This window comes from Bradyrhizobium sp. Leo114 (assembly GCF_055229415.2).
On record NZ_JBUYEN020000003.1, the window covers coordinates 284,785 to 342,455 of the forward strand.

Below are 57,671 nucleotides of genomic sequence, written 5' to 3' on the forward strand. Positions count from 1 at the left end.
TGAACGTGCCCGGCTGCAGTGGCCACCACGTGTATGTCCAGTTCGTGGTGCCTGTGGCCGGGTGCCAGGTCGTTCCGCCGTCGGTCGAGACCTCGACGACCGCAACCAGCCCATCGACATCTCCAGCGGTGCCCGAAATCGTCACCGCTTGCTGCTGGACAAGGCTTGCACCTGAAGCGGGAGTAGAGATCGTCGAGACCGGTGGCGTGTGATCCGTTGATGCACTGGCGGCAACGAGGTTGGTCTGCAGGGTTTGCGGCTGCACGCCCATGTCCGCAAACACGTTCACCATGGCCTGCTGTACGTTGGGATCCTCGGGCGTCGGCCCCACACTGCCAAGGTTGCAGTAGTCGTGCGTCGTGTCGAGGCCAAAAGACAGGAAGACCGTTCCCGTACCGAACACGATTGCCCCGCTCGACGCGCGATACAGGACGAGATTATGTGTCGCAGTTCGGGCGCCGGTGGTGTTGCCATAATCGAGCAGATAGGTGTCCACCGGAAGGACCGTCGATGACACCGCAATCAATCCGCCCGGCCGGAAGCCGTTGTCAGGCGCTTCGTCCCATTCGTAGCCAAGCATACCGATTGCCAGAGAGTTGGTCTGGCCGGCTTGCACCGCCGTATTCCGCCAGAATCTGAACTGTGCGAGGTCCGAAGGAATCGTGATCTTGTCGCCGCGAAATGAATCCACCTGGAAGATGGTGCCGGTCAGCGCATTTTCAGGACGTCCTCCATCGGACGGAGGGCTGAAGCTCGGATCGCGCCAGGTGCCGGTCCACTCCGGCGTCGGATCGATTTTTGCGGCGGCGTGGGTTTCCTTGTAGCAGACGAGAATGCGGTTCGCCGTGCCGTTCGCATCCGCTTCCCATCGCGTTTTCCAGTAAACCTCGTTGCCGCTCATGAAGATGAGATGCACGCCCGCATCACGTGCGGCCTCTACATTGGTCCGGAGATCGCCGGACCAATATTCATCGTGTCCGACCGACATGAACACCTTGTAGTTCGTCAGCGGGATGTTGCCCGGCCCCGCGTCGACGGTTGAGATGTAGGTCACATCGTATCCGTTTCGCTCGAGCCAGCGAATTGCTGCATATTCCGCGCTGAACACGAAATCCTGCGGGCCAGCATATAGCCCAATGCCGTCACGTGTACCGAAGGGCCGGTTGTAGCTGACTTTGTAAGCGCGCCCGTCAGAACTCTGCGTCGCATTTCCTCCGTACAGGCTTGCACCGCCCCAGCCGTTGTAGGCATGCCATGTGGTGTCGCAGGTCTTGAAGACGATGTCCCGCGCCACACCGTCATTGCGGACGACAAAGGTAATATGGCTTTCGCCGGCTGTCGTGTCCTGACGGACAAGCTTTGCGATATACACGCCGGAGACCGCCGTCGCGGGGACGGTCCACGTGACGGTGACGTTCCAGTTGGCGGCATCGTACAGACCGATCGACGGATCACCGTCCGGTTGCGACGGCTGGATCGACGCGGTGTTCTGCTGAATGGACGTTACAAAACGAGCGCCGGCGCCGCCGTAATAGCCAAGGCGATAAATGTCGATCCGGTAGTTCGTCGAATCGGTATTGATCTTGAAGCCGATCTGGCTTCCACTATTGACACTGATGCTGGTGGCGAAGCCTTCTATATTGGTGGCCGCCGGACCGCTGAGGTCCCATACGTCTTGAGGGGTGCCGGTGTTCTGGTTTTCGATAACGATCGGATTTGGTGCCATTTGCTAGCATCTTTGCTGTGGGAAACGTGACTGCAATAAATCGTCGTCTGCAAAGCTTGGTATCGAACGACTACTCGAGCGTTCATTAATCGACGTTCACAATCTAGTGCGATTGCGATGGCGCCGTGACACCACGTTCGATTGTTGAGAGACTAACCGCCGGCGCCAGAGGTTAACCGATCAGTCAGGGAGTGATGATCCGATGCAAGAACGACCGACTTGGACCGAAGGCAAAACCTGGTTGTATCGCGGTTATCAGGTCACGCACGCTCGTGACGGAAAAAGCCTGGAGATCCGCAAAGGTAGCGAGCCGCCGATGAAAAGCCTTGCCAAGCCGGTCACATACAAGGAGGTAACCGACTACATCGACAGACTCCATCCCTCGGCGCCCTGACGAGATTCCCCGGTCGGGGTACATCAGTGTTGTGATTGTGTGCGGAGCTTCGAGAGAGAAACACTCGGATCGTTCGCATCGCCGAAGAGTTACGGCCCGACCCAGCGCCGCACCGCATCGATCGTGTCGGCAGGCGTGGTATTGAAGCAGATGGAGGCCTCCGGCGCCAGCCGGTGGACCAGATTGAGGATCTTCTCGAACAGCAGGAGGTGGGCGGAGGGTTCGCGCAAGCCCGCGCCGATGACGACGCAGTCGAACCGCTTCGACTGCAGCGCCGAAGCGACCACCTGCTCCGCCGTATCGCCGAGGTCGACCAGGCAGGCGTCCGCCTCATAGCCGTGGCTGCGCAACTGATCGATCTGCGCGTCGATATAGTTCCTGATGAGGTCCGGCGTGAGCTGCGGAAAGGCGCTGAAATCCGCGAATGCGGGATCGATGCCAATTGCAAGCACGGTCGTCGCCATAGCGCGCTCCTGGTCCGAAGAAGCCGGATCGAGACATGAACAGCCAACGCCGCACACGCCAAGGGCGTTCCTCGTCCCAGCACAAGGACAGGTGAGAGCGGGTGAAGAACTGCTCGAAGAAAGCGCCGAGCACGCGGTTTTGCGTGTTCGGCCGCGACGCAATATCGGAGCTCGGCAATTTTGCCAGCGGTAGCGGGATATTTAAGGGACCGTTCACACCATGCTGAGAAGCTTCTGGTGACATTTGGAATTTTGATTCGCCGATCATGAATACCAGATCGACAATTGCGTCGCCTGGCCCGCCAACGCAGGAACCCAGACATGTTTGGAAGCCGGAAATCGCGTGCCGGTGACATTGCCAAGACTGCCGCCGACGTCATCACTGCCAACCTGATGATCGCAGATGCGTCACTGACCATCACCTACATGAATCGTGCGGTGACCAGGCTGCTCACCGACGCGGAAGCCGATATCCGCAAGGAGCTTCCGGGCTTCTCGGTCGGCAAGCTGATCGGCAGCAGCATCGACATGTTTTACAGGGATTCCGCCGAGCGCCACGCGCTGGCGCAGTTGAAGACGCCGCAGCGGGAGACCATCAGGTTCGGTGGCCGTGCCTTTGATCTCATGATCACGCCGCTGACCACCGACGACGGGCAGCGCGCAGGCTTCGCCGTGGAATGGTCCGATGCTTCGATCCGGCTGCAGAACCTGGACTTCCGGGCGCAGACCACGGCCATTGGCCGCGTCCAGGCGGTGATCGAATTCAATCTCGACGGCACTGTCATCACCGCCAATGAGAATTTCCTGCGCGCGCTCGGCTATTCGCTGGCCGAGATCCAGGGCAAGCACCACAGCATGTTTGTCGAGGCGTCATTCCGCGACAGCCCGAACTATCGGGAGTTCTGGCAGAAGCTGAACCGGGGCGAATTCGAGACCGGCGAATTCAAGCGGATCGGCAAGGGCGGCAGGGAGGTCTGGATTCTCGCGTCGTACAATCCGGTGTTCGACGAGAACGGCAAGCCGTTCAAGGTGGTCAAATTCGCCACCGACGTGACCGAGCAGAAGCTGCGCAATGCCGATTTTGCCGGCCAGATCGCGGCCATCGACAAGTCGCAGGCCGTGATCGAGTTCGCGATGGACGGCACGGTAAAAACGGCGAACGCGAATTTCCTGAAGACGCTTGGCTACACGCTGCACGACATCCAGGGCCGTCACCACAGCATGTTCGTCGATCCGGCCGAGCGTGACCTGCCTGCCTATCGCGAATTCTGGGCTGCGCTGAATCGCGGCGAATACCAGACCGGTGAGTTTCGCCGCGTCGGCGCCGGCGGACGCGAAGTCTGGATCCAGGCCTCGTACAATCCGATCATGGATCTCAATGGCAGGCCGTTCAAAGTCGTCAAATACTCCTCCGACGTCACCGCCCAGGTGATCGCGCGACTGAAGAGCGAGCGCGTCCGCGGCATGATGGAGCAGGTCGCGGCCGGCGCCGAGGAATTGAATGCCTCGGTGCGCGAGATCTCGGAGGCGATGGTCAAGTCGAAGGAAACGGCTGCGGCCGCCACCGACCATGTGCAATCCGCCGACCACCAGGCGCAGCGGCTGACCGCCGCAGCCGCCTCGATGAGCGGCATCCTGCAGATGATCGGCGACATCACCGGCCAGATCAACCTGCTCGCGCTGAACGCGACCATCGAATCCGCACGCGCCGGCGAGGCCGGCCGTGGCTTTGCGGTGGTCGCCGCTGAAGTCAAGAACCTCGCCAACCAGGCCAAGCAGGCGACCGACAAGATTGGCGTCGAGATCGACTCGCTCAATGGCATTTCCGTCGACGTGGTCACTGCGCTGGGCACGGTCCGCCGCTCGATCGAGGCGGTGGGAGAATATGTGACGTCGACCGCGGCCGCAGTCGAGGAGCAGAGCGTCGTCACCGGCGAGATGTCGTCGAGCATGCAGCGCGCCGCCAACGAGGCCGCCGCCATCGGGTGATAGTAGCGGATCGCCACGGGCGCGGATCGCGAGATCAGGCGAGTTGGTACCACGTCGGAGGTGCCTTACCTCTCCCCATCGGGGAGAGGTCGGATCGCATCGCAAGATGCGATCCGGGTGAGGGGGATGAACTCCATCGAGGGACCGTAACCCTTCGCCCGGCGCTGCGCGCCGACCTCTCCCTGTGGGAGAGGTGAACAACGGCGGTCACGCCGAGTCAAACAAGAGTCGTCACGCCCTGCGGCGCCGCTACTGATCACGCAGCATAATCAGGGGGGCGGCGGTGTCGGGGACCTTGCGCCACTGCGCATTGTCGTCAGCCTCGAACTGCCAGGTCTCGCCCTTCTCGGACATCAACAGCATCTGGCCGTGATCGAGCCGCCAAACCGTCGGCGCGAATGCCGTCACCGCCGGATCGCATTTCGGCTTCAGGAAGACCTGGAAATTGTCCTGGCCGGCTTCGGTGTTGGTCAGCGTCAGGCCGCAGATCGCCTGTCCGTTGCCGCGCACCATGGACCAGTCTCCGATCATCTGGTCCATCGATTTGGCGAGCGCGCGGGCCGCGGCGAGGTTTTGCAGGATGTAGACGCCCTCGCCGGTCCGGTGCCCCTCGAAGATGCCGCTCTCGACCTCGGTGAAATCGATTACCGGCTCGCCGGCCGCATTCTGCAGCCGCACGATGTCGAGGCCCTTGATGTTCCAGGCGGCGATGTCCTTGGTGAAGGGCAGCGCGGCCGGACAGGACGGCTCGAGCTCGAGCTTGAGGCCTTGCGCCGTGGCATCGCCCTTTAGCGTCACGACGCAGGTCTTGCTGCGCTCAGTGGTGGCAAGCTCCCACTGCCCGATCATTTCCTGTTTCAGCGACGAGGCATCCTGGGACGACGCAGGTCCAGCGCCGCCGGCAATTGCCAGCAGCACGGCCACGATGCTGAAACGGCGGACTGACATCGACGATCCCTGATCAACGTCCCTTTACCGGGGTCTCCGCAACCGGCGTGAGCGGCGGCTTGCCGGCGAACCAGCTCTTGAGATTGTCGACCACGAGCTGATCCATGGCATTGCGCGTTACCACGGAAGCCGAACCGATATGTGGCAGCACCACGACATTCTGCATCGACTTCAGCTCGTCCGGCACGTTCGGCTCGGTGGCGAACACGTCGAGACCGGCGGCCAGGATGGTCCCCGATTTCAAGGCCGCGATCAGCGCCGGCTCGTCCACGACCGAACCTCGCGCGACGTTGATCACCACGCCCCGCGGGCCGAGCGCCTTCAACACCTCGGCATTGATCATTTTCGCAGTGGAGGCGCCGCCGGGCACGATCACGACAAGCGTATCCACCGCCTTCGCCATCTCGATCAGGTCGGGATAGTGCTGGTAGGACACGCCGGCCGCGGGATTGCGCGAATGATAGACGACGGGAACGAGCGAAGCCTCGAGCCTGCGGCCGATCGCCTGCCCGATCCGACCCATGCCGACGATGCCGACCTTGCGGTCGCGCAGCGAGCCGACGCTCAAGGGATAGTTCTGCGTCTGCCAGAGGCCGGAGCGCACGTAGCGGTCGGCCTTGATGAATTCGCGCAGGGTCGCGATCAAAAGGCCCATGGCGACGTCGGCGACCTCTTCGGTCAAAACGTCGGGCGTGTTGGTGACGATGATGTTGTGCTCACGCGCATAGGCGGACTCGACATGGTCGTAGCCGACGCCGAAGCTCGCGACGAGCTCGAGCTTCGGGAATTGCGCCAGCACGGTCCTGTCGGTCGACACGGTGTGATAGGTCACGGCCATGCCGCGGATCCTGGCCTTGGTCTCCGGCGTCAAGCGTTCGAGATCGGCGCGGTTTTCCGCAGTGTGCAGGATGAACTGATCGGGAAAGCCATTCTGCAGAATGGGACGGATCGGCCCGTAAACCAAAAGGTCGATCTTGTCAGAAGAGATAGTTGCAGCCATCAGCTTTCCTTTCCAAGCGCGCTCTCGTGCCAGCGCCGCAATACCAGGTGCGAAATTAGCGCCAGCACCCCATAGATGACAATCCCGGCGACCGAGAGCAGGAACAACGCCGCGAACATACGTGGAATGTTGAGACGATAGCCGGACTCGGCAATGCGGAACGCGAGACCGGAGCCTGCGCCCGCGGTGCCGGCCGCGATCTCGGCCACGACGGCGCCGATCAGCGACAGGCCGCCCGCGATCCTTACCCCCCCGAGGATGAACGGCAACGCCGCGGGCAGTTTCAGAAAGCATAACGTCTGCAGCCGCGTCGCGCCGTAGAGCTGGAACAATCCGGCGAGGTTGCGGTCGACCGAATTGAGCCCGAGCGTGGTGTTGGACAGGACCGGAAAGAAGGCGACAATCCAGGCGCAGACCACCACCGCGGTCTGTTGCTGCAGATAGATCAGAAGCAGTGGCGCGATCGCAATCACCGGCGTGACCTGCAGGATCACCGCATAGGGGAACAGCGAATATTCCAGCCATTTCGACTGGTTGAACAACAGCGCCAGCGCGATGCCGCCGATCGCGGCCGCCACGAAACCTTCGAGCGTGGTCAGCAGCGTGACGCCCAGCGATTGCGACAGCACCGGCCAGTCGCCAATCAGTGTCTGGAACACCGCCACCGGCCCCGGCAGCACATAGGGCTGGATATTGTTGACGCGAACGATCGCTTCCCACAGCAGGATGGCAGCCGCGAAGACGACGACCGGCAAGAGCAGGCGGACCGCATGCCGCGAGGACTTCATGCGCCGGCCTGTCCCGCATAGGCAGGCGCCAGCGCGTTGGAGACCTGGCGGCAGAAGCCGGCATATTCGGCGGAGGTGCGGAATTCCTCGCTGCGCGGCTCGGTCGCGCTGATGCGAAACTCCGCGCCGATCCGCCCCGGCCGCGCCGTCATCACGATCACGCGCTGCGAGAGATACACCGACTCGAACACCGAATGGGTGACGAAGATCACGGTCTTGTGCAGCTTGCGCCAGAGCGCGAGCAGATCGTTGTTGAGGCGGAAACGCGTGATCTCGTCCAGCGCCGCGAACGGCTCGTCCATCAGGAGAATATCGGGATCGGTGACCAGCGCCCTGGCCAACGAGACGCGCATCTTCATGCCGCCGGACAGTTCGCGCGGATACCGGACAGTTCGCGCGGATAGGCGTGTGCGAATTCGGCGAGCCCGACCTGCGCCAACGCCTCGTCGATGCGCGCATCCGCCTCGCTCGTCGGCGCATGAGCAAGCTTCAGCGGCAGGCGGACATTGTCGCGCACGCTCGCCCACGGCATCAGGGTCGGCTCCTGGAACACGAAGCCGATCGAGTGATGGCCGCGTACTTCCGCCGCGAGATGCGAGACGCTGACGGTGCCGGCGGTCGGCGCCGCAAGGCCAGCGATCAGCCGCAGCGCAGTGGATTTGCCACACCCCGACGGCCCGACCAGCGTCACGAATTCTCCCCGCTTGACCTCGAGATCGAGCGGGCCGAGCGCCGCGACGCCGCTGTCATAAACCTTCGTGACCCCACGCAGGCTCACCGCAAGCGAGGAGCCGGCGTCCAGTTCGCTCGGGGCTGGCTCGGCCATCACGAGAGCTCTCTTCGTGCCTAGTTCTTCGGCCGCAGGTCGAGCCCAACGCCCTTGTTGACGAAGCGCAGCGTATAGGCCTGGCGGAAGTCGATATCGGAGCGAACGACGCCGGCCCGCACCATCTTGTCGAAGAAGCTCGCCATCCGCTCGTCGGTCATGGCGCCGATGCCGTTCTTCAGCGAGTCGCCGGAATCGACGATGCCGTATTCCTTCATCTTGTCGATGGAATAGCTGAGCAGTTCGTCGGTCATTTCCGGATTGAGCTTCTTGATCATGGCATTGGCAGCGGTATTGTCGCCGTAGAGATAGTTGTACCAGCCGATGATGGAGGCGTCGACGAAGCGCTGCACGAGATCGGGCTTCTTCTCGACCGTGTCGCGGCGGGTCTCGATCAGGGTCGAATAGGTGTTGAAGCCGTAATCGGCGAGCAGGAAGATACCGGGCTTGAAGCTTGCGGCCTTCTCCACCGCGAACGGCTCCGAGGTGACATAGCCCTGCATCGCGCTTTTCTTGTCGACGATGAAGGGCTGCGGGTTGAAGGTGTACGGCTTCACCTTGCTCTCGCTGAATCCGTATTCGGATTTGAGCCACTGGAAGTAGGTCGTCATACCCTCCTTGGAGACGAGCAGCGTCAGCGGCTTCAGATCTTCGAGCTTGGTTGCCTTGATGTCAGGATGGGTCAACAGCACCTGCGGATCCTTCTGGAACATCGCGGCGACGGCGACCAGCGGCACGTTGTTGGTGACCGCGTCGAAGGATTGCAGCGAGTTCGCACTCATGAAGAAATCGATCTTGCCGGCGATCAGGAGGATGCGATTGTTGTTGTTGGGACCGCCGGGAACGATGGTGACGTCGAGGCCGTATTTGTTGTAGGTGCCGTCGGCTACCGCCTGGAAGAAGCCGCCATGCTCGGCCTCCGCGACCCAGTTGGTGCCGAACGAAACCTTGTCCAGGGTCTGGGCCTTTGCGGGCGCAAAGGCTGCAACCAGGGCGCACACGGCTATGGTTAACGCTCGCAGCAAAAAGGCCCGCTTCATGGTTGGACTCCGTCGCTGGTTATGGCCCATGATGGGTGATGGACGCCGAATGCGCCCGCGGCAGGGCCGGCAAATTACCTCGCAAATCCGCGCAAAGGAACGCTTGGCAGAGAAATGACTTCGACTGTTCCACCCCGCGACTGGACCGAAATCCGCTGGCCGGAGGTCGCTGGCGCCGATCCGGCGCGCTGGATCGCGGTATTGCCGCTCGCAGCGACCGAGCAACACGGGCCGCATCTGCCCCTCGGCACCGACGTCATGATCGCCGAAGCCTATCTGGCGCTTGTGCGCGAGCTGTTGCCCGTCGGCCTCCCCGCGACCTTCCTGCCGCTGCAGCCGGTTGGCATTTCCACCGAGCATATCGACTTTCCTGGCACGCTGACGCTGCCGGCCGATGTCGCATTGAAGACGTGGACGACGCTCGGCGACAGCGTGGCGCGCGCAGGCGTCAAAAAGCTGGTGATGGTCACGAGCCATGGCGGCAACAGCGCCGCGATGAGCCTGGTCGCGCAGGATCTGCGTGCGCAACACGAGATGCTGGTGGTCACCACAAGCTGGTCGCGGCTGAGCGCGGCGGAAAAGCTGTTCGATGCGGAAGAAGTGCATCACGGCATTCATGGCGGCGCGGTCGAGACCTCGATCATGCTGGCGCGCTATCCGCAGACGGTGCTTAGGGGCGCGATCTCGGATTTTCATCCCGCCAGCATCGCGATCGAGAAGGATCACCGCTGGCTATCGACGCAACGGCCCGCGCCTTTCGCCTGGCAAACGCAAGACCTGCACGCAAGCGGCGCGGTCGGCGATGCGACCAAGGCTGCCGCGGAGAAGGGCGAGCGCCTGCTCGATCACGGCGCACGCGCGTTCTGCGAGCTGCTTATCGACGTCGATAACTTCGACGTGAACAAGCTCGCAGCCGGGCCGCGCTTATCCACTAAGCCGCTGTTCTGACAGCAAAATAATCGACAGCCATAGCCTTCCTCCTCCGCTTCGAACCCAAATCGCGGAGGCTCCGTCCAACGGTGCGTGCGGGCCATCCCGGCGCCGCCTTCAACAGGATGGAGTTATCCATGTCGATCAAGACCAAGATTGCTGCTCTCGCCCTCGCCGCGCTCGCTGTCACCGGCACGATCGCGACGTCGACCACCCAGGCGCAAGCCAAGCCGTTCCACCACCACCACTGGGGCTTGGGCGTCGGTGCCGGCCTCGTCGGCGCAGCGGTTGTCGGCAGCGCCATCGCCGCGAACAACGGCTACTACTACGACGGCTATCGCCGCTGCGGCTGGGTTCGCCAGTACGATGCGTTCGGCAATTACATGGGCCGCGTGCGTACCTGCAATTTCTGATCGATCGACGGAGCGGTTTTGGTTGACGCGTTTTCTGCACAGATAAGTCCACGCAATCTGCGCAAATTTGATTGCGGCGCGAACCGGTAAACCTCCTTCGCTCGAAAACACGTCGACCGTGGATTGTGCGTCCGGCACGGGCGCCTCATCCACCCCGTGTCGTACCCGGACCCGCCCGGCTGTCCCCCCGGGCGGGTCATCCACATCCGGATCTGGCCGCGACAAGATGATCGCGCTTCTGTTGCAAAACTGTCATTGAGCGATGCCATCCAGCGGTAATGACTCGCCGTTTCTTGCTATTGCGAATTATTCGCAATAGGGATTGTGGTACGGTGTAGCTTCCCCGATCTGGCGCGATGGAGGGGAATCAGGACATGCGACCGGGGCAAAGGCGGCGTGATGATTTCGTGTGCGGGAAGGCGTCGTAGCAACGCTTCGGGAACGGGCACGCCGAACCCTCGCGACGTCCAGTTTGGAAGCATCTCCGCCATGCCGCCCTGCAGCCGATCCTTTGCGAAGATTCTCGGCCACGCGGCGGCCGCGACCGTCGCCTTGAGCGGCCCGGCGGTTGCCGCCGATATCGCCTTCAAGGCTCCCGCCTACGCCGCCGTCTACGATTGGACCGGCTTTTATCTGGGGGGCCACACCGGCTACGGCGATGGCAGCCTGGGCCCACGCACCAATCCCCTCCCCGAACAGTCCGTGTTCTTTCCACCGACCGTTACCGGGCTGCTCGGCGGCTACCAGGCCGGATACAATCGCCAATTCTTCAATCGCATGGTGCTCGGCATCGAGGCCGACGCCACCTTCACCAGCCCGACGGACGTGCCGCGGCTGGTGCCGGGCCCTTTCCAGAGCTCGATCGACTACACCGGCACCTTGCGTGGCCGCGTCGGCTACGCATTCGGATGGTGGATGCCCTATCTGACCGGCGGCTTCGCCTGGGGGCACAGCCATGTCAGGATCAACGACGCCGACGGCGAGATCGTCTCGACCCCCGGTCGATATCACACCGGCTGGACCGTCGGCGCAGGTGCCGAATTCGCGCTGAGCGGCAATTGGAGCGCGAAGCTCGAATACGATTATGTCAACCTCGCGCAACGGACCTACGACCTCGGCGAATTCGGCTTGCCCTCCGTCAGCATCAAGCCCGATCTCCATCTGCTGAAGTTCGGCTTGAACTATCAGTTTGGCGACGCGCCTTGGCCGGTCGCGGCAAGCCCGACCAAACTTCCCGAGTCGAACGACTGGAATGTGCATGCGCAGACCACGTTCCTGCCGCAGGGCTATCCGTCGTTCCGCTCGCCCTACATGGGCACCAACAGCCTGCCGGGGCCTGGACAACTCCAGGCGACCTGGACCACGACGGCGTTTCTCGGCCTCAGGCTGTGGGAAGGCGGCGAGCTCTATTTCAATCCGGAGCTGGCGCAGGGCTTCGGCATCAACGGCACGCTCGGCCTTGCCGGTTTCCCCAACGGCGAAGCGCAAAAGGCAGGAGCGGCCTTTCCGAAGCTGCGGCCGCAACGCTACTTCCTCAAGCAGACCTTTGGACTTGGAGGCGAGCAGGAAGAGGTCGCCGATGGTCCCAACCAGTTGCCGGGCAAGCGCGACATCAACCGCATCACCGTCGTCGTCGGGCGCTTTGCGGTCGGCGACTTCTTCGACGGCAATTCCTATGCAAAGGACCCGCGCGCCGATTTCATGAACTGGGCGATGTGGGCCTCTGCCGCCTACGACTTCCCGGCCGACCTGCCTGGCTATACGCGCGGCGCGGTGGTCGAGTTCAACCGCAAGGACTGGGCGGTGCGCGCCGGCCTGTTCCAGGTGCCTGATGCGCCCAACAGCGACGTCCTGACCTTTAAGACCGGCGGCACCGTGGTCGAGTTCGAAGGGCGCTATGCGCTCTCCGACAAGCCCGGCAAGCTGCGGCTCGGCGCATTTGCCAATCGCGGCAATACCGGCATCTATCAGGAGGCGTTGGATATCGAGAGCCTGAACCCGGCGCTCGACATCAATAACGTGATGACGGCCATCCGCCGCGACAATCTCAAATACGGCTTCTACGCCAACCTCGAGCAGCAGCTCGCCACGGACATTGGCCTGTTTGCCCGCGCGAGCTGGAACGACGGCCGCGCCGAAATTCTCTCGTTCACCGACGTCGACCGCAGCGTTTCGGGCGGCCTGTCGGTCAAGGGCAGCTATTGGGGCCGGCCAAGCGACACGTTCGGCATTGGCGGCGCGATCAACGGCCTGTCCGCCGCGCATCGCGATTTCCTGGCGGCTGGCGGCCTCGGCCTCCTGATCGGCGACGGTCGGCTCAACTACAGCCACGAGCGCATCTTCGAGACGTACTACGCGTATTCGATCAGCAAGAACTTCACCTTGACGGCGGACTATCAGTTCATCACAAACCCCGCCTATAACGCCGACCGTGGCCCCGTGCACATCTTCGCGGGAAGGCTGCACGGGGAATTCTAGAGCATATCTTCACAGGAAGATCGTGCTCAAATGAAAGGATCGCGGGAGATCGGTTCAAGGAGCCATTGTCCCGCCGCCTTCGCCTCGGGTGATGAGGAGCCGCCATGCTCGAACAATCCGCTCAGCCTAACCTCATCGATATCCGCGGCGTCTGTCGCTCCTTTCCCAAGGGCAGCGGCGAGAACCTGCTGGTGCTCGAAAACGTCGACCTGACCATCCGCGCCGGCGAGATCGTCGGCCTGCTCGGCCGCTCCGGCTCCGGCAAATCGACGCTGCTCCGGATCATCGCCGGCCTCGTCGACCCGTCCTCGGGAGAGGCGGTCTGCCGCGGCAAGAAGATCGCAGGTCCCCCCAATGGCGTCGCGATGGTGTTCCAGTCGTTTGCGCTGTTTCCCTGGCTCACGGTGCTGCAGAATGTCGAGCTCGGGCTCGAAGCACTCGGCATCGATGCCGCAGAACGACGCACCCGCGCGCTCGCCGCGATCGACCTGATCGGCCTCGACGGTTTCGAATCCGCCTACCCCAAGGAATTGTCCGGCGGCATGCGCCAGCGCGTCGGCTTCGCGCGCGCCCTGGTGGTGCATCCGGACCTGCTGTTGATGGACGAGCCGTTCTCGGCGCTCGACGTCCTGACCGCCGAAACGCTGCGCACCGACCTGATCGATCTGTGGACCGACGGCCGCCTGCCGATCAAATCGGTGCTGATGGTGACGCACAATATCGAGGAGGCGGTGCTGATGTGCGACCGCATTCTCGTGTTCTCGTCCAATCCCGGCAGAGTGGCGACCGAGATCAAGGTCGATTTCCCGCATCCGCGCAACCGCCTCGATCCGGCGTTCCGGCAGCTCGTCGACAACATCTATGGGCGCATGACGCAGCGGACCGACGGCAAGTCGACCACAGCAGCCGAGGCGGCTTCCGGCGCGGGCGTCGGCACGGCGCTCGGCCATGTCTCGTCCAACGAACTGTCCGGCTTGATCGAGACGCTGGCAGGGCCGCCCTATCACGGCCACGCCGACCTGCCGGTTCTCGCCGGCAGCCTGCAAATGGAGACGGACGAGATCCTGCATCTCGGCGAGGCGCTGCAGCTATTGCGGTTCGCGCGCTTAAGCGAGGGCGACCTGGTGCTGACCGAAGCCGGTCTGCGCTTTGCCAATCTCGAAACCGACGCGCGCAAGAAACTGTTCGCCGAACATCTGATCAGCTACGTGCCGGTGATGGGCCTGATCAAACGCGTGCTTGACGAACGCCCGTCCCACACAGCCCCCGCCGCGCGATTCCGCAACGAGCTCGAGGACTACATGTCCGAGGATTATGCGGACGAGACGCTGAAGACCATCGTCTCATGGGGACGCTATGCCGAGCTGTTCGCCTATGACGAACAGTCGGAGACGTTCAGCCTGGAGAACCCGCATTAGCCGACGCGGCCTGTCCCTACCTCGCCGCCGCAACAAACCCTGTCATTCCGGGGCGACGCGAAGCGGCGAGCCCGGAATCCATCGAGCAGCAGATGCGGGTGGAAACATGGATTCCGGGCTCGCCACTGCGTGGCGCCCCGGAATGACCGGGATGGGCGGTTCGCCTTCTCCACGTTCTTGCGGGGAGAGGGAAACGTGCTCACCCCGCCGGCTGGAACGAATCGGGGCGGGCCATGGCCCAGGCGTCGCGGAAGCGGCGGTCCTGGGTGCCTTCGAGCAATTCGCCCGGGCGCAGCGCCGGGTAGAGTTCGGCAAAGGTGCGGACTTCCGTGGTCGATGTCCGCTGGGTGAAATGGATCGGCCGCAACTCCTGCGGATGCTCGAGGCCGGCGGCGGCGAGCAGCTCGGCCAGCGCATGCAGCGTCGCGTGGTGATAATTGCAGACGCGCTCGATCTTGTCGGGCACGTAGAGCGCGCGATTGCGGATCGGGTCCTGCGAGGTCACGCCGGTCGGACAGCGGTCGGTGTGGCAGCTCAAGGACTGGATGCAGCCGAGCGCAAACATGAAGCCGCGCGCCGAATTGCACCAGTCGGCGCCGATCGACATCGCGCGTGCCATGTCGAAGGCAGTCGCGATCTTGCCGGAGGCGCCGATCTTGATGCGGTTACGCGCATTGATGCCGACCAGCGCATTGTGGGCAAAATTGACGCCTTCGCGCATCGGCATGCCCAGATGATCCATGAATTCCAGCGGCGCAGCGCCGGTGCCGCCCTCATTGCCGTCGATCACGATGAAGTCGGGATAGATCCCGCTCTCGAGCATCGCCTTGCAGATCGCGAGGAATTCCCAGGGATGGCCGATGCAGAGCTTGAAGCCGGCCGGCTTACCGCCCGACAGCCTGCGCATCTCGCCGACGAAGGCCATCATCTCAAGCGGCGTCGAGAACGCCTTGTGGGAGGCCGGCGAAATGCAATCTTCCCCTAGGGGAACGCCCCTGATCTTGGCAATCTCTTCCGAGACTTTTGCCGCCGGCAGCACGCCGCCATGGCCGGGCTTGGCGCCCTGGCTCATCTTGAGCTCGACCATCTTGATCTGCTCCTCAGTGGCGATACGCGCGAACTCGTCCGCATTGAACGTGCCGTCGAGATTACGGCAGCCGAAATAGCCGGAACCGATCTCCCAGATGATGTCGCCGCCCTTCTCGCGGTGGTACGGGCTGACGCCGCCTTCGCCGGTGTCATGCGCAAAGCCGCCCTTCCTGGCGCCGGCATTCAGCGCGCGCACCGCGTTCGGGCTGAGCGCGCCGAAGCTCATCGCGGAGATGTTGAAGACCGAGGCGGAATAAGGCTTGGCGCAATCGGGGCCGCCGATGGTGATGCGGAATTTCTCGTTCGAATGGGGCTTCGGCGCCACCGAATGATGCATCCACTCATAGCCCTCGCGGTAGACGTCCTCCTGGGTGCCGAACGGCCGCTTGTCCAGCACCATCTTGGCGCGCTGATAGACGACGGCGCGGGTGTCGCGGGAGAACGGCATGCCGTCCTTCTCGCTCTCGAAGAAATACTGCCGCATCTCCGGGCGGATCTCTTCGAGCAGGAAGCGCAGATGCGCCGAGATCGGATAGTTGCGCAGCACCGCGTGATGCTTCTGCATGAGGTCGCGGACACCCAGCAGCGTCAGCGCGCCGAAGATCAGTAAGGGAATCAGGATGACGTCGATCAGCTTCCGGTCGACGATGCCGAACACGAGCAGAAGCGCAGTGACCACCGAGCAGATCGTGAGCACGATGAAGCGCGGCGAGAACGGAAGCAGCAGCGTTGCCATGAAACCCCTCAGCGGATCCTGCCGAACTGGTTATCGGCGGGCGGAGAGCCTAATCGATCCCGCCCCGTCCGCCACACGCTACACGGTATAATGGGTCTTCGGGTTCACGGATGTGACACCGACGCTACACGATCCGGGGTGGTGTATTGCGCTGCAACGAAAGGGGGAAGAGGCACCCCGCCGTCATTCCGGGTCGATGCGAAGCATCGGGCCCGGAATCCATCGGGCCACAAACGCCGCGGAGAAATGGATTCCGGGCTCGCGCTGCGCGCGCCCCGGAATGACGGGCGAGAGAGTTGGCTTAAAACTCGAAGCCGATCAGCGCTCGACGAAGGCCTTTTCGATCACGAAATGGCCGGGCGTGCTGTGGCTGCCTTCGGTGAAGCCGCGGCCCTCGAACAGCTTGCGCAGGTCCTCCAGCATCGCCGGGCTGCCGCACATCATGATGCGGTCGGTCTCAAGATCGAGCGGCGGCTGGTGGATGTCGTTGAAGAGCTGATCCGACGTGATCAGGTCGGTGATGCGGCCGCGGTTGCGGAACGGCTCGCGGGTCACGGTCGGATAATAGAGCAGCTTCTCGGCGAGCAGCGGACCGAACAATTCGTCGTCGCGCAGATTGGCGACCAGATCCTCGCCATAGGCGAGCTCGGCGACCTGGCGGCAGCCATGGACCAGCACAATGGTCTCGTAGCGGTCATAGACCTCGGGGTCTTTGATCAGGCTCGCGAAGGGAGCCAGACCCGTGCCGGTCGACAGCAGCAGCAGCCGCTTGCCGGGGATGAGATTGTCGGTGATCAGCGTGCCGGTCGCCTTGCGGCCGACCAGGATGATGTCGCCTTCCCGGATCTTCTGCAGCTTGGAGGTCAGCGGACCGTCCTGCACCTTGATCGAGAAGAACTCGAGCTCTTCCTCGTGATTGGCGCTCGCCATCGAATAGGCGCGCAGCAGCGGCCGGCCATCGATCTCGAGGCCGATCATGGCGAACTGGCCGTTCTGGAAGCGGAAGCCGGAATCGCGGGTGGCTCGGAAGCTGAAAAGCGTATCGGTCCAGTGACGAACAGAAAGGACCTTCTCTCGATAGAACGCGCTCATGTGTCTGGTTTTTCCGATTGACCTTACATAAACGAGGTCGAGTAGCGGCTGCTCGACCGCACGTAATTGACTGACATCAAGGGGAAGCCCGCCTGCCCGTCGCGCCGCTGACACACATAATGGAATTCATCCATTGTGCAATTGCGAACTCAGCATGGCTGTCGATTGATTTCGCAGAATGGTTCAAAACATCGTTGTTAAGGTTTCCGGCGCGGCGCAATTAACTTGCTGGAAACGATGCCGGTAGAGCAGTTAATTCCACGCGGCACCATTGAGAGAGGAAAATCGACTTGGCGATCCCGATCAGCCAGCGGATTTTTGTCGACGCGGTCACGAAATATTGCCTGGCCCGTAACATTACGGTCGAGGTGCGGTCGGAGGCCTGGCTGATCGTCATGCAACGTGGGCAGCGGCGGCACCTCGCCTTCGCGTATGACGTCGGGCTGAACAGCGCGGTCGCGCACCAGATCGCCAACGACAAGGCGGCTACCGCCGAGGTGCTACAATGTTTTGGGGTGCCCTGCATCCCCCACACCCTGTTCCTTGGGCCGAAGCTTGCGGCCTATACGCGGTCGGCCGGCTCCTGGGAAACGATGCTCCGCCTGCTGGCCGAGCATCCCAACGGGCTCGTCGTCAAGCCAAACGAGGGCACGTCGGGCGAGGGAGTCTTCCGGGTGACGACCAAGCATGCGCTCGAGCTCGCGGTCGGCAGGATCCTGGCGGCCTACCCAAGCCTCGCCATCTCGCCCTATGTCGAGATCGAGGACGAGATTCGTGTTGTCCTGGTCGATGATCTCCCGGTCGTCGTCTACAGCAAGGAGCGCCCGTTCGTGATCGGCGACGGCAGGCATTCGCTGCTCGAGCTTGCGCTCGCGGCCATGCCTGCCGAGCGGCGATCGACGGCGCTGCCCGGCCTGATCGCGGCGATCGGGCGGGCCGAGCTCGATGCGATCGTCCCGGAGGGCGAGCGGCGCATCCTCAACTGGCGCCACAACCTCGATTCCGGCGCGCGACCGGTGCTGCTGAAGCAGGGCGAGACGCGCGACACCTGCATCGAGATCGCGATCAAGGCCGCCCGCGCGATCGGCATCCGCTTCGGCTCGATCGACGTCGTACGCACCGATGGCGCCTGGCGGATCCTCGAAGTCAACGCCGGCGTGAAGATGGAAGCGCTGAGCCGCTCGCACCCGGAATTGGCTTATGCCGCGTATGAAGCGGCGCTGGATAGGGTGTTTGCGCAGTAAGGCAGTGACGCTGTGAGACCCTCATCGTGAGGAGCGCGGAACGCGCGTCTCGAACCATGAGGCCCCGCCGGTGGCCTCGCCCTTCGAAACGGTCGCTGCGCGGCCTCCTCGGGGTGAGGGGAGAAGTCGGAATGCGGCGCTCTCTCCCCGTCATTGCGAGCGTAGCGAAGCAATCCATGGCGCCGCTTGCGGAAGCGTGGATTGCTTCGCTGCGCTCGCAATGACGGACGAGAAGCTAATTACTTGTCCCCTCGTTATCGTCCAGCGCCTTGAAAGCCTCCTCGAGCTGCGGCGAGATCGCGACGTTGAGGCGTTCGCCGGTGGGAAGCCGCGCGATGAACCATTTGTTGTAGAGCGGGATCAGGTCGCGGCCGGAGCCGAGCTTGCGGAAGGTGCGCTCGACCACGTCCTTCAACTGCGGCTCGCCCTTGCGGTACATGATGCCGTAGGGATCGTAGGATAGGTAGTCGCCGACCACGCGGAACCTGTCCTGCGACTTGTGCCGCGCGATCAGGCCGTAGAGCAGGATGTCGTCAGTCGCGAACGCATCCGCGTTGCCGTCGGCCAACATCTGGTAGGACTGCTCGTGATCGGGCGACGTCACGATATTCAGCCCGAGCGAAAATTTCTTGTCGACATTGTGCATGGCCTGTTCGTTGGTGGTCCCCTTGGTCACCACCACCGTCTTGCCCTTGAGATCGGTCACGCCGGAGATGGAAGAGGTCTTCGGCACCATCAATTTGGTGCCGGCGACGAAGATCAAAGGAGAGAACGCGACCTGCCTGGCCCGCTCGGCATTCGCCGTGGTCGACCCGCATTCGAGATCGACCTTGCCCTGCACAACAGCAGGAATGCGATCGTCGGAGGTGACCTTGACGTAGTCGATCCTGAGATTGGGATCGTCGACCTCGACGCCGATCTCCTCCACAATCGCCTCGCACAATTCGAGGCTGTAGCCGATCGGCCGGTTGGATTGATCGAGGAAAGAAAACGGCGGCGAGCTCTCGCGGTAGCCGAGCCGCACCACATGGGTGTTCTTGATATTGGCGAGCGTCGGGCTAAGGCCCTCCACCGTTTGAGCGACCGCGGCGCCGGCCAGCAGGCTTGCTGACAACAGCGCCGCGGCCAAGCTTCGGGCGTGATGCATGCACCCCTCCCATCAATGGCCGGCCATCACCGCACCCGGCACCGCATCGGACGGCACCGCATCGTCAGGCCCAAGCTCGTGCTCTTCCTTCAACTCGCCTTCCCACTTGGCGACCACGGCGGTGGCGAGCGAATTGCCGATCACATTGGTGGCGCTGCGGCCCATGTCGAGGAAGGTGTCGATGCCCATGATCATTAGCAGGCCCGCCTCGGGAATGCCGAACTGGCTGAGTGTCGAGGCGATCACGACGAGGGAGGCGCGCGGCACGCCGGCGACGCCCTTGGAAGTGATCATTAACGTGGCCAGCATCGCAAGCTGGGTGCCGAGCGACATGTCGATATGATAGGTCTGCGCGATGAAGATGCTGGCGAAGGTGCAGTACATCATCGTGCCGTCGAGATTGAAGGAATAGCCGAGCGGCAGCACGAAGGCCGAAATCCGCGCCGAGGCGCCGAAGCGGTTCAATCCCTCCAGCGTCTTCGGATAGGCGGCCTCCGACGAGGCGGTCGAGAACGCGATCATCAATGGCTCACGGATCAGCCGCAACAGGTGGCTGTAGCGCGGCCCGATTACGATGAAGCCGACGACGACCAGGATCGCCCACAGGATCAGGAGAGAGACGTAGAAGCCGCCCATGAACACGACGAGCTTCCAGAGCACCCCAAGTCCGTTCTTCGACACCGTCGCCATGATCGCGGCCCACACCGCAAGCGGCGCGAACAGCATCACATAGCTCGTGACCTTCAGCATGATGTGGGCGAGGTCGTCGATCAGGGCCATGATCGGCTTCGCCCGCTCCGGCATTGCGCCGAGCGCGACCGCGAAGAACACCGCGAACACCACGATCTGCAGGATCTCGTTCTGCGCCATCGCGTCCGCGATCGAGGTCGGCACCAGGTGGATCAAAAATTTCTCAAATGAAAAGGCCGAGACCGGCAGGCCGGTCGACTGGGCTTTGTCGGGCAGCGTGCCCGGAAAGTTGGCGCCGGGCTGCAGCAGGTTGACCATGACGAGGCCGAGCAGGAGCGATACGAAGGAAGCGCTGACGAACCAGCCCATGGTCTTCGCGAAGATGCGCCCAAGCCGCGCGCCACTTCCCATATGCGCGATGCCGCCGACCAATGTCGCGAACACCAGCGGCGCGATGACCATCTTGATCAGCCGCAGGAACAGCATCGCGATCAGGTTTACGTCGGCCGCGATCTCCGCCCGGCTGTCGGGCAGAAAGTTGTAGACGAAGGCACCCATCACGATGCCCAGCACCATCGCGATGAGGATGTACTGCGTGAACCTGCTCGACATGCTCTTACTCCCGTAAGTCGCCCGGCAAGCGATGGAGTGTGGCAGATTTACGCAGGCGCGCAACACGCTTTCGCTCTCCGCGAGCGGAGCTGCATGTTCCAGTTGTGGAATAGACACGCGGGGATTAGCGTCATGGCAGCGCACAATCTGTGCAATCTGGCGCGCAACGCGCACGCAGTTGCATCGGGATTGACCAACAAGGGAGGGACACCATGAGCGAAGCTAATAATCGTCAGATCCTACTGGTGGAGAAGCCGACCGGGAGGCTCGGACCTGAGCACTTCAGGATGGTCAATGGCAGCATCCCCGAGCCGAAGGACGGCGAGGCCTTGCTGCGGCTGCGCTATCTCTCGCTCGATGCCGCCAACCGCGCCTGGATGCACGGCGCGACCTACCGCGCCGCGGTCGAGGCCAACACCGTGATGTCCGGTGGCGGCATCGCCGAGGTGGTGGCGTCTAAGGCCTCAGGCCTTGCGCCGGGCGACATCGTGTTCGGGGACACCGGCTGGCAGGATTATGCCGCGGTGCAGGCAAAGCATCTGACCAAGATGCCAAAGCTCGAGCCGATGACGCATTTGCTCAGCGTCTACGGCATCGCTGGCCTCACCGCCTATTTCGGCCTGCTCCATGTCGGCAAGCCCAAGGAAGGCGAGACCGTCGTGGTCTCGGCAGCCGCCGGCTCGGTGGGCTCGATCGTTGGACAGATCGCAAAAATCAAGGGCTGCCGCGTGGTCGGCATTGCCGGCGGCAAGGACAAGTGCCACTGGCTGACCAGCGAACTCGGCTTCGACGCCGCGGTCGATTACAAGGACGGCGGCACCTACAAGGCGCTACGGTCGGCTGCGCCTGATGGCATCGACGTCTATTTCGACAATGTCGGCGGCGACATCCTGGAGGCTTGCCTGCCGCAGATGAACAATCGCGGCCGCATCGCCTGCTGCGGTGCGATCTCGCAATATGACGGCGTCCCCTCCGCTCACGGCCCGCGCGGCGTGCCCGGATTGATCGTTGTCAAGCGGCTGATCATGCAGGGCTTCATCGTGATGGACTTCATGGACCAGCGCGACGCTGCGCTCGCCGACCTGCAGTCCTGGATCGCCTCCGGCAGGCTGAAGGTGCAGGAGGACGTGATCGACGGGCTGGAGAACGCGCCGGCCGCGCTGATCGGCCTGCTCGCCGGCGAGAACCGCGGCAAGCGCATGATCCGGGTGTGATGTTCTGGCGATGCGGCCTTCTCCCTCTCCCCGTTCTTACGGGGAGAGGGTTGGGGTGAGGGGCTCTCTCCGCAAACACGGTAATAGCTGAGTTCGCGGAGACTCCCCCTCACCCGGATCGCATCTGCGATGCGATCCGACCTCTCCCCGCAAGCGGGGCGAGGTGCAGTGAAGGAGCCGTTACGGCGCCTGCGGGACAATCCCCGTAGCCGGCGCCTTTTCCTTGCGCGACTTGCGCCAATTCTCGAAGCCCTGCACCACAACGAAGAACGCGGGCACGAACAGCACGGCAAGGCAAGTCGAGGCGATCATGCCGGAGAACACGGTGATGCCGATTGACTTCCGCGCATTGGCTCCGGCGCCGGTCGCGAGCACCAGCGGCACCACACCGAGGATGAAGGCAAAGGACGTCATCAGGATCGGGCGGAACCTGGCGCGTGCCGCCGCGATCGCCGATTCGATCAGCGGCTCGCGGCCTCGCACGTGATGCTCGAGCGCGACCTCGACGATCAGGATCGCATTCTTCGCCGACAGTGCGATCAACAAGATGATGCCGATCTGGGTGTAGAGGTTGTTGTCGATCCGCAAGGCTGACAACACCAGCATCGGGCCGAGCAACGATAGCGGCACAGCGAGTATCACCGAGATCGGCGCGTACCAGCTCTCATACTGACCGGCCAGCACCAGGTAGACCAGCAGTAAGGCAAGGCCGAATGCATAGTAGATCTGGTTGCTGACTGCCTTCTCCTGATACGACATCGCCGTCCACTCAAAGCCCGTACCCGGCGGCAGCGTCTTTGCGGCGATCTGCTCCATCAACGCCATTGACTGTCCCGAGCTGTAGCCCTGCGCCGGCAGGCCGATGATGGAGGCGGACGGGTAGAGATTATAGAGGCTGATCAGCGACGGCCCGACCGACGGCGTGATCGTGGCGACGGTGCCAAGCGGGACCATTTCGCCCTGGCTGTTGCGCACCATCAGGTTCTGGATGTCGCGCAGGTTCAGGCGGAATTTCGAATCCGCCTGCACATAGACCTGGAAGGTGCGGCCGAATTTGTTGAACTGGTTGACGTAGCTCGCGCCGAGATAGCTCGACAGCGTCGAAAAGATCTGGTCGGTCGTGACGTTCAGCGTCTGGGTCTTGGTCCGGTCGACCTCGACGTCGTATTGCGGCACCATGGAGCGGAAGGACGAGCTGACCCGCTGCAGCGCGCTTTGCGTCTGCGCATTGGCGACGACCGCGCCGGTGATCGCCTGCAGCTTGGCGTAATCGGCATTGCCGTCGCGGAGTTCGACCTGCATCGCGAAGCCGGCGGCATTGCCGATGCCCTGGATCGGCGGCGGGGGAATCACCAGGATGCGCGCCTCCTCGATCTCGGCCAGCTTGTCGTTCAGCCCAAACACCAGAGAGCGCAGATCCTCGCCGGGCCCGCGTTGGCTCCAATCCTTCAGGATCAAATAAGCGACGCCGGCATTCGCCAGGCTCGAACTATTGTCGAGCGCGGAGATGCCGGCGATGGAGACCACCTGCTGCACGCCGGGCGACTTGCCGGCCATCTCGCTGACCCTTTCGAGGACACGTTGTGTCCGATCCAACGCAGCACCATCGGGTAATTGCACTGCAGCCAGCAGATAGCCCTGGTCCTCGATCGGGATGAAGCCGGTCGGCACCCGCGACAGGCCGTAGCCGGCAAGACCGATCAGGATCAGCGCAGCCACGACCGAAACATTGCTGTGCCTGACCAGCCCGCCGATCAGCCGCGCATAGCCGCGCTCCAGCCGCTCATAGAGGGCATTGAAGCCGCGGTAGAAGACATTGCGCTGCTCCAGCGGCACCGGCCGGCGCAGCCACAGCGCACACTGCGTCGGCTTCAGGGTCGCGGCATTGATGGCGCTGATCAGAGCGGTCGCGGCGATCACCAGCGCGAACTGCGCGTACATGCGCCCGGTGAGCCCCGGCAGGAACGCCGCCGGCAGGAACACCGAGATCAGCACCAGCGTGATGCCGACGATCGGCGCGAACAATTCATCCATCGCCTTGATCGCCGCATCATGGCCGGACAGGCCACGCTCGATATTGTGCGCGGCGCCCTCAACCACGACGATGGCGTCGTCGACCACGATGCCGATCGCCAGCACGATCGCAAACAGCGTCGAGAGATTGATGGAAAAGCCGAGCGCCGCCATCGCCGCGAACGCGCCGATGATGGTTACCGGCACTGTGGTCGCCGGCACCAGCATCGCGCGCCAGTCCTGCAGGAAGACGAGGATCACGATCAGCACCAAGAGGCCGGCCTCGATCAGCGTCTTGTAGACCTCGTTGATCGAGGCCTGGACGAAGATGGTGGTGTCGAACGGCGTGTCGTATTTGATGTCCTGCGGGAACTGCTTGGCCAGTTCCACCATCTTCTTCTCCACCGCCTTCTCGACCTCGAGCGCGTTGGCGCCGGGCGACAGGAACACGCCGATGCCGGTGGAAGGCTTATTGTTGAGCGAGAAGATCTGGCTGTAGGTCTGGGCGCCGAGCTCGACCCAGCCGACGTCGCGGACGCGGGTGACGTCGCCGACGTTTCCGGTCTTGACGATGATGTTCTCGAACTGGCTCGTGTCATCAAGCCGGCCGGCAACGTTCAGCGTGTACTGGAACGCCTGGCCGGGCGGCGTCGGCGGCATGCCGACCTGTCCCGCCGTGACCTGCTGGCTCTGCTGCTGGATCGCCTGGATGACGTCCTGCGGCACCAGATCGCGTGCCTGCAATTGGTTCGGATCGAGCCAGACCCGCATCGAGTATTGGCCGGCGCCGAACACGGTGACGTTGCCGACCCCTGACAGCCGCGACAGCTCATCCCTGATGCTGATGGTCGCGTAGTTGGAAAGGAACAGGCTGTCATAGGTCTTATTCGGCGAGGTTAGCGTCACGAACAGCAGGATCGAGGTCGACCGCTTCTGCACCGTTACGCCCTGGCTCTGCACCGATTGCGGCAATTGCGACAGCGCGCTCGACACCCGGTTCTGCACCAGCACCTGCGCGAAATTGAGATCGGTACCGATCTTGAAGGTGACCGTCAGCGTATAGGTGCCATCGGCGCCGCTATAGGACTGCATATAGAGCATGTCCTCGACACCATTGACCTGCTGCTCGATCGGCAGCGCCACGGTGTCGATCACGGTCTTGGCGGATGCGCCGGGATAGCGGGTCGTCACCTGCACGGTCGGCGGCACCACGTCGGGATATTGCGCGACCGGCAGGTTGAGCAGCGCCACGCCGCCGATCAGGATCATCAGGATCGCGATGACGTTGGAAAGGACCGGCCGCTCGATGAAGAATTTCGAGATCATGGCCGCCCCCTCACTTCGCCGATGCGGAGGCTTCGATCTTCTGCAGTTGCGGATCGACCTTCTGGCCGGGGATCGCGCGCAACAATCCGGCGATGAGGACGCGGTCGTCCGGCTTCAGCCCGCTATCGATGACGCGCAATTCGCCTTCGAGCTGTCCGGTTTCCACCTTGCGCTGCTCGACCACGTTGTCGGCGTTGACGACCAGCACATAGCGGCCGGCCTGGTCGCTGCCGAGCGCGGTAGCGGGCACCAGCAGCGCGTCCTGCTGCTGGTCATAGGGCACGCGGACGCGGACAAAAAAGCCCGGCAACAACGTGCGGTCGGGATTGTCGAAGATGCCGCGCACCGGCAGCGTGCCGGTCGACTGGGTGAGGATCGGCGAGATGTAGTCGAGCTTGCCCTTGTGCGGATAGCCGGTCTCCGTCTGCAGGCCGACCTCGACCGGCAACTGACGCAGCTCGGCCACGGAGAGACCACGCCGCCTCGCGTCCTCGCGGATGCGCAACACGTCCTGTTCGTTGACGTTGAAATTGACCCAGATCGGATCGAGCTGGACGATGCTGGCAAGCTGCGTCGGCGAAGTCGAGCCGACGAGTTCGCCGACCGAGACGAGGTGCGCGCTGACGATGCCGTCGAACGGTGCCGTCACATTGGTGTAGCCGTAATTGACCTCTGCGATCCGGGTATTGGCTTGCGCCTGCTGCAGGCTGGCCTGGGCGTTGTCGCGATTCGCCGTCGACGTATCGAGTGTCGCCTGCGAGACCGCCTGTCGCTGCACCAGGTCGATCTGGCGCTTGAAATCGGTCTCCGCCTGCTTCAGCGTCGCTTGCGCGCCCACCTCCGCCGCCTTTGCCTGCTCGAGCTTCAACTTGTAGGTCTCAGGCTCGATCGTGAACAGCGTGGTGCCTTGCTTGACGAAGGTGCCGTCCTGATAATCGATCGACTGCAGAAAACCCTGCACGCGCGCCACCAGGTCAACGCTCTTGACCGGCGCGGTGGTGCCGGTTGTCTCCAGGAAACGCGTAATGCTGCGCTGCACCGGAATCGCGACTTCCACCTTTGGTGGCGGCGGTGGCACGAAAGTATTTTGCTCGCAGCCACTTGAACCGACCAAGACGGACAGCAGGAAGCTAATGCGCAACAGGGGCGCAGCGGCCGGTCGCGCGCCATGGTTCGATCCGCAACAGGCCGATGGGCGCGCAAGCTTCATTTCCGTGCACCAGTTCAACTTGCCCCGCAAAGAGGCGTTCATCCGGAGACGACTGTCGCGATGCATCCATAGCAACAATTGGCTTGCAGTGGAACCCGAAACAGAAAATGATACCGCCCACTAAGATTGCCGTACCAGACTTTTCAAGAGCGACCTTCTTCAAGAACGAACTTCGCAAGAATGAACTTCGGTTGAAGCGGCGGCTTCCGTCGACAACAAAGGGTTTGCTTACATGATCAAGACATTGAAGCGCGCATGCGGGCGCGCCCTGCCGTTTTCCGTCGTGCTGTTTGCGACCGCAGCGCTGGCGCAGGCGCCGAGCGAGGCCCAGCGTGAGGCGATCAAGTCGCAATGCCGCAACGATTACATGGCGCATTGCTCCAGCATTCCGCGCGGCGGCGAAGCTTCGCTGCAATGTCTGCAGAAGAACATGTCGAGCTTGTCTGCAGGCTGCGCCGGTGCGGTGCGTGCAGTAGAAGCACCGGCCGCACCGAAGGCGGAGACGGCGCCGGCCCCTACCAAGACCGAGGCGCCGGCGGCGGCAACCAGCGCAGCGAAGCCGAAAGCGGCGGGCACGCAGGCCAAGCCGACCGAGGCGCAGGTTTCCGCGATCCGGAGCGCCTGCCGTTCCGACTATCAGAAGGTCTGTCCCGGCGTGCCGACCGGCGGCGCCCCCGCACTGCGATGCCTCGAGAAGAACAAGGCGAGGCTCTCGCCCGCTTGCGGTGAGGCAGTTGCGGCCGCGAGTGGTGGTGCGGCGCCAGCGGCAGGCGACGGCTCCACTGCTGCGGCTACCGCGCCGGCGGCGCCTGCGGCAGGGATCGTACTGCGGCCCTTGCGTCCGCGCGAAGAACTGCTCGTCGTGCGGTCGGCCTGCGGCGCCGACGTACGCTCGCTGTGTGGCGGCGTTGCGCCGGGAGGCGGCCGGATCGCGCAGTGCCTAGCCTCGAATGCCGCCTCGCTGTCGCCCGCCTGCAAGGAAGTGCTGGGACAGTTCGCGGCGCGGTGAGCCCGCCGCGACCGGCCCGCTCCGCGCAGCGGAACACGAGAACAAGCTGAATCAGGCTGACCGAAACTTTCCGGTGGCGCCGGGCGCGCCCTGCGGATAGTCTAGGCGCAAAATCGTAAGTACACTGTCAATCGGGAGGAATATCGTGCGTATCGCCGTGATCGGCGGAGGTCCCGGCGGCCTCTATTTCGCCTATCTCTGGAAGCGGCGGCACCCGGACGCAGTCGTCGAATTGTTCGAGCAGAACCCGGCCGGTGCGACCTGGGGGTTCGGCGTCGTGTTCTCGGACCAGGCGCTGGAATTCCTGCGCGCCGACGATCCCGATACGGTCGACGCCATCGCGCCGAACATGGAAAGCTGGAAGAACATCACGCTCAACCTGCGCGGGGAGAGCGTCGAGATCGACGGCGTCGGCTTCTCCTCGATCGGCCGACTTGCGCTGCTTTCCCTGTTGCAGGAGCGCGTCCGCGCGGTCGGCGTCACCCCGCAATTCGAAAAACCGATCCAGTCGGTCGACGCGCTGCAAGGCTATGACCTGATCGTCGCCGCGGACGGGCTGAACTCGCTGGTGCGCCGGAGTTTTGAGGGCGACTTCGGGACCTCGCTGTCCTATTCGTCCAACAAGTTCGTCTGGTACGGCACCGCGAAGCGGTTCGAGACGCTATCGCAGACCTTCGTCAAGACCGAACGCGGCGCCTTCAATGCTCACCACTATCGCTATTCGCCGACCATGAGCACGTTCCTGGTCGAGTGTGACCGTGCCACCTGGCACGCCTATGGCTTCGCCAACAAGGACGCCGATCACGCCAAGTCCGTGTGCGAGGAGGTGTTTGCCGAGACGCTCGGCGGACAGCCGCTGATCTCGAACAAATCGCTGTGGCGCAACTTCCCGTGGATCTGGAACGAGCACTGGTCGTTCAAGAACATGGTGCTGATCGGCGACGCCCTGCACTCGGCGCATTTCTCGATCGGCTCCGGCACCCGCCTTGCGATCGAGGACGCGATTGCGCTGACGAAGGCGCTCGAATCCGAGGCGCATGTCTCCACCGCCCTTCACCGCTATGAAGCCGAACGCAAACCGATCGTGAAGAAGCTGGTGACGGCGGCGCGCACCAGCGCCGACTGGTACGAGAAATTCCCCGAACACATGAAGCTCGACCCGATGGATTTTGCCTTCAGTTACATCACCCGTTCGGGACGGATCGACGACGCGCGGCTGCGCGCGATGTCGCCGAACTTCATGGCAGGCTACGAGGCCTCGAGGAGCAAGTCGTGAACGAGATCGCCGACCAGGTACCATCGGACAGTCCGGGCGCGCGCGAGATCGGCTTTGCGCTGTCCGAGCGCTACAACGCAAGCCGCATCCTGTTCGACAATCTCGCGCAGGGCCGCGGGGATTTGACGGCATTGACCGGCCCGGCGGGAACGCGGACCTACCGCGAACTCTGCGCCGACGCCGCGCGCTGGGCCCATGGCTTCGCTTCTCTGGGCCTGAAGCGCGGCGATCGCATCCTGCTGTTCCTGGACGACACCCCCGCCTATCCGGCGGCCTTCTTCGGTGCTATCGGCGCCGGCTTCGTGCCGCTGCTCATCAACACGCTGACGCCGCCGGACCTCCTGCAGTTCTATCTTTCGGACGCGAGCGCAACGGTCGCGGTTGCCGACGCCGAGTTCTGCTCGCGCTTCAGCATTGAGGCCTGCACGGATACGCCGCTGCAAACGCTGATCGTGGTCAATGGCGCGGCCGGCGAGCCTGCCGTACCGCAGGCCCTGCTGGCCGATGAATGGCTGCCGCGTTTTTCGACCGAGCTCGCCACAGCCGACACCCACCGCAACGAGATGGCGTTCTGGATGTATTCCTCCGGCTCGACCGGCCGACCCAAGGGCATCGTGCATCTACACCACGACATGGCCTATAGCGAGCAGGCATTCTCCCGCAGCGTGCTGAAGCTGACGCCGGGCGACATCTGCTTCTCGGTGCCGAAGATTTTCTTCGCCTATGGCTTCGGCAATTCCATCACTTTCCCGTTCTCGGTCGGCGCCGCCACGCTGCTCTTGCCCGGCCAGCCGAAGCCGGCATCGATCTTCGCCGCGATCGAGCAGTATCGTCCGACCGTGTTCTTCGGACTGCCGACACTCTACACCGCGCTGACCAAGGCCGACGGTGCTGACAAGGCCGATTTCTCCTCACTGCGCATGGCGATCTCGGCCGCGGAGGTGCTCTCGGCCGACGTCTTCAACGGTTGGAAGGCACTGACCGGGCTCGAGATCATCGAAGGTCTCGGCTCGACCGAGGTGCTGCACATCTATCTCTGCAACCGCGCGGACAGGAAGAAGCTGGGCGCTGCGGGCGTACGCGTCCCCGGCTACGAGATCCTGCTGCGCGACAAGGACGGCCGCGAGGTCGCCGACAACGAAGAAGGCATTTTGTGGGTGCGCGGCGATTCGAACACGCCGCTGTACTGGAATCGTCCCGACAAGACCGCCGAGACCGTGCGCGATGGCGGCTGGATCTACACCGGCGACCGCTTCGTCCGCGACCGCGACGGCTTCCATTTCTTCCGCGGCCGCGCCGACGACCTGATCAAGATATCAGGCCAATGGGTCTATCCGCTGGAGGTCGAGCTCTGCCTCGCCGATCATCCCGACGTGCGCGAATGCGCAGTCTTCGCCGCCGAACTGCCTGATAGACGCATGACGCTGAAGGCGGTGCTGGTGATGAACGACCGCGCGTTCGATGCGGAGGAGACGGCGAAGCGGCTGCAGGATTACGTGAAGGCAAAGCTGCTGCCGTACAAATATCCGCGCGAGATCAAGTTTATTGACGAGCTGCCGAAAACGGGAACAGGCAAGATCGACCGGCAGGCGGTGATGAAGATGTAATATCCGCTTACGCAACTGCCCCGCCTCTCCCCTTGTGGGAGAGGCCGGAGCGCATGTAGCGAAGCGGAATGAGATCCGGGTGAGGGGTCGCGGTCTATCGAGGGACCACGACTCGCGGAGGCATACCCCTCACCCGGAATCCAAGCTGCGCTTGGATTCCGACCTCTCCCACAAGGGGAGAGGTGGAGCTTGCCGCACGGACATCACGTCACATCAACATTCGTGGTTATGGGTCCCGGGTCAAGCCCGGGACGACGGCGGAGTATGTGGCGCGAGGATCATACTCCCAACCCCGTGCCGCCATAGAGCCAGGCGAGATCCTGGTAATAATCCTCGGACGTCTTCGCGCCCATGATGGCGTTGCGGAAACGGGCGTGGTCGCCGGCGGGGTGATAGATGTGCTCACCGATCGCGCGCGACCAAAGCTGCACCTGCGCGGTGCGCGGGAAGCGTTGTGCACGGTAATGCTCCAGCGCGACTGCGTGGTCGTCGTGATGCGACAGCATGTGCGACAGACACACCGCATCCTCCATCGCCTGGCACGCGCCTTGCGCGAAATATTGCAGCATCGGATGCGCGGCATCGCCGAGCAGCGCGACGCGGCCGTCGACCCAGCGCTCGTTCGGATCGCGGTCGCACAACACCCAGAGCCGCCAGTTCTTGCCGTGACGGATGATGTTTTGCGCACGCGCATGGACGTGCCGAAAGCCCTGCATCACCTCTTCATCGCTGACCGGCTTTCCCGCGACCGGCTCCGGCGCGTCGTTGTGATAGGTGACGACGAGGTTGAATACCTTCCAGTCCGACAGCGGATAATGCACGATATGGCATTTCGGCCCGGCCCACAGCGTCGCCGCGTTCCAGCGCAGATCCTCCGGCATCTCTTCGGTCGGGATCACCGAACGGTAGGTGGTGTGGCCGGACACGCGCGGCGGCCCATCCGATGTGACCTGCTTGCGAATGTTCGACCATAGACCATCGGCGCCGATCAGGAGCCGGCCGGTGACGCGCTCGCCATTGGCGAGGTGCGCGGTGACCGAGGCACTGTCCTGCTCGTAGCCGGTCACCTCGCTGCTGACGCGCAGCTCGATCAGTTCGTGCTCGCGGCAGGCGCGCAGGAACACGCCATGCAAATCGCCGCGATGCACCACAGCATAGGGATTGCCGAACCTGGTTCGGAACGGCTCGCGCAGATCGACATGGGTGATCTCTTCGGCGGTGAGTGCATCCATCAGGCGGAGCTGGTCGATATAGACGGCCATGCGCCGTGCGGCCTCGCCGACGCCGAGATAGTCGAAGGCATGGAATGCGTTCGGGCCGAGCTGGATGCCGGCGCCGATCTCGCCGAGCGTGGCGGACTTTTCCAGCAGGATCGAGCGAATGCCCTTCTGCGCAAGCCCGAGCGCCGCGGCAAGGCCGCCGATGCCGCCACCTGCGATCAGGACCGGGAGGTTGCTCTTTGCCATCAGCCCGACTTCCCGAGATGTTCGAGGGCGTCCTCGGCGCGCAGCGGCACGCGCGAGGCCTCGTTGTTGAGATCGACGAGCTGCGCGAGCAGCGCCATCAGCGTCTTGCGGTCGGCAGGCTTGAGCGGCTGCAGCATCCGCGCCTGGGCACGGTCAACCACGGGCATGATCTCGCGCAGCAGCGAAGCGCCCTGCCGGGTGATGGTGAGCAGCTTGACGCGCTTGTCATCGGAATCGGACTTGCGCTCGATCAGACCCTTGGTCTGCAGCCGCTCGATCACATTGCCGAGCGTGGAGCGATCGAAGGCGATCACGGCGGACAGCCGCGTCGCATCGATGCCGGGATGGGTGTGGATCGCGATCAGCGCGGCATATTGCACCGGCGTCAGGTCGAACGCCCTGCACTCCTCGACAAAAATCGAGACAGCGATCTGCTGCATCCGCCGGAACAGATAGCCGGGCGCGGTATAGACCGCGTCCATGGTAACAAGGGTTGGCTTGTTATTATTCGGCATCGCCTTGCTTGTCCGGAGCGGCGTCGGCAAACGCCCTCATTGCCTTGGCTGCGGCTTCCGCCTTGAGCAGCCGCGGAAAAGCGCTGACATCGACACCGAAACGCCGCGCATTAGCAAGCTGCGGCACCAGGCAAAGGTCGGCCAGCGTCGGCATAGCTCCAAAGCAGAACGGCCCTGCTCCGCCCGCAGCCAATATCTCGCAGGCCGAAAGCCCCTCGCGGTTAGCCCAGGCCGCCCATTCCGTTACCTTTTCTTCAGGCAGGCCAAGCTGTCGCAGCCGCGCCAGCACTTTCAGGTTTTGCACCGGATGGGTGTCGCAGGCGATGGCCTGCGCGAAGGCGCGGACTTTTGCGCGCTGCAGCGAATCCGTTGGCAATAGCGGCGGTTCTGGATGGCTCTCGTCGAGCCATTCGATGATGGCGAGCGACTGGGTCAGTATCGCGCCCGCATCGCTTTCCAATGTCGGCACCAGCCCTTGCGGATTGATTGCGAGATAGGCGGGCGCGCATTGTTCGCCTTTGCGAAGATGATGCGGCAGATGCTCAACGGTGAGCCCCTTCAGGTTCAGCGCGATCCGCACCCGATACGCGGCGCTGCTGCGGAAATAGCCGTGCAGCTTCATCGGAACCTCCCTGGTGTCTTCTGATTTTCTTCAAGTTGACGCTAGCCATATTGTCAGTATGCTGTCAATCAGCGAACAACATAGAAATGGACGGGAGGCCTGCCATGGAAGCGGTGCAGAAGACGCCGGAGCGCGAGGCGTTCTACAAGAAGATCGACGGCGAAAATCTTTCCGCGCTCTGGAACGTGATGAACGATCTGATCACGCCGGAGCCGAGGAGCGCCTGCCGGCCGCACCTGTGGAAGTTCGACCAGATCCGCGACTACATGAATGAGGCAGGCAAGCTGATCACGGCCAAGGAAGCCGAGCGTCGAGTGCTCGTGCTGGAAAACCCCGGCCTGCGCGGGCAATCGAAGATCACGACGTCGCTGTTTGCCGGCGTGCAGATGGTGGTGCCCGGCGATATCGCCCCGGCCCACCGCCACAGCCAATCGGCGCTGCGCTTCGTGCTCGAGGGCAAGGGCGCTTATACGTCCGTCGACGGTGAGCGCACCGCGATGTCGCCGGGCGATTTCGTGATCACGCCGTCGATGACCTGGCACGACCATTCCAACGAAACCAGCGAGCCGATGTTCTGGCTCGACGGGCTCGACATCCCAATGGTGCAGTTCTTCGACGCTTCCTTCGCCGAGGGCGCGAAGGAAGATCAGCAGCAGATCACAAAACCCGCCGGCGACAGCTTTGCGCGCTATGGTCACAACCTGCTGCCGGTCGACCAGAAGCGCGCGTCGAAGACGTCGCCGATCTTCAACTATCCCTACAGCTACACCCGCGAAGCGCTGGAGCGGGCCAAGGCGCGCGACGAATGGGACGCCTGTCACGGCCTGAAGCTGAAATTCTCCAATCCCGAGACCGGCGACTATGCGATGCCGACCATCGGCACTTTCATCCAGCTTCTGCCGAAGGGCTTCAAGACCGCGCGCTATCGCTCAACGGATGCGACCGTATTCGCCGCGATCGAGGGCAAGGGCCGCACCAGGATCGGCGAGCAGACCTTCGAATGGGGCCCGCGCGACCTGTTCGTGGTGCCGAGCTGGCACTGGGTCACGCATGAGGCGGATGTCGAGTCGGTGCTTTTCAGCTTCTCCGACCGCCCGGTGCAGCAGAAGCTCGACCTGTTCCGTGAAGACCGCGGCAACGCGTAAACGCCGTCTCCGTCATGGCCGGGCTTGACCCGGCCAGCCACGCCTTTGGCGCAACAGGAGAGCAAGAGCGTGGATGCCCGGGACAAGCCCGGGCATGACGGCTGTGGTGGAGCGGAACCACCTCTCATCGCCAGTGGAGCAACCTCGCCTCAAGCAAATTGATCAGCTTCCCCACTGCGAGCCCGAACAGCGACAGGATCACGACGCCGGCGAGCAGTTGATCGGTCTGCATCAGATTGCCGGCCTGCAGCACGAAAGCGCCGATGCCGTACTGCGCGCCGATCATCTCGGCGCTCACCACCAATAGCAGCGCGACCGAGGCGGTGATGCGAAAACCCGCCAGGATCGAGGGCAGCGCGCCCGGCCAGATCACGCGCCGCACGATGGCATGAAACGGCACGTTGAAGCTTTGCGCCATGCGGATCAGATTGCGCGGCACAGCATCGACGCCGCTATAGACCGAGATCGCTGTGGAGAAGAACACCCCGAGCGCGATGGTCGCGATCTTGGGCTCCTCGCCGATCCCGAGCCAGAGGATCAACAGCGGCAGCAGCGCGATCTTCGGAATCGGAAACAGCGCCGAGATGAAGGTGATGCCGACGCCGCGTGCCAGCGTCGACAGGCCGATCGCGAAACCGACGATGACGCCGGCCACCGTGCCAAGCAGCCAGCCAACGCCGATCCGCATCACCGACCAGCCGAGATGCTGCCAGAGCGCGCCCGACATCGCGAGCTTATAGGTCGCGACCGCGATCGCCGATGGCGGGGGCAGGAACAGCGGATTGACCCATCCGGCACTGCCCGCCAGTTGCCACAGTGCGATGACGAGCGCGAGCGCGATCCAGCCCGACGCGCGCCCCGTGCTCGGCGTGAAGCCGGCGCCGCGAAACGCGACCGGCCGCGGCTTGGCGTCGATATCCGATGGTGTCTCTGGTGGCGCGCGCTCAAGCATGCTGCACCTCGCGCTCGGCATCGATCGCTTCCTCGCGGATCAGCGACCACAGCTCGTCCTGCAGCACCAGCAGTTTTTCGCGCACGTCCCTGTCGCCGCGCTCGCTGCGCGTCATCGCAATGGGCACGACTTTGCGGATGCGTCCGGGCCGGCGCGACAGCACCACGATGCGGTCTGCAAGCCGCACCGCTTCCTCCAGATTATGCGTGACATAGACTGCGCCCATTGCGCCGTCGGCAAGCAGGCGGACGAAATCCTCCATCAGGAGTTCGCGCGTCTGCGAATCCAGCGCCGAGAGCGGCTCGTCCATCAAGAGGATTGCCGGCTTTACGGCGAGCGCCCTCGCAATGCCGACGCGCTGGCGCATACCGCCGGAAAGCTGTTTTGGGTAGGTCCCACGAAAATCGAAAAGCCCGGTGCGGCGGAGCGCATCATCGACGATGCCGCGGCGCTCCGCAGCACTGAGTGCCGCATGCTCGAGCGGGAACGCGACGTTCTCCTCGACCGTGCACCAGGGCAGCAGCGCAAAATCCTGGAACACGAAGGTCAGCGGATTGAGGCTGTCCTTCGGTGGCGCACCGCGCAGCTCGGCCGCGCCGCCGCTCGGCCGCAACAGGCCGCCGAGGATCGAGAGCAGCGTGCTCTTGCCGCAGCCGGAGGGGCCGACAATCGCAACCACCTCGCCCGCCCGCACCGTGAACGAGACGTCGTCGAGCACGTCGAGCGTGTCGAAGCGGTGGCTGATATGGTCGGCGATCAGGTCCATCTGGCTCTTGCTTGGCTCCGCACTTCGTTCTCGCTCGTCATGCCCGGGCTTGTCCCGGGCATCCACGTCTTTCTTTCCCTGGCCACAAAGTGCGTGGATGGCCGGGACAAGCCCGGCCATGACGGCGACTACGGTATCAATCCGGCTTCACATGTTCCTTCGCGATGATGCTGTCCGCATCAAAACCCTTGTCGACAAAGCCCTGCTCCTGCAGCCAGGAAATCTGGTTGGCGACGTTGTTGACGTCGAGCTTGCCGTCGGGATCGATATAGGCGCAATTGCCCACCACCTGCTCAACTGGCAGATTTGTGTATTTGGCGATGATGTCGAGCAGCGGTTTTGTCTTTTCGTTGATCGGTGCTGTGCCGTTCTTCATCGCGGCCAGGATCACGTCGTGATATTCGCGGTCGGCCTTCACCAAAGCTGCAAGCAGTTTCGTCACCAGCGCCTTGTTTGAAAGCGTCCTTGGCGAAGCGAACACAGCGCCAAGCTGCCACGGCGTCTCGTCGCCGACCCAGCCGAGGAGTTTGGCGCCGTTCGTCTCCATCAGCGGGCGCGCGGTCGAGACCGGCAGCAGCGCCGCATCGACGGTTTCGCCCTTCAGCGCGGCGGCCGCGTTCGAGAGCGATTGCAGCGGCACCACCTTCACGTCCGCAAGCTTGAAGCCATATTTGTCGGCGAGCAGGCCGAGCGAATAATGAAAGCTGGAGCCGACCTGCGTCACCGCCACGCGCTTGCCCGCAAGATCCTTCGGCGTCTTCAGCCCGGCCGCATAGGCGTTGTTTGAGGCGAAATAGCCGATCAAGGGGTACCCGGCCTTCTCGCGGCTCATGCCGCCGATCACCTTCAGCGTGCCCTTGCCGGCGAGATTGTAGAGCCCGGCGGTGAAGGCGGTGACGCCGAAATCGACATCGCCCGAAGTGGTGGCGACCGCGATCGGCTGCGCCGCGTCAAAGAATTTCAGTTCAACATCGAGCCCGGCCTCGCGGAAATAGCCCTTGTCCTGCGCGATGAACACCGGCGCCGAGGACGACAGCCGGAGCACGCCGATCTTGGCCTTCAGCAGCTCATCGGCCCGCGCTGTCCCGCTCGCCGTCAGCGCCAGCAGGCCCGCAAGCGCAAGCCGCACAAAACCCTTCATCCACTTTCTCCTCACAATCCGTCAGGAACTTTCTGCTCGCGCCCGATGAAGGCGCCCTGCTGTTTCAGTCCCTGTTGCAGCCTGTCTACAGCGATGTCGCGCGGCCTGGTATTGCCGGACAGCGCCAGCGCGGCGGCCGAGCCTGCCGCTTCCCCCATGGCAAAGCAGGCGCCGGAGACCCGTGCCGCCGACTGTCCCTCATGGGTCATCGAGGCGCAGCGCCCGGCAATGAGGAGATTGTCGACGCATTCAGGCACCAGCATGCGATAGGGCAGTTCGTTGAAGCCGCGCGATTCCGGGATCGGCGGGAACTTGAAGATGACATCGCCGGCGACATGCGCCTCGATCGGCCAGCCGTTGACGCCGATGGAATCCTCGAACGAGGCGCAGCCGAGCACATCCTCGACGCTGAGTTTGTAACCACCGACCACGCGCCGCGTTTCGCGGATGCCGAGCTGCGGCGGCAGGTCGACGATGTAGGAATTCTCGAAGCCCGGCACCGTGCGCAGGAATTCGAACGCCTGGATCGCCTGGCGGCGGCCGTCGATCTCGCCGCGGGTAAGGTCATCGGGCTCGAGGCCATTGACGGCCGAGCCGTCCTCGCGCGCAAGCTGGGTGAAGTTCACCCGCCATTCGATCTGCGAGCGCTGCGGCCGCACGATGGCGGCCTTGCGCGGAAACTGGTGGGTACCGGCGGCTTCCGCCTTTTCCATCAGCGCCGGGATCGTGCGCCAGGCGTCCCCGGCCTTTTCGGGGTCGATGCCGTTGAGACGGAACATCATGGAGGGGTAGAGCATGCTGCCCTGCTCATCGCCAATCTCGTACGGCGCGCCGGCCCAGGCGGCGAGATCGCCGTCACCTGAGCAATCGATGAAGATGCTGGCCAGCACCGCGCGGCGGCCAGCCTTAGTCTCTACCATCAGCGCGCCGATGCGCTTCTCGCCATCCATCACGACGCCGGCACCGAGCGCATGGAAAAGGATATCGACCTTGTGGCTCGCCAGGAGATCGTCGGCCGCGATCTTGTAGGCCGCGGTGTCATAGGCCTGCGCCAGGATCTTGCCGAGGATCAGATGCGGCTTGTTCAGCCCGCCGAGACGGTCGATTCGATCCAGCAGGTCGGAGGCGATGCCCTGCACCACCCGATGCGCTTCGCCGTGGACATTGGCGTGCAATCCGCAAAAGTTGGTCACGCCCGCGGCGGTGCCCATGCCGCCGAGAAAGCCGTAGCGCTCGATCAGGAGCGTGCGCCGCCCCGCACGCGCTGCCGCAACCGCTGCCGCGATCCCGGCAGGCCCACCGCCGAGCACCGCGACTTCATATTCGCCATAGATCGGCACGCGCCGTGCGGGTTCGTCGATCGTCTTTGGCACGCTTGCTTCCCGGAAGTGACCCGCCATCATGACGGGCTGGAGGATTTTGTTATCGCAACAACGGGCTAGCAAAGAAAGCTCGGTCAGGAAATGGCTCGCGCGCAAAGTTGATGTTGCTCGCGTTTCACGGAACTGAGACAAGGGGCCGGTAAAGGACGGGCGACATGAAACTCCTCAGCCTCATAACCCTCGGCCTTCTGGTCGGCTTCGCCCCTCCCTCGGCAGCGGTCGAGCAATGCCGGTTCATCCAGGCGAAAGCCGAGCGGGAAGCCTGCTACGAGCGGCAGGCCGTGGCGCTCGAGGCCAAGCGCAAGCCGGAGCCGGTCTACGACAGCAAGCCGATGGAATCGCTGCAGCAGATGCGGCGGGATGACGAGGAAGTCTACAAGAGCTTGCGCAGCATCTGCCGCGGCTGCTGAGCGGCGTCGACGGTACTTCCCCCTCTCCCCATTCTTACGGGGGGAGGGTTGGGGCGGCCTCCGCAAACACCGTGACAGATGGAATCGCGGGGGGCTCCCCCTCACCCGGATCGCATCTGCGATGCGATCCGGCCTCGCGAAGCGGAATTCGCCTCCCGGTTCGAGAACAAATATCGCTAGGCGGAAAATGCCGGAACCAGGTCTGCCCTCGCGCAAATGAGCCTTGTGCTTTGGCGGAGAGGGAGGCAGAACAACCTGATGCACCAAGGCAAATCCGGAGCTCACATCGGTGGCTGACAATCGGCCTGCGGCCTCGATCGAGGCCGTCGAAAGCGGCCTCGCCGCGCAAGGCTATATCGCGAGCCGGCAGATCGCGACCGCGGTTTATCTGTCGCAGGAAATCGAGAAACCGATCCTGGTCGAAGGGCCCGCGGGCGTCGGCAAGACCGAGCTGGCGAAGGCGATCGCCGCCTGGCGCGGCATGAAAATGATCCGCCTGCAATGCTACGAGGGCCTCGATGAGGCCAAGGCGCTGTATGAGTGGAAATACGCCAAACAGCTCCTCTACACCCAGATCTTGAAGGACAAGCTCGGCGAGGTGCTGGGCGGCGCGCAGACGCTGCATCAGGCGCTGGACCAGCTCCACACCTTCGGCGACGTGTTCTTCTCCAAGGAGTTCGTCGAGCCGCGGCCGCTGCTGCAGGCGCTGGAGCAACCGGCGGGCTGCGTGCTCCTGATCGACGAGATCGACAAGTCGGACGCCGAGTTCGAGTCGCTGCTCCTCGAAATCCTCAGCGATTTCCAGGTCACCATTCCCGAGCTCGGCACGGTTTCGGCGATCGCGCCGCCGACCGTGATCCTGACCTCCAACAGCGAGCGCGATCTCGGCGACGCCCTAAAGCGGCGCTGCCTGCATCTGCATATCGGCTTTCCCGAACAGAAGCTGGAAGAACGCATCGTCGAGAGCCGCGTGCCCGGCATCTCGCAGACGCTGCGCCGGCAGATGGTCGGCTTTATTCATGAAATCCGCACCCTCGACCTGAAGAAGTTGCCGTCGGTCAGCGAGACCATCGACTGGGCGCGCGTGCTGGTGCTGCTGCAGGCGACCGAGCTCGACCACGAGATCGTCAAGGACACGCTGAACGTCCTGCTCAAATACGAGGCCGACATCGAGGCCGCGCAGCCGCAACTCACCACCTTCATCGCCAAGGCGTCGCGGCAGGGCGTGTTCGGGTAGACGCCATGCGCGAGAACCTGCATCGGTTCCTTCGTGCCGCGCGCGGAGCCGGGGTCCGGGTCTCGCCTGCCGAAAGCATCGATGCGATGCGCGCGGTCTCAAAGGTCGGCTTTGCCGATCGCGGCGTCCTGCGCGACACTTTCCTGCTGACGCTTGCGAAGTCGCAGGACGAGAAGCGCGCGCTCGGCGAATGTTTTGATCTGTTCTTCAGCCAGCCCGAGCCGGCGCAGGATACGGCGCAGGACGAGAGCAAGTCGGACGATGCCGAGCGGGCGGATTCAAGCGCTGGCTCCGATTCCTCGAGCGAAAGCGGCAGCGGCGATCAGGCCCAGAATCTTGGCCCCCTCGCGCAGATGCTGCTGTCGCAGGACCGTAATGCGATAGCGGCGGCGATCGCGAACGCCTCCGGCGCGGCCTCGCTCTCAAACATCAGATACTTCACCCAACGCGGCATCTTCTCGGGCCGCATCCTGGACGCCATGGGCATCCAGCGCCTGCGCGACGATCTCGACAACCTGACCGCGACCAATCCGGCATTGGCCGAGCGGCTGCAGGCGGCACTCGACGGATTGCGCGGCACCGTCCGCGACACGGTCTCGCAGGCGCTTCTGCTCTACGGCCGCGAGGAGGCCGAGAACCTGCGCAACGAGATCCTGCGCAATGCGCCGCTCGCCCGGATTGAGCCGCGCCAGGTCGAGCAGATGCGCGCGCTGATCCGCCAGATCGCCAGCCGCCTGCGCGAACGCTACTCCAAGCCGCGCAAGCGCCAGCGCCGCGGCCATCTCGACGTGCGCCGCACGCTGCGGCGAAACGCGGCCTGGGGTGGCGTGCCCTTCCTGACCGCCTGGAAGCGCAAGCACCGCGACCGGCCGAAGATCGTCGCGCTCTGCGACGTCTCCGGCTCGGTCGCGCGCGTGTCCGATTTCTTCCTGCTGTTGATCCACTCGCTGCACGAAGTGGTCGACGATGTCCGCTCCTTTGCCTTCTCCGGCCATCTGATCGAGGTGAGCGACATATTGGAGGACAAATCGCCTGAGGCGGCGATGGCCGAGATCATGTCGAAGGTCGGCTTCGGCTCTTCCGACTATGGCAATTCGCTTGCCGATTTCGAGAAGGGCTGGATGGACACGATCACGCCGCAGACCACCGTGATCGTGCTCGGGGACGCCCGCAGCAACAACCTCGATCCGCGCGCCGACATCTTGCGCCGCATCGCCGAGCGTTCGAAACGCCTGGTCTGGCTCAACCCCGAGGGACGCATGACCTGGGGCTTCGGCGATTCGGAAATGCCGCGTTACGCCACCTTCTGCAGCGTGGTGCGCCAATGTGCCACCGCCCAGCAGCTCGAACGCGCGGTCTCCGATATCGTCGCGACTTATCAATAAACCGCGGGCGGCGTGAAACGTTGCGCGACGCTGGCGCGGCGAACGCCACCTCTCCCCTTGTGGGAGAGGTCGGAATTCAAGCGCAGCTTGAATTCCGGGTGAGGGGTCTGCCTCCGCGAGCACAGTGCGTGGAGAGAGACCCCTCACCCGCATCGCATTCCGCTTCGCTGCATGCGATACGGCCTCTCCCACAAGGGGAGAGGCGCGTCCGAACAAGTAGAGACGGCGCGCACGATGTCAGCGCGATACTCTTACCGTTCACGCGTCGATCGCGTCTTTGATGCGTTTGCGCGTCAGCGGCAGGTTGCGCAGACGTTTGCCGGTGGCGTGGGCGATGGCGTTGGCGATCGAGGCTGCGGCGGGGCCCTGACCGGTCTCGCCGCTGCCGAGGGCCGGCTGGCCAGGGCGGTTGATGATGTGGACATCGATGCGGTCAGGCACCGCGTCGAAGCGCAGGATCGGATAGGTCTGCCAGTCGATGCTGGTGATCCTGGTGTCGTCGAAGCTGACGCTCTCATACAGCGTCCAGCTCATCGATTGCATGATCGCGCCCTCGATCTGGTTGGTCAGCCCGTCCGGATTGACGACCTGCCCGGAATCGACAGCGGCGACCGCGCGCAGCAGCCGCGCACGTCCGGTCTCGCGATTGACTTCGACTTCCGAAGCGATGGCGCAATGGGCCGCAAGGTTCTTGTAACGCGCGAAGGCAAAGCCGTAGCCGCGGCCGGCTTGCGGTTTCTGATCTCGCGTCCAGCCAAATTCCTGCGCGGCCTTTTCGATGACGTCGCGTCCGCGCGCGTCCTCGAGATGCCGCAAGCGAAACTCGACCGCATCGGCGCCGGCGAGCCCGGCAAGCTCATCCATGAAGCTCTCGATCGAGAACACATTGTGATAGGCGCCGAGCGCGCGCATCGCCGAAATCCGCAGCGGCATCGCTGGAATGAAATGATGCACCACGTGCGCGTTGGCAAAATTGTAGAGCGGGATCGCGTTGCGGTCGCCGCCGCCTTCCGGCAAAGGCAACGGCTTTGGCGGCGGAACGGCAAAGCCCTGCGCCATGTGCTGCGCAGCAAGCAGCGTGCCGGCGTTGCCCGGCCGCATCGAATGGGTGTTGCTCCACACCGCAAAATTCCAGTCGGCGATGCGGCCATCGGCGTCGAGCGAGGCCTTCAGCTTCGTCACCATCGCCGGCCCGAACGGCTCCCAGGCGTGTTCCTGCTCGCGCATCCACTGCACGCGCACCGGCCGCCCGGGCAGCGCCCGCGCGATCAGCGCAGCGTCGGCCGCGACATCGTCGGCGCCGTTATGGCCGTAGCAGCCGGATCCCTCGACATGGATCAGGCGGACGCTCGCGGGCGGCATCCGCAGCATCTCCGCAATCGCCTGGCGGTCGGGATAGACGCCCTGGGTGTGCGTCCAGACCGTCATCGCGTCGCCGACAAAATGCGCCACGGCGCAGGATGGTCCGATCGAGCCATGCGACTGATAGGGGCGCGTGTAAGTAGCCTCGAGGGTCTTTTGGCCGGAGACGGAAGGATCGCTGCGATTGAAGATGGTGGAATCCTGGGAGGGCAGGCTGGTGATCACATTGAGCAAATCATCCTGCCTTGGCAGGCTCGGGCTTTCCTTCCATTTCGCGGCGGCGGCGAGCGCGTTCATCGCCTTGACCGCCTGAAATTCCTTGTCCGCGACCACCGCAAGGAAATTGCCATCGCGCACGACCTTGACGACTCCGGGCAGTTTCTCGACGGCCGAGCTATCGCATTCGACAAGCTGCGCGCCATAGCTCGGCGGCCGCACCACACGCGCATGCACCATGCCGGGTAGCCGCATGTCCTGCACATAGGCTTCACCGCCCGTGACCTTTGCCGGGATATCCACGCGCGGCACGGGGCGGCCCATGATCTTGAAAGTCGCCGGATCTTTCAATTTCGATTGCGGCTGCGCCTGCACATGAAGCATGTCGGCAGCGACCAGTTCACCGTAGGTGAGCCGCCTGCCATCCCGAGCAACGACCGCGCCGTTGTCGGTCTTCAGGCTCTCGGCGGCGAGGGCGAACCGCCGCGCCGCCTCCGCGATCAGGAGTTCGCGCACCTGCGCGGCGGCATTCAGGATCGCGGTGCCGGAATCCTGCATCGAGTGGCTGCCTGAGGTATAACCCTCGTTGGCCGTGAGTTGCGTGTCCGCGGTGACGACGTGGATCGCTTGGAAGGCCACATCGAGCTGTTCGGCGGCGATCTGCTGGAACGCCGTCTTGAATCCCTGCCCCAGCTCGACCTTGCCCGTCAAGGCGGTGATGCGGCCATCGGAATCGATGCGGAGCCAGGAATCGAGATAAGGCGCGGTCGCGAGGCTGCCCGGCCGCTTTGCAGCCGCCGGCGCTCCTTCTTGCGCGAACGCGCGGCTTAGCGAGAAGCTGACAATGAGGGCGCCGCCACCCTGCAGCACGCGGCGGCGATCGAGGATGACAGGCGCATTCATTGGCCGCTCCTCTCGTTTGCGGATGCATCCGCCGTATCCATCAATCGCGCGGCGCGATGCACCGCGCGCAGGATGCGCATATGGGTGCCGCAACGGCAAAGATTGGGTTGCAGCTCGGCACGGATCTGCGCATCGGTCGGCTTTGGATTCCTGAGCAGCAGCGCCTGCGCCCGCATCATCATGCCGGCGATGCAATAGCCGCATTGCGCCGCCTGCTCCTCCATGAAGGCGCGCTGGATCGGCGCCGGTGCGGACACGGTGCCGAGACCTTCCAGCGTCGTCACCTGCTTGCCCTCGAGCAGCACCAGCGGCGTCACGCAGGACAGCACGGCCCTGCCATCGACGATGACGGTGCACGAGCCGCATTGGCCGAGCCCGCAGCCGAACTTGGCAGCGTTGAGCTTCAGGTCGTCGCGCAGCACGTAGAGCAGCGGCGTATCCGGATCGGCATCGATGTGATTTTCCTGGCCGTTGACCTTCAATGTCATCATGGCTGGTCTCGCTGCGAAGGGTCGGCCGGCGCATTGCGCGGCCCAATGGAAGTCTGGAGAAGCGCGGTCTGGGTGCGGCGCGCATCCGCAACGGTCTTTTCAACGTCAGTCCAGGGCTGTTCCTTGCTGAAACGCGTGCGCAGGTAATTGAGGAGCGAAGTAACCTGCGCGTCGGTCATGCTGTCGGCGAAGCCCGGCATGATCGGACTGCGTTCGCCCGCCACCGCCGGAACGCCGGCCAAAATGAGATTGGCGAGGTTGCGGGGATCAGGACTGGTGACCGCAGTGCTCAGCGCAAGGTTGACGCCGCCATAAGGCAGCGGCCGGCCGGATTCATGGCAGGAGGCGCAGGCCGCGACGTAGATCGCGGCACCCGTCGGGTCTCCTTGCGCAGGTGCCGATTCGGCTTGGGCGAGCACAGCGCTGCGATCGCGTTCCGGCTTCGCCGCGCCGGAGACGTCCGTCATATAGATGGCGATGGCGCGCACGTCGCTATCGGGCACCGTGGAGAGGTTGCTCACCACTTCGGCCATCGGCCCGCGTGCGGTGCCATGATCGGGATGCCAGCCGTTGCGCAAATAGGCATAAAGCGACTCCGTGTTCCACGGCACCGGCGCATGCGCGCGGTCGTTAAGGGCATAAGCGTGCCAATTGTCGGCCTCGCCGCCGGCAAATTGCGCGCTCACGCGCTCGGCGCCCAGCGCATTGCGCGGCGTGTGGCAGGCGCCGCAATGGGCAAGGCCGTCGACCAGATAGGCGCCGCGGTTCCATTCGGCGCTCTTTGCCGGATCCGGCTGGAATGTCTCGCGGCGCAGGAACAGCAGTTTCCATCCGGCGATGATGGGCCGCTGATCCAGCGGAAAGACGAGTTCGTCCGGCCGGGCCACCGCATGCACCGGCGGCCGGGTCATCAGGAACGCATAAAGCGCCCGGTCGTCCTCATCGGTGACATTGGTGAAGTGGTCATAGGGGAAGGTCGGATAGAGATGCTGGCCCTCGCGATTGACGCCGCTGCTCATGGCGCGGCCGAACGCCTCTTCCGACCACCTGCCGATGCCGGTCTCCGGATCCGGCGTGATGTTGGAGGAGAAGACCACACCGAACGGGGTCGGGACCGGCACGCCGCCGGCAAAATCCTGGCCGCCACGCACGGTGTGACAGCTACTGCAATTTCCCAGTGCAGCGAGCTCGCGGCCACGCTTGACAACGGCCGGATCGAACGATGCCGGTGGCGGCGGTTCGATCGCGGCGATTGCGGGTTGCCACACGATCGCAAAGGCCGCCACTGCGCCTGCGGCCAGCGCGACAGCGACAATGCCTGCGATGATCCGTGGCGATCTCGCCATGCCGGCCATTTGAGTTTGTGGTTGGACCGTGTTTTAACACGGATATCCCGGCATCGTTCGCCGGCGGGGCTCCCGATCACCGCTTCTTGACTGCGTCTGAAACCGACATGGATTCTGTCCTCAACCGTCCGTCCGGCGAGACCAGCGATGCGCTTGCCGTGCTCAATTCCGTGTTCGGCCTCACCGCGTTCCGGGGCGCGCAGGAAGAGATCGTTCGGCATGTGACCGATGGCGGCAATTGCCTGGTGCTGATGCCGACCGGCGGCGGCAAATCGCTCTGCTACCAGTTGCCGTCGCTGCTGCGCGAGGGCTGCGGCATCGTGATCTCGCCGCTGATCGCGCTGATGCGCGACCAGGTCGCGGGCCTCACCGAGGCCGGCGTCAACGCGGCGGTGCTGAACTCGACGCTGTCGCCGCAGGAAGCAGGCGAAGTCGAGCGCCGCCTGATCGCAGGCGATCTCGATCTGCTCTACGTCGCGCCGGAGCGGCTGGTGACGCCGCGCTGCCTCAGTCTGCTCGCGCAGGCGAAGATCGCGCTGTTTGCGATCGACGAGGCCCATTGCGTCTCGCAATGGGGCCATGATTTCCGGCCCGAATATATCGGCCTTTCCGTGATCGCCGAGCGCTTTCCCGACGTGCCGCGGATGGCGCTCACCGCGACCGCCGACGAACTGACCCGCGAGGAGATCGCCGAACGGCTGTCACTCACCGACGCGCCGCGCTTCGTGTCGAGTTTCGACCGACCGAACATCCGCTACGAGATCATCGACAAGGTGAATTCGATGGCGCAGTTGAAGGCGTTCATCACCGAGCGGCATGCGGGCGAGGCCGGCGTGGTCTATTGCCTGTCGCGCGCCAAGGTGGAAGACGTCGCAGCCTCGCTCAGCGCGGCCGGCATCCCGGCGCTGCCTTATCACGCCGGGCTGGAGCCCAGCGTGCGCGCACGCAACCAGGACCGCTTCATCAATGAGGACGGCATCGTCGTCGTCGCCACGGTTGCTTTCGGGATGGGCATCGACAAGCCGGACGTGCGCTTCGTCGCCCATCTCGATCTGCCGAAGAGCATCGAAGCCTATTACCAGGAGACCGGCCGCGCGGGGCGCGACGGCAAGGCGTCCAGCGCGTGGATGGCTTATGGCCTCTCCGATATCGTGCAGCAGCGCCGCATGATCGACGAGTCCACCGGCTCGGATGCCTATAAGCGCGTCTCGATCGGCAAGCTCGATTCGCTGGTGGCGCTGGCGGAAACCGTGGGCTGCCGCCGGCGGCGCCTGCTGGCCTATTTCGGCGAGACGCTGACAGAAGAGAATTGCGGCAATTGCGACAATTGCCTGTCGCCGCCGCGCGTCCGCGACGGCAAGATCCTGGCGCAGAAAATGCTGTCCTGCGTCTACCGCACCGGCCAGCGCTTCGGGGCCATGCACCTGATCGACGTGCTGGTCGGCCGCCTCACCGAGCGCGTAACCCAGTTTGGGCACGACAAGCTCTCGGTGTTCGGCGTCGGCCGCGAGCTCAACGAGAAGCAGTGGCGCGCGGTGCTGCGCCAGCTTGTCGCGATGGGGCATCTTTGGGCCGACGGCGAGGCTTTCGGCGCGCTGAAACTGACGGAGAGCGCGCGCGGCGTCCTCAAGGGCGAGACTGAAGTTCTCTTGCGCGAGCAGGCGGAAGGCGCGCGCAACCGCGCCGTCCGTTCCAAGTCGCGGCGCGGCGAGCTAGCGCCGGTCGCGACCGGCCAGGGCAAGGCAGCGAACCCCGCGCTTCATGCCGCGCTACGCGCCTGGCGTTCCGAGGTGGCGCGGCAGCGGGGCGTGCCGGCCTATGTCGTGCTGCACGATTCCACCATCGACGGCATCGCCGCCGTGCGCCCGACGACGCTCGACCGGCTTCGCGGCATCGCCGGAATCGGCGACAAGAAGCTCGAGCATTACGGCGACGAGTTGGTTGCGGTGGTGAAGAGGACTGAGGGATAAGTCCTCGATCTGGGCGTTAGGTGGCGACGTTCCCGTTTGCTAGGGTGGCGGCGATGCACGAATTGGGCCTTCAGGACTTGATCAAGCGGATCGGCGCCGAGCATGTCCGGCGGCGGCTGAACGACGAGACCGAGCATGAGGCTCAACTGTTCGGCCAGGGTACGCTGTTCTTCAACCTGGAGAACTCGCTGCTTGCGCCGGGCGTCATCGCGACGGCGCTGAAAGTCACCGGGCTGTACGGCCGCGCGCGGCAGAACGCGGACCTCGTGTGCATCAGGCGCAACGAACTTGCCTCGACCGTGCTGCCGAAGAGCTTTGACGGTTTCACTCTCCTGCATATCAGCGACCTGCACGCCGACATGAGCGCTGGCGCCATGCGGCGGCTGCCCGGCATGGTCGCCGATCTCGCCTACGACATCTGCGTGCTGACCGGTGACTATCGCGGCCAGACCTTTGGTCCCTTCGACAAGAGCCTTGACTATCTTGCGCCGGTGATCGCGGCTTTGAAGCCGCCGGTCTACGGCATCCTCGGCAATCACGACTCGATCCGAATGACGCCGGCATTGGAGGCAATGGGCATCCGGATGTTGTTCAACGAGTGCGAGGCGATCCGGCGCGGCGGTGAAGCGATCTATCTCGCCGGCGTCGACGATGCGCATTTCTATCGCGCCGACGACATCGGCAAGGCCGCCGCTCCGATTCCAGGCGACGCCTTCTCAATCCTGCTTTCGCATACGCCGGAAGTGTACCGGGCGGCGGCAGCCGCAAGCTTTGACCTGATGCTGAGCGGGCACACCCATGGCGGCCAGCTCTGCCTGCCCGGCGGCATCGCGATCAAGCTCGAAGCCTGGCTGCCGCGCAAGTTCGGCGCCGGCGCCTGGCGCTACGGCAAGATGGCCGGCTACACCTCGGTGGGCGCCGGCACCAGCCTGCTGCCGGTTCGCCTCAACTGCCCGGCGGAGATCACGCTGCACACGTTGCGACGGGCGGAGTGACGCGCAGGCGCGCGTCAGAGCGAGAGCCGATCAGATTGAAGCGGTTACGGATTGGCTTCACCTCTCCCGCTTGCGGGGGAGGTCGGCGCGCAAGCGCCGGGTGGGGCTCTCTCCACTCGGGGAGTCCCAATGCGGAGGCACCCCCACCCCAGCCCTCCCCCGCAAGCGGGAGAGGGAGTGCAGCTTCACCGCGGCTACGGTTCAACCTGATTCGAATCATGCGTTGGACTAATTGCCCGGCTTCTTCGCGCTGGCGTTTTGCTCATTCGCCGTGCAGGAGATCAGAAGCGTGAAGCCGCGGGCACTTTTGGCGATCTCGGCCGTCTCCTTCTTCATCTCGCGCCGCTCGGTGACCCGGTACATCACGACGCTGTTGTCGAGGAAGTCCCTGAGCGCGCCGGTCTTGATGGCGAAGTTGATATTCTCGGGGATGTTGCCGGTTGCCCGCGCGACCTTGAGCGCGTTCAGCTTGGCTGCGACCACGCCGACCAAAGCGCCGGTGAAGTCGAGCAGCGGCCCGCCGCTATTGCCCGGCTGCACCGCCGCGCTGATCTGCAAATGGCGGGTGTCGTTGAAGATGCCGCTCAGCGAACTAACGATGCCGGTGGTCACCGTGAAATCGGACGTCAAGAGCCCGTGAAAGGGATAGCCGATCGCGATCACGCCATCCCCGGTTTGCACGGAATTTTCCCTGATCACCGCGGCCTCCTTGAACGGGGTCGGCGCCTGCAGCAGTGCGAGGTCGTTGGTCTCGTCGCTGGAAACCAGCCGCAGCTTGACGGGTGCCTCGCCGCTGAGATTGCCCGTGATCTCGCCGCAGCCATCGATGACATGGTGATTGGTGACCACGTGACCATTGCTGGAGATCACGATGCCGGTGCCGGTCTGGCCCCTGGCCTGCTTCGGTGCGCCAGCATTGGGTGCGGCGGCACTCGGCGCGGCCGGCGTTGATGGGGCCGGCTTCGGCGGTGCGACCGCGAACTCACCGGCATTGGCGAGCCCGTTCTTCCTGACGCTTTCGACGCAAGTGACCAGCGCGGGCAATAGCTGCGCGGTCTGGTTCAGGTTGAACTGGAAGAGCTGGCCCTCGGCGAACGCGCTCATCGTCCGCGCCTTGCGGAATTGATTGATCAGCGCCGAATTGAGCGGCATGTCGACCGCCACGAGCTGTGCCCCAAGCGGCCGCCCATACACGTTGAAGGGCTGCTGGCCGTCAAAGGTCAGCGTCATCGGAAAGGATTCGCCGGCCGTCAACCGCCAGCCCTGATGGGAAAATCCCAGGCGCCAATTGCCGCGGGCGTCGATCAGGACCAGAAAATAAATGCCGCTCTGGTAGGAGGCACCGGCGGCGCAATGAGTGAAGTTGCCGCTGTTGTCGTCGGTATAGGCGCCGCCCTGCCAGTTGCCTATCGCGATCGAGCCATACGGCCCGCGCGCATGCGACGACGTCACGGACAAAACAACGCACGCGGCCGCGACAACCGCGCTGATCGCAAACCTCATACTTCACTCCCCAGCCAGCGCCCCATCATAGGAAGCTTCGCAAGTCATCCGCAAGTTGCGCGCGCAATGTTCCTATTTTGTTCTTTGAATCAAAATCCGTCAACCACAAAGTGTTTCCCGTAGCCCGGATGGAGCGAAGCGCAATCCGGGCTACGGCAGTGGGGTGGATGCCGTCACCCATTTCGGAACGTGTAAGCATACCCATTGATCGCCGGCGCGCCGCCGAGATGGGCGTAGAGCACACGTGAGCCGGCCGGGAAGAAGCCTTTCTGCACGAGGTCGATCATGCCCTGCATGGATTTGCCCTCATAGACGGGGTCGGTGATCATGCCTTCCAGCCGTGCACACAGCCGGATCGCTTCCTTGGTCGCGTCCGACGGCACGCCATAGGCGGGATAGGCGTAATCCTCGAGCAGCACCACATCGTCCTCGACGATCTCGCGGCCGAGCTCGACGAGAGCGGCGGTATTGCGTGCGATCGAGAGCACTTGCGACTTCGTCTGCGCCGGCGTGAAGGAGGCATCGATGCCGATCACGTTTCGCGCGCGGCCGTCGGCGGCGAAGCCGACCAGCATGCCGGCATGGGTCGAGCCGGTCACGGTGCAGACCACGATGTAGTCGAAGCTGAAGCCCAGCTGCTTCTCCTGCGCCCGCACCTCCTCGGCGAAGCCGACATAGCCGAGCCCGCCATATTTGTGCACGGAGGCGCCAGCCGGAATCGCATAGGGCTTGCCGCCCGCGGCCTTCACCTCCTCGATCGCCTGCTCCCAGCTCTTGCGGATGCCGATATCAAAGCCGTCATCGACCAGCCGCACGTCGGCGCCCATCACGCGGCTGAGCAGGATGTTGCCGACACGGTCATAGACCGCGTCCTCATGCGGCACCCAGCTTTCCTGCACCAGGCGGCACTTCATGCCGAGCTTGGCGGCGACGGCCGCGACCATGCGGGTGTGGTTCGACTGCACGCCGCCGATCGAAACCAGCGTGTCAGCGTTGGACGCGATCGCATCAGGAATGATGTATTCCAGCTTGCGCAATTTATTGCCGCCGAAGGCGAGCCCCGAATTGCAGTCCTCGCGCTTGGCAAAGATCTCGACCTTGCCACCGAGATGCTTCGACAGCCGCTCCAGTTTCTCGATATGCGTCGGCCCGAAGGTGAGCGGATAGCGCGCGAATTTTTCCAGCATCGTGGTCCCCCTTGATGGCGTGGTCTCGATGCGGATTCCTAGCACCGGCTGCGCGAAAGGTGCTCTCTATTTCGATTGACTGCTTTATGCTCTGCTACGCCAAATGTGCGTTCATGCCGCCATTTCTCTCACAGACCGGCTGAATAACGAAGGAATCTTCCATGACTGCCAAGCTCGATCGCATCGACCTCAAGATCCTGCGATTGCTGCACAAGAACGGCCGTCGGCGACATGGAAGATTTCAACCGCATCCACGGCGAGCAATTGATCGCGCTGCCTGGCGTCCGGCAGACGCGAACCTTCTTCGTGATGAAGGAGGTGGTGGACAATGCACCGCTGGAGTTTTGAACCGGATCGGCCGCATCTTGCCGATCGCATGTCACGGCAACTTCACTTGCTTCGTGCCGCCATGCACGCGACGCTCAACTCTTCTTTGGGCTTTCATCAGAGAGAGGAGCTTTGCCGTGCGCCTTCCGATCCTCGATCCGACCGAACTGACCGACGAGCAGAAGCCGCTCTACGATGACATGCGCAAGGGCATCGAACGCCATTTCAAGGGCTTCGTGAACATGCGCGCCGACGGCGCGCTGCTCGGCCCCTGGAATCCCTGGCTGCGCGAGCCAAGGTTCGGCAAGCCGGTGTGGGATCTGGTGAAGGCCGTTGCCTCGAACCCTCTGCTGCCAGCCGCGGTGCGCGAGGTCGCGATCCTCGTCACCGGGTCGCATTTTCGCTCGGGCTATGAGCTCTATGCTCACGTGCTGGTGGCCGAGGCGCGCGGCCTCTCCGACGAAAAGCTCGCCACCATCGTCGCCGGCCAGCGCCCGCTCGACCTGACGCGGCAGGAAGCGGTCGCCTTTGACATGGCCTCGGCGCTCGTGAACGGCGGCGTGCTGCCGGAACTGACCTATCGCGCAGCGGTGCAGGAGTTCGGCGAGCACGGCGCAGCCGAGCTGTCCTATCTCGTCGGCATCTACTGCATGGTCTCTGTCACGCTGAACACGTTCGACGTGCCGGTGCCGGATTGACGAGAGCCGAGTTCGTCTCTCTGCGTAGCCCGGGTGGAGCGAACGCGAACCCGGGACATCCGTATCAACACGACGAGCAGCCCCGGGTTACGCTAACGCTTCACCCGGGCTACGGCATCGGCGGTCCCCGCCATGTGATGGCCGCACGCCTACAACTGCAACCGTTTTTCGGGAGATTGAAATAGTGCCGTAGCGGGAAGACAGTTTGAATACGCCATATCAACCAGCGCAAGGCGTAGGCCGGGGACGACACATGGCGCTATCAAACTTGAAGGGTGAATGGCCAGGGACGACACCGGGACATCGGTTCAAGATCCACAGTTCCTCCAGTAACATAAAAGTTGTTCTTGCGGTTCTCCTTGGTCTTTCTCTCCCTTTCAACGCATCGGCGCAGAGCGTCACCAGCGCGACGCTCGACCGCATCAAGGCGAGTACCTCGGCGGTCGACAGCAACTTCATCAAGGCAAACGCCACAACATCCAAGGACTGGCCAACTATCGGCCTCGACTACGCCGAAACGCGGTTCAGCAAGCTCAATCAGATCAACACCGACAACGTGAAGGATCTTGGGCTGGTCTGGAGCTACAATCTTGAATCATCGCGCGGTGTCGAGGCGACACCCGTCGTCGTCGACGGCATCATGTATCAGTCGGCGTCTTGGAGCGTGGTCCATGCGATTGACGCGCGGACCGGAAAAAAACTCTGGTCGTTCGATCCAGGTGTCGACCGGTCAAAGGGCTACAAGGGCTGCTGCGACGTGGTCAACCGTGGCGTCGCCATTTACAAGGGCAAGGTATTCGTGGGGGCCTATGACGGCCGCCTGATCGCGCTCGATGCCGCGACCGGCGCGAAGGTCTGGGAAAAAGATACGCTGATCGACCACGCGCATTCCTATACGATCACCGGCGCGCCTCGCGCGTTCAACGGCAAGGTCGTGATCGGCCAGAGCGGCGCCGAGTACGGTGCGCGCGGGTATGTCACAGCCTACGACACCGAGACAGGTAATCAACTCTGGCGCTGGTTCACTGTGCCCGGGGATCCATCGAAGCCGTTTGAAGACGCTTCGATGGAAGCCGCGGCCAAGACCTGGGACCCGGCAGGCAAATACTGGATCAACGGTGGCGGCGGGACTCCGTGGGACACGATCACGTTCGATCCCGACTTGAACATGGTCTATATCGGTACTGGAAATGGTTCTCCCTGGAATCGCAAATTCCGCAGTCCGTCGGGCGGCGATAATCTCTACCTCGCCTCGCTCGTCGCGCTCAACGCCGACACCGGCCAATATATCTGGCACTACCAGGAGACGCCCGGCGATAATTGGGACTACACGTCAACCCAGCCGATGATCCTCGCCGACATCATGATCGACGGTGTACTGCGTAAAGTGATCTTGCACGCGCCGAAGAATGGCTTCTTCTTCGTTATCGATCGTACCAACGGCAAGTTTATCTCGGCGAAGAACTTCGTCGATGTGAATTGGGCGACGGGATACGACACCAACGGGCGGCCGATCGAGTTGCCGGCTGCGCGCGGCGACGGTCCATACGACTCCATTCCCGGGCCAGACGGAGCTCACAATTGGCACCCAATGTCGTTCAATCCCCAGACCGGCCTCGTCTACATTCCGGTGCAGCACATACCGGTTAGTGTGACGCCGGAAAAGTCGTTTACGCAGAATGCGGCTGCGCCGGGCAAGGTTGGCTCCATACTGGGCGGGAATATCGGCTTTATTTTCAACAGCACACCTCCGAAGTCGTCCGCATTCGGACGTCTGCTCGCTTGGGATCCGGCGCATCAAAGGGAAGTCTGGCGGGTCGAGCACGTGTCGCCGTGGAACGGCGGTACTCTGACCACCGCGGGCAACCTGGTTTTCCAGGGAACGGCGGATGGCCGCTTTGTCGCCTATGACGCAGCAAAGGGAACCAAGCTGTGGGAAACCCCGACCGGCAACGGCGTGGTCGCGGCTCCCGCAACTTACATGATCGATGACATGCAGTATGTCTCGATTGCGGTCGGCTGGGGCGGCGCTTTCGGTATTTCTCAGCGAGTGACCGAGTTCCAGAACCCGGGAACGGTCTATACATTTGCGCTGGGCGGCAAGGCGAAGCTACCGGAATTCGTGAAGTACCAGACCGCAGGTCTCCTGCAGGGCGTGAAGTACGATCCGAAGGATGTGAGGGAAGGCGGTGCCATCTATGTCGCGGCGGCCTGTGCAGCCTGCCACGGCGTGCCTGGTGTCGGCCCCGGAGGCAACATTAGAAATCTCGGCTACGTTCCGGCCGAAGAGATCGCCAATCTGAAGGACATCGTCTTCCACGGTCCGTTCCGCGACAAGGGCATGCCTGATTTCGCCGGCAAGCTGACGGAAGCGGACGTTGTGAAAATCCAGGCCTTCATCCAGGGTACCGCCGACGCCATCAGGCCGAAGCGCAATTAGCTGGCCTTAAGCCAGTTGCGCCTCTGAACGGCGGCGCGCCGCCCGAATTGACTCCGTCCAAGAGCCTGGACTAAGCCGATGCCTTTGCCGAGCACATCGCGAGCAGCGACTTTGCAACTGAATCATCGGGGAAGGCAGTCAAAATACCCTCGTAGCGGCGGGCGGCTTGATCGAATTCACCTCGCTCGAAATGTAACGAGGCCTCCCACGTCAAATCGCACAGTCTGGCTGCATTGTCCGACGCCTGTAGCTCCGGATCGTCGCTGGCCTTGATGCCCAGAAGCTCATAGATCATGAACTCCCGCTTGCGACCCTTGACCTGAACCTTTCTGATCGGCCTTGCCACGATTTCCGGCCCGACAGCCTCGACCACGCTGTCGCTGATGCAGATCGTGGTTCCGAAATTCTTGTTGATGCCTTCCAGTCGCGCCGCAACGTTCACTCCGTCTCCCATCACCGTGTAGCTGAGCCGCTCGCTTGAACCGACATTGCCGACAAGCACCTCGGCGCAATGCAGCCCGATCCGAAGATGCAGTGACGGTCGCCCCTGCTTGCTCCAGTCCGCATTGAGCTGTTCCATTCGCCTCGTCGCCCGCATCGCACCACAGCAGCCACGCAACACATCGTCGTCGCGATGGACCGGAGCGCCCCAGAACGCCATGATGCCATCACCGATGAACTTGTCGACCGTCCCGGACTCCTCCGCTATCGCGTGCGAGACGACTTCGAAATAGTGCGAAAGTTGCGCGAGGAGATCATTCGGCGCCATTTGCTCCGACAGAGTGGAAAAGTCCTTCAGGTCGGTGAACAGCACCGTCATGAAGCGCTGTTCCACACCGAGTGTCAGCGGGGTTCCCGTCTTGATCAGATTCCTCACTATGCCCAGCGGTACGAACGAAGAGAAGGAGCGCAGCGACGTCTCGAACAGCTTGACGGCGGTTTGGAGTTCCTTGATCTCCTTGATCTTTGATGGCGTCGCGACCCCGTGCGAGAACGTCAGGTCCTCGACTGACCGCAAGTCCTGCGACACGCATTCGATCGGCCGTGACAATCTGCGGGAGAAGAAATGGATCAGCAGCAACTCGATGCCGGTGAGAGCGGCGATCAGGGCGACCATCTGCCTGTTCGTTCGCTTGAGGGTCCTGATAAAATCATCGGTCGGCGTCAGGGTGATAACCTCCCACGGTTTGCCGAAACTTCCTGGAAAGCGGGCAAATGAGGCGCTGATCTCTTCGCCGCCCTGCGGCGACCGGAACAGGAAATCGTCGCGATTGGTATCGCTCTGTAGCCGATGAGCCTCGCGCACATTGGGGTCGTCAATCGTATCCAGCCTGGCCATTTCCAGGCGGTCGTTCTCCAGTCTCACGCCTTTCTTCGGGTCAGGATAAGAGATGATCGTGCCATCGGTCGGATTGGCGATCACGGTGGTGCTGCGCGGGCTGGCGCGATGGCTGGTGAGAAACTGCGACAGCACGTTGAGCGTGATATTTGCCGAAGCACAGCCAACGAACGCACCGTCCTTGATAATCGGGACTCTCACAATGATGACCGGAAAGCCGGTGTCCGGATTTGGCCGAGGCCCCTCGATGATCAGTGCGCGGGCATCTTTCGCCGCCTGGTAACCGGCAAGGGTCCTGATGTCCTCGATTGTCCCAACGTCATAACTCCCTACGACATGGGGCCACGTATCGTAGAACGTACGGTGCCGGACCCGTCGCGGCGAGCCGGAGAAGCTGTCGATATAGCCGGAATGCCAGTTCGCTGTCGCCGGAATCTTGGGATCGGAGCGCCGGCGGTCATCGTCGATCCGGGTCACAACCCGATGATAGCCGTCCTCCAAGCTGACATAGACCGCATCGATCTGCGGCGCCGATGTAAGCGCCTCGTGGAGCAACTCGCGGCTCTCCTCCTTTTTGAATATCTCGGGATCTTCCGCGGCGAAGGAGGCGAGCAATTCCAGCGTGGCCTCGACCGGATTGATCAGGCCTCGGGCGTCATCGATACTGGCCCGCTTGGTCTTGGCCACGACGTCGTTCAGCGTCGCATTGATCGTGGCCGAGTTTTGCCAGTAATTGTAGGCCAGGATGAATATCAGCGCGGGAATGCTGAGGAGGACGAACAATCCCGACATCGCCGCGCTCAGTCGCAGCGCACCGATTGCGGGCGCAATCCGGCGATAAAGAATCCGGCTCAGCAGGATGGCAGCAACGACCGCAAGGAAGGCCCACGGTCTCGGATCCCGCATCTGCGATCGCCATGATTGATCGTCAGACGCATAGATCAGGCCTTCCGGGAGCTTCGCTTCATCCAACATGCCGAGGTCGACATAAGCGCGCGCGATGGCGTTCCAGCGCGCGACACTCTGCTGACCGATCGGCGTGAGATGCGGCTCGATCAGCAGCTCGGTCCGCGCGGCCTCGAACAGCAGCGCCTTCTGAGTTTTTTGCGCGGCGTACTTGCCTCGTATCAGATCGGCGATCTCCTCCTTGTGGGCGAGCGCATAGGCCCACCCCCTCAAGCTCGCCTCGCGAAA

45 protein-coding genes and 1 pseudogene (2 of these 46 only partly in view) are annotated in these 57,671 nt (G+C 63.4%); 20 read left to right on the top strand and 26 right to left on the bottom strand.

The genetic code is table 11. The features are described from left to right. Positions 1–1,726, bottom strand: partial view of a DUF4082 domain-containing protein gene (locus tag ACZIRK_RS05610; RefSeq protein ID WP_463327057.1) — the 5' portion only. The gene continues 2,141 nt to the left of window position 1, outside the view; 1,726 of the gene's 3,867 nt are visible here — the first part of the coding sequence; the start codon lies at positions 1,724–1,726; its stop codon lies off the left edge, out of view. A gap of 202 nt (positions 1,727–1,928) precedes the next feature. Between ACZIRK_RS05610 and ACZIRK_RS05615 the strand changes: the two genes are divergently transcribed. Further along, complete coding sequence (locus ACZIRK_RS05615) at positions 1,929–2,120, top strand: hypothetical protein (protein WP_130225277.1); 192 nt, start codon at positions 1,929–1,931, stop codon at positions 2,118–2,120. Positions 2,121–2,209: 89 nt separating this feature from the next. On the opposite strand, the gene ACZIRK_RS05620 is transcribed toward ACZIRK_RS05615, so the two are convergent. Next, positions 2,210–2,584, bottom strand: coding sequence for a hypothetical protein (locus tag ACZIRK_RS05620; protein ID WP_463327058.1), 375 nt, complete (start codon positions 2,582–2,584; stop codon positions 2,210–2,212). 321 nt (positions 2,585–2,905) lie between these two features. On the opposite strand from ACZIRK_RS05620, the gene ACZIRK_RS05625 reads away from it, so the two are divergent. After that, positions 2,906–4,573, top strand: coding sequence for a methyl-accepting chemotaxis protein (locus tag ACZIRK_RS05625; protein WP_130225275.1), 1,668 nt, complete (start codon positions 2,906–2,908; stop codon positions 4,571–4,573). A 249-nt stretch (positions 4,574–4,822) separates the two neighbouring features. Here ACZIRK_RS05625 and ACZIRK_RS05630 read toward each other — a convergent pair whose 3' ends face one another. The 5 genes and pseudogenes from ACZIRK_RS05630 to ACZIRK_RS05650 all read right to left on the bottom strand — a co-directional run bounded on the left by ACZIRK_RS05630 (position 4,823) and on the right by ACZIRK_RS05650 (position 9,175). Continuing rightward, a complete protein-coding gene (locus ACZIRK_RS05630; RefSeq protein ID WP_130225274.1) occupies positions 4,823–5,521 on the bottom strand; it encodes an AprI/Inh family metalloprotease inhibitor in 699 nt (232 codons plus the stop codon). A 13-nt stretch (positions 5,522–5,534) separates the two neighbouring features. Further along, a complete protein-coding gene (locus ACZIRK_RS05635; RefSeq protein ID WP_028163367.1) occupies positions 5,535–6,521 on the bottom strand; it encodes a 2-hydroxyacid dehydrogenase in 987 nt (328 codons plus the stop codon). Beyond that, positions 6,521–7,309, bottom strand: a complete 789-nt coding sequence (locus ACZIRK_RS05640) for an ABC transporter permease (protein WP_130225273.1) — start codon at positions 7,307–7,309, stop codon at positions 6,521–6,523. Before ACZIRK_RS05640 ends, ACZIRK_RS05635 begins: the two co-directional genes overlap by 1 nt. Further along, positions 7,306–8,135 (bottom strand): annotated as a pseudogene (locus ACZIRK_RS05645) (ABC transporter ATP-binding protein). Before ACZIRK_RS05645 ends, ACZIRK_RS05640 begins: the two are co-directional and overlap by 4 nt. 20 nt (positions 8,136–8,155) lie before the next feature. Further along, entirely contained in the window at positions 8,156–9,175 is a 1,020-nt protein-coding gene (locus ACZIRK_RS05650; RefSeq protein ID WP_130225271.1) for an ABC transporter substrate-binding protein, read from the bottom strand. A 114-nt stretch (positions 9,176–9,289) separates the two neighbouring features. Here ACZIRK_RS05650 and ACZIRK_RS05655 point away from each other — a divergent pair, with 114 nt between their 5' ends. From ACZIRK_RS05655 to ACZIRK_RS05670, 4 genes are all read left to right on the top strand, one after another. Beyond that, positions 9,290–10,123: a creatininase family protein gene (locus ACZIRK_RS05655; protein ID WP_130225270.1), complete on the top strand. Its 834-nt coding sequence runs from the start codon at positions 9,290–9,292 to the stop codon at positions 10,121–10,123. 119 nt (positions 10,124–10,242) lie between these two features. Next, positions 10,243–10,518, top strand: a complete 276-nt coding sequence (locus ACZIRK_RS05660; protein WP_130225269.1) for a hypothetical protein — start codon at positions 10,243–10,245, stop codon at positions 10,516–10,518. Positions 10,519–11,007: 489 nt separating this feature from the next. After that, entirely contained in the window at positions 11,008–12,996 is a 1,989-nt protein-coding gene (locus ACZIRK_RS05665) for a carbohydrate porin (RefSeq protein WP_130225268.1), read from the top strand. Between the two features lie 104 nt (positions 12,997–13,100). Further along, on the top strand, positions 13,101–14,414 hold the full coding sequence (locus ACZIRK_RS05670; RefSeq protein WP_130225267.1) for an ABC transporter ATP-binding protein: 1,314 nt from the start codon (positions 13,101–13,103) through the stop codon (positions 14,412–14,414). Between the two features lie 199 nt (positions 14,415–14,613). On the opposite strand, the gene ACZIRK_RS05675 is transcribed toward ACZIRK_RS05670, so the two are convergent. Then, entirely contained in the window at positions 14,614–16,239 is a 1,626-nt protein-coding gene (locus ACZIRK_RS05675) for an FMN-binding glutamate synthase family protein (RefSeq protein WP_463327059.1), read from the bottom strand. Positions 16,240–16,557: 318 nt separating this feature from the next. Next, a complete protein-coding gene (locus tag ACZIRK_RS05680; RefSeq protein WP_028163358.1) occupies positions 16,558–17,331 on the bottom strand; it encodes a ferredoxin--NADP reductase in 774 nt (257 codons plus the stop codon). Between the two features lie 290 nt (positions 17,332–17,621). Between ACZIRK_RS05680 and ACZIRK_RS05685 the strand changes: the two genes are divergently transcribed. Next, positions 17,622–18,575, top strand: a complete 954-nt coding sequence (locus tag ACZIRK_RS05685) for an ATP-grasp domain-containing protein (protein WP_349645061.1) — start codon at positions 17,622–17,624, stop codon at positions 18,573–18,575. Between the two features lie 235 nt (positions 18,576–18,810). Here the strand turns inward: ACZIRK_RS05685 and ACZIRK_RS05690 are convergent, their stop codons facing one another. Continuing rightward, positions 18,811–19,722, bottom strand: coding sequence for an amino acid ABC transporter substrate-binding protein (locus ACZIRK_RS05690; protein ID WP_130225266.1), 912 nt, complete (start codon positions 19,720–19,722; stop codon positions 18,811–18,813). A gap of 12 nt (positions 19,723–19,734) precedes the next feature. Continuing rightward, positions 19,735–21,024, bottom strand: coding sequence for a dicarboxylate/amino acid:cation symporter (locus tag ACZIRK_RS05695; RefSeq protein ID WP_463327060.1), 1,290 nt, complete (start codon positions 21,022–21,024; stop codon positions 19,735–19,737). A 212-nt stretch (positions 21,025–21,236) separates the two neighbouring features. Here ACZIRK_RS05695 and ACZIRK_RS05700 point away from each other — a divergent pair, with 212 nt between their 5' ends. Then, on the top strand, positions 21,237–22,238 hold the full coding sequence (locus ACZIRK_RS05700; protein ID WP_130225265.1) for an NADP-dependent oxidoreductase: 1,002 nt from the start codon (positions 21,237–21,239) through the stop codon (positions 22,236–22,238). 180 nt (positions 22,239–22,418) lie between these two features. Here the strand turns inward: ACZIRK_RS05700 and ACZIRK_RS05705 are convergent, their stop codons facing one another. Beyond that, entirely contained in the window at positions 22,419–25,577 is a 3,159-nt protein-coding gene (locus tag ACZIRK_RS05705) for an efflux RND transporter permease subunit (protein WP_130225264.1), read from the bottom strand. A gap of 10 nt (positions 25,578–25,587) precedes the next feature. Continuing rightward, a complete protein-coding gene (locus ACZIRK_RS05710; RefSeq protein WP_165435165.1) occupies positions 25,588–26,787 on the bottom strand; it encodes an efflux RND transporter periplasmic adaptor subunit in 1,200 nt (399 codons plus the stop codon). A 232-nt stretch (positions 26,788–27,019) separates the two neighbouring features. Here ACZIRK_RS05710 and ACZIRK_RS05715 point away from each other — a divergent pair, with 232 nt between their 5' ends. From ACZIRK_RS05715 to ACZIRK_RS05725, 3 genes are all read left to right on the top strand, one after another. Next, positions 27,020–27,796, top strand: a complete 777-nt coding sequence (locus tag ACZIRK_RS05715) for a hypothetical protein (protein WP_463327061.1) — start codon at positions 27,020–27,022, stop codon at positions 27,794–27,796. A 145-nt stretch (positions 27,797–27,941) separates the two neighbouring features. Further along, complete coding sequence (locus tag ACZIRK_RS05720; protein WP_165435164.1) at positions 27,942–29,072, top strand: FAD-dependent monooxygenase; 1,131 nt, start codon at positions 27,942–27,944, stop codon at positions 29,070–29,072. Beyond that, positions 29,069–30,679, top strand: coding sequence for a benzoate-CoA ligase family protein (locus ACZIRK_RS05725; RefSeq protein WP_130225261.1), 1,611 nt, complete (start codon positions 29,069–29,071; stop codon positions 30,677–30,679). The genes ACZIRK_RS05720 and ACZIRK_RS05725 overlap by 4 nt, the downstream gene beginning before the upstream one ends. Before the next feature lie 278 nt (positions 30,680–30,957). On the opposite strand, the gene ACZIRK_RS05730 is transcribed toward ACZIRK_RS05725, so the two are convergent. From ACZIRK_RS05730 to maiA, 3 genes are read right to left on the bottom strand one after another with little or no spacing between them, the layout of a single operon-like run. Next, positions 30,958–32,145 carry a 3-hydroxybenzoate 6-monooxygenase gene (locus ACZIRK_RS05730; protein WP_130225260.1) on the bottom strand — a complete coding sequence of 396 codons (1,188 nt, stop codon included), beginning with the start codon at positions 32,143–32,145 and terminating at the stop codon, positions 30,958–30,960. Beyond that, the gene (locus ACZIRK_RS05735; RefSeq protein WP_028167905.1) at positions 32,145–32,660 is read right to left on the bottom strand and encodes a MarR family winged helix-turn-helix transcriptional regulator; all 516 of its coding nucleotides are present in this window, start codon (positions 32,658–32,660) and stop codon (positions 32,145–32,147) included. Before ACZIRK_RS05735 ends, ACZIRK_RS05730 begins: the two co-directional genes overlap by 1 nt. Next, complete coding sequence (maiA, locus tag ACZIRK_RS05740) at positions 32,650–33,282, bottom strand: maleylacetoacetate isomerase (protein ID WP_130225259.1); 633 nt, start codon at positions 33,280–33,282, stop codon at positions 32,650–32,652. Before maiA ends, ACZIRK_RS05735 begins: the two co-directional genes overlap by 11 nt. A 104-nt stretch (positions 33,283–33,386) precedes the next feature. Here maiA and gtdA point away from each other — a divergent pair, with 104 nt between their 5' ends. Then, complete coding sequence (gene gtdA, locus ACZIRK_RS05745; RefSeq protein ID WP_130225258.1) at positions 33,387–34,427, top strand: gentisate 1,2-dioxygenase; 1,041 nt, start codon at positions 33,387–33,389, stop codon at positions 34,425–34,427. Positions 34,428–34,551: 124 nt separating this feature from the next. Here the strand turns inward: gtdA and ACZIRK_RS05750 are convergent, their stop codons facing one another. From ACZIRK_RS05750 to ACZIRK_RS05765, 4 genes are all read right to left on the bottom strand, one after another. Further along, a complete protein-coding gene (locus tag ACZIRK_RS05750) occupies positions 34,552–35,379 on the bottom strand; it encodes an ABC transporter permease (RefSeq protein WP_165435163.1) in 828 nt (275 codons plus the stop codon). Beyond that, positions 35,372–36,145 carry an ABC transporter ATP-binding protein gene (locus tag ACZIRK_RS05755; protein WP_130225256.1) on the bottom strand — a complete coding sequence of 258 codons (774 nt, stop codon included), beginning with the start codon at positions 36,143–36,145 and terminating at the stop codon, positions 35,372–35,374. Before ACZIRK_RS05755 ends, ACZIRK_RS05750 begins: the two co-directional genes overlap by 8 nt. A gap of 136 nt (positions 36,146–36,281) precedes the next feature. Continuing rightward, entirely contained in the window at positions 36,282–37,286 is a 1,005-nt protein-coding gene (locus tag ACZIRK_RS05760; RefSeq protein ID WP_130225254.1) for an ABC transporter substrate-binding protein, read from the bottom strand. Between the two features lie 11 nt (positions 37,287–37,297). Next, positions 37,298–38,686, bottom strand: a complete 1,389-nt coding sequence (locus tag ACZIRK_RS05765; RefSeq protein ID WP_130225291.1) for an FAD-dependent oxidoreductase — start codon at positions 38,684–38,686, stop codon at positions 37,298–37,300. A gap of 137 nt (positions 38,687–38,823) precedes the next feature. On the opposite strand from ACZIRK_RS05765, the gene ACZIRK_RS05770 reads away from it, so the two are divergent. From ACZIRK_RS05770 to ACZIRK_RS05780, 3 genes are all read left to right on the top strand, one after another. Continuing rightward, positions 38,824–39,078 carry a hypothetical protein gene (locus ACZIRK_RS05770; protein WP_028167912.1) on the top strand — a complete coding sequence of 85 codons (255 nt, stop codon included), beginning with the start codon at positions 38,824–38,826 and terminating at the stop codon, positions 39,076–39,078. 289 nt (positions 39,079–39,367) lie between these two features. Then, entirely contained in the window at positions 39,368–40,315 is a 948-nt protein-coding gene (locus ACZIRK_RS05775; RefSeq protein ID WP_130225253.1) for an AAA family ATPase, read from the top strand. Positions 40,316–40,320: 5 nt separating this feature from the next. Further along, positions 40,321–41,700, top strand: coding sequence for a vWA domain-containing protein (locus ACZIRK_RS05780; RefSeq protein WP_130225252.1), 1,380 nt, complete (start codon positions 40,321–40,323; stop codon positions 41,698–41,700). 258 nt (positions 41,701–41,958) lie between these two features. Here ACZIRK_RS05780 and ACZIRK_RS05785 read toward each other — a convergent pair whose 3' ends face one another. The 3 genes from ACZIRK_RS05785 to ACZIRK_RS05795 are packed head-to-tail and all read right to left on the bottom strand — an operon-like array spanning position 41,959 to position 46,018. After that, positions 41,959–44,181, bottom strand: a complete 2,223-nt coding sequence (locus tag ACZIRK_RS05785; protein ID WP_130225251.1) for a xanthine dehydrogenase family protein molybdopterin-binding subunit — start codon at positions 44,179–44,181, stop codon at positions 41,959–41,961. Next, complete coding sequence (locus ACZIRK_RS05790; protein WP_130225250.1) at positions 44,178–44,672, bottom strand: (2Fe-2S)-binding protein; 495 nt, start codon at positions 44,670–44,672, stop codon at positions 44,178–44,180. Before ACZIRK_RS05790 ends, ACZIRK_RS05785 begins: the two co-directional genes overlap by 4 nt. Continuing rightward, the gene (locus ACZIRK_RS05795) at positions 44,669–46,018 is read right to left on the bottom strand and encodes a cytochrome c (protein ID WP_130225249.1); all 1,350 of its coding nucleotides are present in this window, start codon (positions 46,016–46,018) and stop codon (positions 44,669–44,671) included. Before ACZIRK_RS05795 ends, ACZIRK_RS05790 begins: the two co-directional genes overlap by 4 nt. A gap of 107 nt (positions 46,019–46,125) precedes the next feature. Between ACZIRK_RS05795 and recQ the strand changes: the two genes are divergently transcribed. Next, positions 46,126–47,988: a DNA helicase RecQ gene (gene recQ / locus ACZIRK_RS05800; RefSeq protein ID WP_463327062.1), complete on the top strand. Its 1,863-nt coding sequence runs from the start codon at positions 46,126–46,128 to the stop codon at positions 47,986–47,988. A gap of 53 nt (positions 47,989–48,041) precedes the next feature. Further along, positions 48,042–48,983: a metallophosphoesterase gene (locus ACZIRK_RS05805; protein WP_130226716.1), complete on the top strand. Its 942-nt coding sequence runs from the start codon at positions 48,042–48,044 to the stop codon at positions 48,981–48,983. A 228-nt stretch (positions 48,984–49,211) separates the two neighbouring features. Here the strand turns inward: ACZIRK_RS05805 and ACZIRK_RS05810 are convergent, their stop codons facing one another. Both ACZIRK_RS05810 and ACZIRK_RS05815 read right to left on the bottom strand, forming a co-directional pair. After that, complete coding sequence (locus ACZIRK_RS05810) at positions 49,212–50,486, bottom strand: S1C family serine protease (protein WP_130226717.1); 1,275 nt, start codon at positions 50,484–50,486, stop codon at positions 49,212–49,214. Between the two features lie 173 nt (positions 50,487–50,659). Next, the gene (locus ACZIRK_RS05815; RefSeq protein WP_130226718.1) at positions 50,660–51,673 is read right to left on the bottom strand and encodes a 1-aminocyclopropane-1-carboxylate deaminase; all 1,014 of its coding nucleotides are present in this window, start codon (positions 51,671–51,673) and stop codon (positions 50,660–50,662) included. Between the two features lie 165 nt (positions 51,674–51,838). On the opposite strand from ACZIRK_RS05815, the gene ACZIRK_RS05820 reads away from it, so the two are divergent. The 3 genes from ACZIRK_RS05820 (at position 51,839) to ACZIRK_RS05830 (ending at position 55,138) form a co-directional block, all read left to right on the top strand. Next, complete coding sequence (locus tag ACZIRK_RS05820) at positions 51,839–52,021, top strand: Lrp/AsnC family transcriptional regulator (protein ID WP_283813272.1); 183 nt, start codon at positions 51,839–51,841, stop codon at positions 52,019–52,021. A gap of 116 nt (positions 52,022–52,137) precedes the next feature. Next, positions 52,138–52,698: a carboxymuconolactone decarboxylase family protein gene (locus ACZIRK_RS05825; RefSeq protein WP_130226719.1), complete on the top strand. Its 561-nt coding sequence runs from the start codon at positions 52,138–52,140 to the stop codon at positions 52,696–52,698. Positions 52,699–52,951: 253 nt separating this feature from the next. Then, complete coding sequence (locus tag ACZIRK_RS05830; protein ID WP_130226720.1) at positions 52,952–55,138, top strand: PQQ-dependent dehydrogenase, methanol/ethanol family; 2,187 nt, start codon at positions 52,952–52,954, stop codon at positions 55,136–55,138. A 70-nt stretch (positions 55,139–55,208) separates the two neighbouring features. Here ACZIRK_RS05830 and ACZIRK_RS05835 read toward each other — a convergent pair whose 3' ends face one another. After that, a protein-coding gene (locus ACZIRK_RS05835; RefSeq protein WP_130226721.1) for an ABC transporter substrate-binding protein crosses the window boundary here: on the bottom strand, positions 55,209–57,671 show its 3' portion. It continues 720 nt past the right edge of the window; the window shows 2,463 of its 3,183 coding nt (coding positions 721–3,183); the start codon falls outside the window, past its right edge — the gene reads right to left on this strand; its stop codon occupies positions 55,209–55,211.

Excerpts from the sequence above, each read along its gene's own strand:
- ACZIRK_RS05805 (WP_130226716.1), top strand. The coding sequence starts at position 48,042 with ATGCACGAATTGGGCCTTCAGGACTTGATCAAGCGGATCGGCGCCGAG.
- ACZIRK_RS05735 (WP_028167905.1), bottom strand. The coding sequence starts at position 32,660 with ATGCCGAATAATAACAAGCCAACCCTTGTTACCATGGACGCGGTCTAT.
- ACZIRK_RS05760 (WP_130225254.1), bottom strand. The coding sequence starts at position 37,286 with ATGAAGGGTTTTGTGCGGCTTGCGCTTGCGGGCCTGCTGGCGCTGACG.
- ACZIRK_RS05640 (WP_130225273.1), bottom strand. The coding sequence starts at position 7,309 with ATGAAGTCCTCGCGGCATGCGGTCCGCCTGCTCTTGCCGGTCGTCGTC.
- ACZIRK_RS05690 (WP_130225266.1), bottom strand. The coding sequence starts at position 19,722 with ATGCATCACGCCCGAAGCTTGGCCGCGGCGCTGTTGTCAGCAAGCCTG.
- ACZIRK_RS05810 (WP_130226717.1), bottom strand. The coding sequence starts at position 50,486 with ATGAGGTTTGCGATCAGCGCGGTTGTCGCGGCCGCGTGCGTTGTTTTG.
- ACZIRK_RS05660 (WP_130225269.1), top strand. The coding sequence starts at position 10,243 with ATGTCGATCAAGACCAAGATTGCTGCTCTCGCCCTCGCCGCGCTCGCT.
- ACZIRK_RS05815 (WP_130226718.1), bottom strand. The coding sequence starts at position 51,673 with ATGCTGGAAAAATTCGCGCGCTATCCGCTCACCTTCGGGCCGACGCAT.
- ACZIRK_RS05785 (WP_130225251.1), bottom strand. The coding sequence starts at position 44,181 with ATGAATGCGCCTGTCATCCTCGATCGCCGCCGCGTGCTGCAGGGTGGC.
- ACZIRK_RS05795 (WP_130225249.1), bottom strand. The coding sequence starts at position 46,018 with ATGGCGAGATCGCCACGGATCATCGCAGGCATTGTCGCTGTCGCGCTG.
- ACZIRK_RS05710 (WP_165435165.1), bottom strand. The coding sequence starts at position 26,787 with ATGAAGCTTGCGCGCCCATCGGCCTGTTGCGGATCGAACCATGGCGCG.
- ACZIRK_RS05750 (WP_165435163.1), bottom strand. The coding sequence starts at position 35,379 with ATGCTTGAGCGCGCGCCACCAGAGACACCATCGGATATCGACGCCAAG.
- ACZIRK_RS05830 (WP_130226720.1), top strand. The coding sequence starts at position 52,952 with ATGGCGCTATCAAACTTGAAGGGTGAATGGCCAGGGACGACACCGGGA.
- ACZIRK_RS05790 (WP_130225250.1), bottom strand. The coding sequence starts at position 44,672 with ATGATGACATTGAAGGTCAACGGCCAGGAAAATCACATCGATGCCGAT.
- ACZIRK_RS05675 (WP_463327059.1), bottom strand. The coding sequence starts at position 16,239 with ATGGCAACGCTGCTGCTTCCGTTCTCGCCGCGCTTCATCGTGCTCACG.
- ACZIRK_RS05730 (WP_130225260.1), bottom strand. The coding sequence starts at position 32,145 with ATGGCAAAGAGCAACCTCCCGGTCCTGATCGCAGGTGGCGGCATCGGC.
- ACZIRK_RS05650 (WP_130225271.1), bottom strand. The coding sequence starts at position 9,175 with ATGAAGCGGGCCTTTTTGCTGCGAGCGTTAACCATAGCCGTGTGCGCC.
- ACZIRK_RS05755 (WP_130225256.1), bottom strand. The coding sequence starts at position 36,145 with ATGGACCTGATCGCCGACCATATCAGCCACCGCTTCGACACGCTCGAC.
- ACZIRK_RS05635 (WP_028163367.1), bottom strand. The coding sequence starts at position 6,521 with ATGGCTGCAACTATCTCTTCTGACAAGATCGACCTTTTGGTTTACGGG.
- ACZIRK_RS05620 (WP_463327058.1), bottom strand. The coding sequence starts at position 2,584 with ATGGCGACGACCGTGCTTGCAATTGGCATCGATCCCGCATTCGCGGAT.
- gtdA (WP_130225258.1), top strand. The coding sequence starts at position 33,387 with ATGGAAGCGGTGCAGAAGACGCCGGAGCGCGAGGCGTTCTACAAGAAG.
- ACZIRK_RS05770 (WP_028167912.1), top strand. The coding sequence starts at position 38,824 with ATGAAACTCCTCAGCCTCATAACCCTCGGCCTTCTGGTCGGCTTCGCC.
- ACZIRK_RS05765 (WP_130225291.1), bottom strand. The coding sequence starts at position 38,686 with ATGGCGGGTCACTTCCGGGAAGCAAGCGTGCCAAAGACGATCGACGAA.
- ACZIRK_RS05705 (WP_130225264.1), bottom strand. The coding sequence starts at position 25,577 with ATGATCTCGAAATTCTTCATCGAGCGGCCGGTCCTTTCCAACGTCATC.
- ACZIRK_RS05655 (WP_130225270.1), top strand. The coding sequence starts at position 9,290 with ATGACTTCGACTGTTCCACCCCGCGACTGGACCGAAATCCGCTGGCCG.
- ACZIRK_RS05700 (WP_130225265.1), top strand. The coding sequence starts at position 21,237 with ATGAGCGAAGCTAATAATCGTCAGATCCTACTGGTGGAGAAGCCGACC.
- ACZIRK_RS05630 (WP_130225274.1), bottom strand. The coding sequence starts at position 5,521 with ATGTCAGTCCGCCGTTTCAGCATCGTGGCCGTGCTGCTGGCAATTGCC.
- ACZIRK_RS05665 (WP_130225268.1), top strand. The coding sequence starts at position 11,008 with ATGCCGCCCTGCAGCCGATCCTTTGCGAAGATTCTCGGCCACGCGGCG.
- ACZIRK_RS05680 (WP_028163358.1), bottom strand. The coding sequence starts at position 17,331 with ATGAGCGCGTTCTATCGAGAGAAGGTCCTTTCTGTTCGTCACTGGACC.
- ACZIRK_RS05670 (WP_130225267.1), top strand. The coding sequence starts at position 13,101 with ATGCTCGAACAATCCGCTCAGCCTAACCTCATCGATATCCGCGGCGTC.
- ACZIRK_RS05695 (WP_463327060.1), bottom strand. The coding sequence starts at position 21,024 with ATGTCGAGCAGGTTCACGCAGTACATCCTCATCGCGATGGTGCTGGGC.
- ACZIRK_RS05780 (WP_130225252.1), top strand. The coding sequence starts at position 40,321 with ATGCGCGAGAACCTGCATCGGTTCCTTCGTGCCGCGCGCGGAGCCGGG.
- ACZIRK_RS05615 (WP_130225277.1), top strand. The coding sequence starts at position 1,929 with ATGCAAGAACGACCGACTTGGACCGAAGGCAAAACCTGGTTGTATCGC.
- maiA (WP_130225259.1), bottom strand. The coding sequence starts at position 33,282 with ATGAAGCTGCACGGCTATTTCCGCAGCAGCGCCGCGTATCGGGTGCGG.
- ACZIRK_RS05715 (WP_463327061.1), top strand. The coding sequence starts at position 27,020 with ATGATCAAGACATTGAAGCGCGCATGCGGGCGCGCCCTGCCGTTTTCC.
- recQ (WP_463327062.1), top strand. The coding sequence starts at position 46,126 with ATGGATTCTGTCCTCAACCGTCCGTCCGGCGAGACCAGCGATGCGCTT.
- ACZIRK_RS05625 (WP_130225275.1), top strand. The coding sequence starts at position 2,906 with ATGTTTGGAAGCCGGAAATCGCGTGCCGGTGACATTGCCAAGACTGCC.